This is a genomic window from Klebsiella sp. 141198, from assembly GCF_050600785.1.
GTDB classification, from domain to species: Bacteria; Pseudomonadota; Gammaproteobacteria; order Enterobacterales; family Enterobacteriaceae; genus Klebsiella; species Klebsiella aerogenes.
This window is the reverse complement of the sequence record NZ_JAQIRM010000002.1, coordinates 922745-974675: the sequence shown is the minus strand read 5'-3', so window position 1 is coordinate 974675 and position 51931 is coordinate 922745. Positions and strand designations below refer to the sequence as shown.

The 51931-nt window shown below is 56.1% G+C and carries 51 protein-coding genes and 1 rRNA gene (1 of these 52 only partly in view); 36 read left to right on the top strand and 16 right to left on the bottom strand.

The features are described from left to right. Positions 1-168: 168 nt before the first annotated feature. Positions 169-284 (top strand): 5S ribosomal RNA (gene rrf / locus PGR10_RS09885). Positions 285-303: 19 nt separating this feature from the next. On the opposite strand, the gene PGR10_RS09880 is transcribed toward rrf, so the two are convergent. Then, positions 304-774, bottom strand: a complete 471-nt coding sequence (locus PGR10_RS09880; RefSeq protein ID WP_430923414.1) for a hypothetical protein — start codon at positions 772-774, stop codon at positions 304-306. 71 nt (positions 775-845) lie between these two features. On the opposite strand from PGR10_RS09880, the gene PGR10_RS09875 reads away from it, so the two are divergent. Then, complete coding sequence (locus PGR10_RS09875) at positions 846-2144, top strand: MFS transporter (protein WP_113374507.1); 1299 nt, start codon at positions 846-848, stop codon at positions 2142-2144. Positions 2145-2146: 2 nt separating this feature from the next. Here the strand turns inward: PGR10_RS09875 and PGR10_RS09870 are convergent, their stop codons facing one another. The 5 genes from PGR10_RS09870 to trxC form a co-directional block, all read right to left on the bottom strand. Continuing rightward, entirely contained in the window at positions 2147-2470 is a 324-nt protein-coding gene (locus PGR10_RS09870) for a YfiM family lipoprotein (protein WP_087858385.1), read from the bottom strand. A 41-nt stretch (positions 2471-2511) separates the two neighbouring features. Then, the gene (gene pssA, locus PGR10_RS09865; protein ID WP_308958535.1) at positions 2512-3867 is read right to left on the bottom strand and encodes a CDP-diacylglycerol--serine O-phosphatidyltransferase; all 1356 of its coding nucleotides are present in this window, start codon (positions 3865-3867) and stop codon (positions 2512-2514) included. A gap of 96 nt (positions 3868-3963) precedes the next feature. Continuing rightward, a complete protein-coding gene (locus PGR10_RS09860; RefSeq protein WP_087858387.1) occupies positions 3964-6639 on the bottom strand; it encodes a bifunctional acetate--CoA ligase family protein/GNAT family N-acetyltransferase in 2676 nt (891 codons plus the stop codon). Positions 6640-6674: 35 nt separating this feature from the next. Continuing rightward, entirely contained in the window at positions 6675-7373 is a 699-nt protein-coding gene (tapT, locus tag PGR10_RS09855; protein ID WP_087858388.1) for a tRNA-uridine aminocarboxypropyltransferase, read from the bottom strand. A 69-nt stretch (positions 7374-7442) separates the two neighbouring features. Beyond that, a complete protein-coding gene (gene trxC, locus PGR10_RS09850; RefSeq protein WP_015370277.1) occupies positions 7443-7868 on the bottom strand; it encodes a thioredoxin TrxC in 426 nt (141 codons plus the stop codon). A 204-nt stretch (positions 7869-8072) separates the two neighbouring features. Between trxC and PGR10_RS09845 the strand changes: the two genes are divergently transcribed. Then, positions 8073-9143: a tRNA/rRNA methyltransferase gene (locus tag PGR10_RS09845; protein ID WP_015703188.1), complete on the top strand. Its 1071-nt coding sequence runs from the start codon at positions 8073-8075 to the stop codon at positions 9141-9143. Between the two features lie 55 nt (positions 9144-9198). Here PGR10_RS09845 and ung read toward each other — a convergent pair whose 3' ends face one another. Next, complete coding sequence (gene ung, locus PGR10_RS09840) at positions 9199-9888, bottom strand: uracil-DNA glycosylase (protein WP_020078167.1); 690 nt, start codon at positions 9886-9888, stop codon at positions 9199-9201. A gap of 312 nt (positions 9889-10200) precedes the next feature. Between ung and grcA the strand changes: the two genes are divergently transcribed. After that, positions 10201-10584 carry an autonomous glycyl radical cofactor GrcA gene (gene grcA, locus PGR10_RS09835; protein ID WP_002914084.1) on the top strand — a complete coding sequence of 128 codons (384 nt, stop codon included), beginning with the start codon at positions 10201-10203 and terminating at the stop codon, positions 10582-10584. A 46-nt stretch (positions 10585-10630) separates the two neighbouring features. On the opposite strand, the gene srmB is transcribed toward grcA, so the two are convergent. Then, on the bottom strand, positions 10631-11962 hold the full coding sequence (gene srmB / locus PGR10_RS09830; protein WP_087858389.1) for an ATP-dependent RNA helicase SrmB: 1332 nt from the start codon (positions 11960-11962) through the stop codon (positions 10631-10633). A 130-nt stretch (positions 11963-12092) separates the two neighbouring features. On the opposite strand from srmB, the gene trmN reads away from it, so the two are divergent. Then, positions 12093-12830 carry a tRNA(1)(Val) (adenine(37)-N(6))-methyltransferase TrmN gene (gene trmN, locus PGR10_RS09825; RefSeq protein ID WP_430923413.1) on the top strand — a complete coding sequence of 246 codons (738 nt, stop codon included), beginning with the start codon at positions 12093-12095 and terminating at the stop codon, positions 12828-12830. Here the strand turns inward: trmN and nadB are convergent. Further along, positions 12815-14434 (bottom strand): L-aspartate oxidase, encoded by a 1620-nt coding sequence (nadB, locus tag PGR10_RS09820; protein ID WP_015370283.1) that lies wholly within the window; start codon positions 14432-14434, stop codon positions 12815-12817. The genes trmN and nadB overlap by 16 nt on opposite strands. Before the next feature lie 324 nt (positions 14435-14758). On the opposite strand from nadB, the gene rseD reads away from it, so the two are divergent. From rseD to acpS, 12 genes are all read left to right on the top strand, one after another. Continuing rightward, positions 14759-14860, top strand: a complete 102-nt coding sequence (gene rseD, locus PGR10_RS09815; protein WP_157195214.1) for a rpoE leader peptide RseD — start codon at positions 14759-14761, stop codon at positions 14858-14860. Then, positions 14857-15432, top strand: coding sequence for an RNA polymerase sigma factor RpoE (rpoE, locus tag PGR10_RS09810; protein WP_002914074.1), 576 nt, complete (start codon positions 14857-14859; stop codon positions 15430-15432). Before rseD ends, rpoE begins: the two co-directional genes overlap by 4 nt. A 32-nt stretch (positions 15433-15464) precedes the next feature. Further along, a complete protein-coding gene (gene rseA, locus PGR10_RS09805) occupies positions 15465-16115 on the top strand; it encodes an anti-sigma-E factor RseA (protein ID WP_015370285.1) in 651 nt (216 codons plus the stop codon). Continuing rightward, positions 16115-17071 (top strand): sigma-E factor regulatory protein RseB, encoded by a 957-nt coding sequence (gene rseB / locus PGR10_RS09800; RefSeq protein WP_045392783.1) that lies wholly within the window; start codon positions 16115-16117, stop codon positions 17069-17071. The genes rseA and rseB overlap by 1 nt, the downstream gene beginning before the upstream one ends. Continuing rightward, a complete protein-coding gene (gene rseC / locus PGR10_RS09795) occupies positions 17068-17547 on the top strand; it encodes a SoxR-reducing system protein RseC (RefSeq protein WP_430923412.1) in 480 nt (159 codons plus the stop codon). The genes rseB and rseC overlap by 4 nt, the downstream gene beginning before the upstream one ends. A gap of 184 nt (positions 17548-17731) precedes the next feature. Further along, entirely contained in the window at positions 17732-19531 is a 1800-nt protein-coding gene (lepA, locus tag PGR10_RS09790) for a translation elongation factor 4 (protein WP_008803765.1), read from the top strand. A gap of 14 nt (positions 19532-19545) precedes the next feature. Then, on the top strand, positions 19546-20520 hold the full coding sequence (gene lepB, locus PGR10_RS09785) for a signal peptidase I (protein WP_045392778.1): 975 nt from the start codon (positions 19546-19548) through the stop codon (positions 20518-20520). A gap of 253 nt (positions 20521-20773) precedes the next feature. Next, complete coding sequence (gene rnc / locus PGR10_RS09780; protein WP_020078171.1) at positions 20774-21454, top strand: ribonuclease III; 681 nt, start codon at positions 20774-20776, stop codon at positions 21452-21454. Beyond that, positions 21451-22356: a GTPase Era gene (gene era / locus PGR10_RS09775; protein ID WP_015370290.1), complete on the top strand. Its 906-nt coding sequence runs from the start codon at positions 21451-21453 to the stop codon at positions 22354-22356. Before rnc ends, era begins: the two co-directional genes overlap by 4 nt. Positions 22357-22367: 11 nt before the next feature. After that, the gene (gene recO / locus PGR10_RS09770) at positions 22368-23105 is read left to right on the top strand and encodes a DNA repair protein RecO (protein ID WP_032712187.1); all 738 of its coding nucleotides are present in this window, start codon (positions 22368-22370) and stop codon (positions 23103-23105) included. Between the two features lie 11 nt (positions 23106-23116). Beyond that, positions 23117-23848 (top strand): pyridoxine 5'-phosphate synthase, encoded by a 732-nt coding sequence (gene pdxJ / locus PGR10_RS09765; protein ID WP_042893102.1) that lies wholly within the window; start codon positions 23117-23119, stop codon positions 23846-23848. Then, positions 23848-24228, top strand: a complete 381-nt coding sequence (acpS, locus tag PGR10_RS09760; RefSeq protein WP_271031818.1) for a holo-ACP synthase — start codon at positions 23848-23850, stop codon at positions 24226-24228. Before pdxJ ends, acpS begins: the two co-directional genes overlap by 1 nt. Positions 24229-24236: 8 nt before the next feature. Here acpS and PGR10_RS09755 read toward each other — a convergent pair whose 3' ends face one another. Together PGR10_RS09755 and PGR10_RS09750 are read right to left on the bottom strand one after the other, a co-directional pair. Next, complete coding sequence (locus PGR10_RS09755; protein WP_015370294.1) at positions 24237-24497, bottom strand: YfhL family 4Fe-4S dicluster ferredoxin; 261 nt, start codon at positions 24495-24497, stop codon at positions 24237-24239. Between the two features lie 56 nt (positions 24498-24553). Beyond that, positions 24554-25402, bottom strand: coding sequence for a MurR/RpiR family transcriptional regulator (locus tag PGR10_RS09750; protein WP_087858391.1), 849 nt, complete (start codon positions 25400-25402; stop codon positions 24554-24556). A 214-nt stretch (positions 25403-25616) separates the two neighbouring features. On the opposite strand from PGR10_RS09750, the gene yfhb reads away from it, so the two are divergent. Then, positions 25617-26252 (top strand): phosphatidylglycerophosphatase C, encoded by a 636-nt coding sequence (yfhb, locus tag PGR10_RS09745; protein WP_430914705.1) that lies wholly within the window; start codon positions 25617-25619, stop codon positions 26250-26252. Between the two features lie 79 nt (positions 26253-26331). Next, the gene (tadA, locus tag PGR10_RS09740) at positions 26332-26835 is read left to right on the top strand and encodes a tRNA adenosine(34) deaminase TadA (protein ID WP_015370298.1); all 504 of its coding nucleotides are present in this window, start codon (positions 26332-26334) and stop codon (positions 26833-26835) included. Here tadA and mltF read toward each other — a convergent pair. Beyond that, the gene (gene mltF / locus PGR10_RS09735) at positions 26832-28451 is read right to left on the bottom strand and encodes a membrane-bound lytic murein transglycosylase MltF (RefSeq protein ID WP_430923411.1); all 1620 of its coding nucleotides are present in this window, start codon (positions 28449-28451) and stop codon (positions 26832-26834) included. The two genes, tadA and mltF, sit on opposite strands and share 4 nt — an antisense overlap. Positions 28452-28624: 173 nt before the next feature. On the opposite strand from mltF, the gene purL reads away from it, so the two are divergent. From purL to glnB, 5 genes are all read left to right on the top strand, one after another. Continuing rightward, positions 28625-32512 carry a phosphoribosylformylglycinamidine synthase gene (gene purL, locus PGR10_RS09730; RefSeq protein WP_430923410.1) on the top strand — a complete coding sequence of 1296 codons (3888 nt, stop codon included), beginning with the start codon at positions 28625-28627 and terminating at the stop codon, positions 32510-32512. Between the two features lie 570 nt (positions 32513-33082). Further along, complete coding sequence (locus PGR10_RS09725) at positions 33083-34519, top strand: sensor histidine kinase (RefSeq protein ID WP_430923409.1); 1437 nt, start codon at positions 33083-33085, stop codon at positions 34517-34519. Positions 34520-34536: 17 nt separating this feature from the next. Further along, positions 34537-35229, top strand: a complete 693-nt coding sequence (gene qseG / locus PGR10_RS09720) for a two-component system QseEF-associated lipoprotein QseG (protein ID WP_162750221.1) — start codon at positions 34537-34539, stop codon at positions 35227-35229. Beyond that, positions 35216-36553 carry a two-component system response regulator GlrR gene (gene glrR, locus PGR10_RS09715; RefSeq protein ID WP_045377589.1) on the top strand — a complete coding sequence of 446 codons (1338 nt, stop codon included), beginning with the start codon at positions 35216-35218 and terminating at the stop codon, positions 36551-36553. The genes qseG and glrR overlap by 14 nt, the downstream gene beginning before the upstream one ends. A gap of 65 nt (positions 36554-36618) precedes the next feature. Continuing rightward, positions 36619-36957 (top strand): nitrogen regulatory protein P-II, encoded by a 339-nt coding sequence (glnB, locus tag PGR10_RS09710; RefSeq protein WP_002914032.1) that lies wholly within the window; start codon positions 36619-36621, stop codon positions 36955-36957. Between the two features lie 73 nt (positions 36958-37030). Here glnB and hmpA read toward each other — a convergent pair whose 3' ends face one another. Then, positions 37031-38221, bottom strand: coding sequence for an NO-inducible flavohemoprotein (gene hmpA / locus PGR10_RS09705; RefSeq protein ID WP_087858394.1), 1191 nt, complete (start codon positions 38219-38221; stop codon positions 37031-37033). 324 nt (positions 38222-38545) lie between these two features. On the opposite strand from hmpA, the gene glyA reads away from it, so the two are divergent. After that, on the top strand, positions 38546-39799 hold the full coding sequence (gene glyA, locus PGR10_RS09700) for a serine hydroxymethyltransferase (protein WP_015370305.1): 1254 nt from the start codon (positions 38546-38548) through the stop codon (positions 39797-39799). A 56-nt stretch (positions 39800-39855) separates the two neighbouring features. Here glyA and PGR10_RS09695 read toward each other — a convergent pair whose 3' ends face one another. Then, complete coding sequence (locus tag PGR10_RS09695) at positions 39856-40278, bottom strand: DoxX family protein (protein WP_015370306.1); 423 nt, start codon at positions 40276-40278, stop codon at positions 39856-39858. Positions 40279-40577: 299 nt separating this feature from the next. Here PGR10_RS09695 and PGR10_RS09690 point away from each other — a divergent pair, with 299 nt between their 5' ends. Further along, positions 40578-41714 carry a 3-phenylpropionate MFS transporter gene (locus PGR10_RS09690; protein WP_430923408.1) on the top strand — a complete coding sequence of 379 codons (1137 nt, stop codon included), beginning with the start codon at positions 40578-40580 and terminating at the stop codon, positions 41712-41714. On the opposite strand, the gene csiE is transcribed toward PGR10_RS09690, so the two are convergent. Continuing rightward, on the bottom strand, positions 41711-42988 hold the full coding sequence (gene csiE, locus PGR10_RS09685) for a stationary phase inducible protein CsiE (protein ID WP_087858396.1): 1278 nt from the start codon (positions 42986-42988) through the stop codon (positions 41711-41713). The genes PGR10_RS09690 and csiE overlap by 4 nt on opposite strands. A 124-nt stretch (positions 42989-43112) precedes the next feature. On the opposite strand from csiE, the gene PGR10_RS09680 reads away from it, so the two are divergent. Further along, the gene (locus tag PGR10_RS09680) at positions 43113-43751 is read left to right on the top strand and encodes a DUF1007 family protein (protein ID WP_430923407.1); all 639 of its coding nucleotides are present in this window, start codon (positions 43113-43115) and stop codon (positions 43749-43751) included. After that, positions 43742-44722 (top strand): nickel/cobalt transporter, encoded by a 981-nt coding sequence (locus tag PGR10_RS09675; RefSeq protein WP_213317553.1) that lies wholly within the window; start codon positions 43742-43744, stop codon positions 44720-44722. The genes PGR10_RS09680 and PGR10_RS09675 overlap by 10 nt, the downstream gene beginning before the upstream one ends. 48 nt (positions 44723-44770) lie before the next feature. Here PGR10_RS09675 and suhB read toward each other — a convergent pair whose 3' ends face one another. Further along, on the bottom strand, positions 44771-45574 hold the full coding sequence (gene suhB / locus PGR10_RS09670; RefSeq protein WP_015370312.1) for an inositol-1-monophosphatase: 804 nt from the start codon (positions 45572-45574) through the stop codon (positions 44771-44773). Positions 45575-45694: 120 nt separating this feature from the next. Between suhB and trmJ the strand changes: the two genes are divergently transcribed. The 8 genes from trmJ to fdx all read left to right on the top strand — a co-directional run. Further along, entirely contained in the window at positions 45695-46429 is a 735-nt protein-coding gene (trmJ, locus tag PGR10_RS09665; RefSeq protein ID WP_015370313.1) for a tRNA (cytosine(32)/uridine(32)-2'-O)-methyltransferase TrmJ, read from the top strand. 229 nt (positions 46430-46658) lie between these two features. After that, positions 46659-47150, top strand: a complete 492-nt coding sequence (gene iscR, locus PGR10_RS09660) for a Fe-S cluster assembly transcriptional regulator IscR (RefSeq protein ID WP_015370314.1) — start codon at positions 46659-46661, stop codon at positions 47148-47150. 177 nt (positions 47151-47327) lie between these two features. Next, positions 47328-48542, top strand: coding sequence for a cysteine desulfurase (iscS, locus tag PGR10_RS09655; protein ID WP_015703173.1), 1215 nt, complete (start codon positions 47328-47330; stop codon positions 48540-48542). 26 nt (positions 48543-48568) lie between these two features. Then, a complete protein-coding gene (gene iscU / locus PGR10_RS09650; RefSeq protein WP_004866383.1) occupies positions 48569-48955 on the top strand; it encodes a Fe-S cluster assembly scaffold IscU in 387 nt (128 codons plus the stop codon). Positions 48956-48974: 19 nt separating this feature from the next. Continuing rightward, complete coding sequence (gene iscA, locus PGR10_RS09645) at positions 48975-49298, top strand: iron-sulfur cluster assembly protein IscA (protein ID WP_012540868.1); 324 nt, start codon at positions 48975-48977, stop codon at positions 49296-49298. Positions 49299-49372: 74 nt separating this feature from the next. After that, positions 49373-49888 (top strand): co-chaperone HscB, encoded by a 516-nt coding sequence (gene hscB, locus PGR10_RS09640; protein WP_047053904.1) that lies wholly within the window; start codon positions 49373-49375, stop codon positions 49886-49888. Between the two features lie 15 nt (positions 49889-49903). Further along, a complete protein-coding gene (gene hscA, locus PGR10_RS09635; protein WP_012540870.1) occupies positions 49904-51754 on the top strand; it encodes a Fe-S protein assembly chaperone HscA in 1851 nt (616 codons plus the stop codon). Between the two features lies 1 nt (position 51755). Continuing rightward, a protein-coding gene (gene fdx / locus PGR10_RS09630; protein ID WP_012540871.1) for an ISC system 2Fe-2S type ferredoxin crosses the window boundary here: on the top strand, positions 51756-51931 show its 5' portion. 160 nt of this gene lie beyond the right edge of the window; the window shows 176 of its 336 coding nt (coding positions 1-176); its start codon is at positions 51756-51758; its stop codon lies off the right edge, out of view.

The window sequence follows — 51931 nt, the reverse complement described above, 5'->3', positions numbered from 1 at the left end:
TGATAGGTCGGGTGTGTAAGCGTAGCGATACGTTGAGCTAACCGATACTAATGAACCGTGAGGCTTAACCTTACAACGCCGAAGATGTTTTGGCGGATTTGAGATGATTTTCAGCCTGATACAGATTAATCAGTACGTCGTTATGACGGGCTGGTAAAACAGAATTTGCCTGGCGGCGATAGCGCGGTGGTCCCACCTGACCCCATGCCGAACTCAGAAGTGAAACGCCGTAGCGCCGATGGTAGTGTGGGGTCTCCCCATGTGAGAGTAGGGAACTGCCAGGCATCAAATAAAACGAAAGGCTCAGTCGGAAGACTGGGCCTTTTGTTTTTGTGTTTTGCGGTCAGACGCTCCGCCATCTTCCCCGGTGGCGCTGCGCTTACCGGGGCTACAGACCGCGTAGCAACCCGTAGCCCGGGAAAGGCGCCTCGCGCCGCCCCCGGGGAAAGCGATCATATCAATATAAATGAAAGGCTCAGTCGGAAGACCGGGCCTTTTGTTTTTGTGTTTTGCGGCCAGACGCGCCGCCATCTCCCCGGTGGCGCTGCGCTTACCGGGGCTACCGATCCGCACCTCCTGCGGGGAAGATCGCGCCATATCCACACGCTCACCTTCATTCAAAGCCATATAAAACCCCGTTGTTATACCCACTTCGCCATAATTCACTTTTTCACTGCTCATGTACTGACGTAAATCGCGAAAACCAGTGTTACGAAAAAAAATGTGAATACAATCACATATAAATAAATAACAATTATATAACATTTGGTTCACTAATTAATTTGTCCAAGTGACGTGTCACGCCCGATGAGACAGATTACGGTCTTTGCTGGAGCAAAATTATAATGACAGAAAGTAGCATTAACGAGCAGGGGGCCCTGGAGCAGGGCGATACCCGGCGCCGTGTATGGGCAATTGTGGGGGCATCTTCAGGGAACCTGGTGGAATGGTTTGATTTTTATGTCTACTCATTTTGCTCACTCTATTTTGCGCACATCTTCTTCCCTTCAGGAAATACCACCACTCAATTGTTACAAACGGCCGGAGTTTTTGCCGCTGGCTTCCTGATGCGCCCCATCGGCGGCTGGCTATTTGGCCGCATTGCTGACCGGCGCGGACGTAAAGCCTCAATGCTTATTTCGGTATGCATGATGTGCTTCGGCTCGCTGGTGATTGCTTGTCTACCGGGATACGCCACTATCGGTACCTGGGCACCGGCGCTGCTGTTGCTGGCACGTCTGTTCCAGGGCCTGTCCGTTGGCGGGGAATATGGCACCAGTGCGACCTACATGAGTGAAGTGGCAGTAGAAGGAAAGAAAGGATTCTACGCCTCTTTCCAGTACGTTACGTTAATTGGCGGTCAACTGCTGGCGGTGCTGGTCGTTGTCGCGCTACAGCAAATCCTCAGTGATGAAGACTTGCATGCCTGGGGATGGCGTATTCCTTTTGCGCTGGGCGCCGTACTGGCCATCGTCGCGCTGTGGCTGCGCCGTCAGTTGGATGAAACCTCGAAGCAGGAAACTCGTGCGCTGAAAGAGGCCGGTTCCTTTAAAGGTTTGTGGCGTAATCGCCGCGCTTTTGTCATGGTGCTGGGCTTTACCGCCGCTGGCTCGCTGACTTTTTACACCTTCACCACCTACATGCAAAAATATCTGGTGAATACCGCAGGCATGTCGGCCAGCACCGCCAGCATGATTATGACGGCGGCGCTTTTCGTGTATATGCTGGTACAACCGCTGTTTGGCGCCTTCTCGGATAAGGTGGGGCGCCGCACTTCAATGCTATGCTTCGGCGTGCTGGCGACGCTGTTTACCGTGCCAATCTTGAGTGCGCTGCAGAATGTTAGCTCGCCGTATGCCGCATTTGCGCTGGTGATTTGCGCGTTGTTGATCGTCAGCTTCTACACTTCCATCAGCGGTATCCTGAAGGCGGAAATGTTTCCAGCACAGGTTCGCGCGCTGGGCGTGGGCCTGTCCTATGCGGTAGCAAACGCGCTGTTCGGCGGTTCGGCTGAATATGTCGCGCTGTCGCTTAAATCTGCGGGAATGGAAAATGCCTTCTACTGGTACGTGACGGTAATGGCGGCGATTGCCTTCCTGGTCTCCCTGATGCTACATGGCAAAGGGAAGGGCCTGCGTTTGTAACCTTATTGATGCGCCAGTTGCCACACCGCATAGCCGGTGGTGGCGCCGGCGACATCCCAGGCGAAATCCTTCCAGCTCCAGCCGCTCCCAGCCGGGCGGCTGTCCCATAACTCTTTTGATGCCCCCAGACTAACGGAAAACATCAGGCCGATGGCGGCGCTGCGATCGCGGCTGTATCCCTGATGCTGCGCATATTCATTGCCGGCCGCGGAGAGCATTGCCGACGCGAGAAAGTGTTGGGCCTTGTCCTGACCACGCCAGGAATCATTGGCCATATGGCTGCAACCACTGAGCAGAAGAGGGATAATAATCACGAAGTAGCGCATAGTGCTTCCTGAAAAAAGCCCCGTATTACGGGGCGTTGATCTTAGAGAATGCGGCTGATAAGACGGTCGATGCGGATGCGTCGCAGACGGCGGATGAGCTTTTTCACCTTCACCGGATAGTCGGCGATGCTTTGTAGATCGCGATAATGCTTCACTACCGTCGTATGCGTACGGATGAGCTGAAGCTCCTTTTCCCGCATTTCGCGCAGTTGATGCTTAGGATCGTGGATAAGCACGGCATTTTCCAAATCCAGCCGCCAGGCGCGCGGATTGAGGTTGTTGCCGGTCAACAGCATCCATTCGTTATCAACCCACATACCTTTCAGGTGGTAGCTGTTATCGTCATCTTTCCATAAACGCACGATGAGCTGATCGGTATTCACATAATATTGCAGTCGGCTCAGGAAGCGACGCAGGTTAATTTCGTACAAATAAGGCAATGCGCCGATGATTTTAAACGGCTGATCTTCCGGGATATAGAAGTCGTTCGCGGTCTTATCGCCGACGATGATTTCCACTTTTTTGCCGTTGCGTAGCAGAGAAATAATATTTCTGACCAGTACGGCGGGCAGGTTGAAATACGGGGTGCAGATGGTCAGCTTATGTTCCGCACACGGCATCAGGTGGAAGATAGTCTTGTTGAGCAGGCTCGATTTACCGAGCCCGACCAGCGGTGTGACTGACAGTTGATCTTCATCGGCATTGCCGGTGAAGTGATAGCCGCTTTCGCGCAGATCCTGGCGATACAGGCGGATATCATTTTTGATTTCCGGGCTTTTCGGCCGATCCGGGCGATCCAGTCGATTTACGCCGCGCCCCTGTACCAGGTTGTGCTCGACCCAGTCGAACATTACGTCGGCCATCTTGCCGTTGCGGATGCACTGATAGCGATCGTAGCGATATTTATCATGCTGATGCAGGTACACATCATTCAGGCTGGCGCCGCTATAGATGACGCTATCGTCGATGATGAAGCCTTTAAAATGGAGCACGCCGAGCGCTTCCCGGGTATTGACCGGGACGCCATAGACCGGGATTTCAATCCCAGGGTTTTCCTGGGCCATACGACAGTACCAGTCGGCATTGGTATTGGAGGCTGCTGCGCCGATGCGGCCGCGCTGGGCGCGATGCCAGTCAACTAGCACGCGTACATCCAGTTCCGGACGTTGACGTTTAGCGTCATACAGGGCTTGCAGTATTCCTTTTCCGCCATCATCTTGCTCGAGGTAGAGCGCAATAATGCAAATACGCTGGGTGGCGTGGGCTATCTTTGCCAGTAGCGCCTGGCGGAAATCAGCCGGCGCGTAAAAGAACTCGATATCATCAACTGACTGAGAGAGCTTAGGGAGTTGGGCAAGGTGTTGTTGATGTTTATTACGCTTAAATTTTGACAACATCACAGTGCGTTTCTTCTCTGTTTATTGAAGGGTCTTCTGTACCATGCAGACGACGTAAGCGGGCAATAATACCATCACTACCCGCGAATGTGGTCATTAATTGCTGTCGCTTGTCACCGAATGTAACGTATTTAGTGCAAGAGACAGGCTTACAATTCCGTCTTCTAACTGGATATCCACTGCAAAGCCAAGTTTCCTGGCGAGGCCTATCATGCCGCGGTTATTTGGCATGGTGATGCCATTTAAGCGCTGTAATCCGTGTCCTTGCGTGTAGGCGATCAGCTTTTCAAGGAGCTGTCGGCCAAGGCCTAGACCTTTCAGGTCCGAGCGTACCAGTACGGCAAACTCGGCATCAATATTATCAGGGTCGGAAATCGCTCTGGTCACGCCGAGGATCTCGCTTCCTTGCTCCGTGGCGCGTACCGCAACAAAAGCCATTTCACGATCGTAGTCGATCTGCGTCATATTGGCTAAGTCGTCATGGGTGAATTCGTTGATCTCGCTGAAGTAGCGGTAATAGAGATCTTCTTTGGTGACCTGCTCAATAAAGGCTAATAACAGAGGTTCATCCTCAGGCAGGATCGGCCGGAACAGGCAGCGCTCGCCGTTTTTCATTACCACCCATTCCTCAAGTTGCTGCGGATAGGGTCTGACTGCCAGCCGGCTTTCGCTGTCGCCGCTAAATGGCGCCAGGCTGAGAGTAACGTCGAGGGCGGTAAATTCGTTGCCGGAAGCAAGCAAGGGGTGAATATCCAGCCGCTGGATCTCGGGGCAATCGACGATCAGGTTAGAGACCTGTACCAGCAACTGGCTGAGACCGGGAATATCAAGCGGGCGTAGCGCGCTGCGTCCGCGGATCTTTTTGCTCTTGATGGCCTGGATCACCAGATAACGCGCCAGGTTCATATTCAGCGGCGGCAGGGCGACCGCGGCTTGATTTTCCGCTCGCCATTCGACGCCGCCCTCGCCAAGCATAATCAGCGGGCCGAAAAGCGGGTCATGCTCGACGACGACCCGAAGTTCCTGTGCCCCGGCGCGGTTGGCCATGCTCTGTACCAACAGGCCATGAATGCGCGCCTGCGGCCAGGCCATTTTTACCCGGTCAATAATCGCGTCCGCCGCCTGCTGGACTTCAGCAGCAGTACGCAAATAGAGCATAACGCCCTGAACTTCAGATTTATGCGGAATATCCGGCGAACGTAACTTCAAGGCCACCGGGTAGCCAATCTGCTCGGCGATATGTACCGCTTCGGCGCTGTCGGCGGCAATCCAGGTGGGAAGAGTATGGATGCCGTAGGCGCGCAGCACCGGGCTGACCTCATGGGTGTCCAGTGAGGTCGCGCCTTCGCTCAGCGCGCGCTGCAACAGCGTGTGAGCCTCGGCGGTATTGGCGGTCAACGTATCGGACAATACCGGCGTTTCACGGAGCTGTTTCTGGTTGCGACGGTATTCCACCATATGCATAAAGGCGGTAATGGTACCCTCGGGTGTGCGATAGGTTGGAATACCTGCCTCGCTAAATAGCCGTCGCGCCTCCTGGGAGGAGAACTCCCCGCACCAGTTCGTCAGCACCGTGACGTATTTTCCGCGCGGATGACGCTTAAGGGCATCAATCAACGCCAGCGCGCTTTCGGTACCCGGCGCCGCGGCGCTGGGGGAGTGAATCACCAGCAGCGCATCATAATCCTGGCTGTCCAGCAATACATTCAGCGCTTTGAGATAGTGCTCGCTACTGGCGTCATCGCGCAGATCCAGAGGATTAGCCACTTCGACGCCTGTCGGTAACGCCTGCCTGAGCTGGTCACAGGTGGCTTCACTGAGATTGGCGAGCTTGCCGTTACGCAGCCACAGTTCGTCCAACGCCAGCGCTGCCGGCGCGGCGCCATTACTGATGATCATCAGCTTTTCGCCGCGCAATGGGCGCATATGGCTCAGGGTTTCAACGGCGGAAAAGAGTTCATGGGTGTCCTGCACGCGCAGCAGCCCCGCCCGCTGAATAGCGGCGTCCCAGGCGGGATCCATCCCTGAGTTTACATGCAGTAATTTCTGCGCCGCCGGGCTGCGGCCGCTTTTAATGACCAGAATGGGTTTATTACGCGAGGCGCTACGGGCAGCGGAGACAAAACGCCGGGCATCGCTGAGATGCTCCAGATAGAGCAGGATAGCGCTGGTTTTGCTATCGCGGGCGAGAAAATCGAGCAGGTCGTCGACGTCGATATCAAGGCTATCGCCCAGCGCAATAAAGTACGAAAAACCCATTTCACGCTGCTGCGCCCAGTCCAGAATGGTGTTAGAGACGGCGGCGGATTGCGAGATAAACGCCAGCTTGCCGCGCTGGATAGGGACCGGCGAAAAGCTGGCGTTCAGCCCCTGCCACGGTGCCAGTAGCCCCAGGCTGTTGGGGCCGAGCAGACGCATTTGATAACGGGCGGCGCATTCGAGCAGCGCCGGGTACTGATCCGGCTGTGAAGAGAGGATAATGCAGGTTTTACACCCTTTCCGCCCTAAGGCCTCGAGCAACTCGAGGTTGCGCCGGGCGTTAGTACAGAGCACCGCCAGGTCCGGGGTAAACGGCAGGCTGTCGATAGTCGGCCACGCCAGTACGCCAAGCACCGCCTTCCAGGCGGGCGTCACCGGCAGGACCGGGCCATTAAAACCGCCGGCCAACAGATTGCGCATCATTAAATAGCCAGCGCGCTGCGGTTTCATCGATGCGCCAATGACGGCGATCGATTTTGGCCGCAGCAGTGCTTCCAGGCCTCGTTGGCTCATACCGGTCTCCTTTGATCCCCAGTGACCGAATGATTTTAAACGCTTTCAGCCTGTTGTGCTGTGATACTGCCCTTATGCTGCGTTTTTCCCGCCAGATAGCGGCTTCTGAACAGGCTAAAGTGATCGCCAAGCGCGGCAGCCGCCTGCGCGTCGCCGGCTAAGTCCAGCAGGGCGATGGCGACTTCCGCCGTACAGTACTGGCCGTCGGCATGGGCCTCGCGCAGGTGATAGGCGGAGATGCGCGACAGGTCGACAGAGATCACCGGCAGCGCATCGAGATACGGGCTTTTGCGAAACATTTTCCGCGCTTCCGTCCAGGTGCCGTCGAGCATAATAAACAGCGGCGGCTTACCCTCCGGCGGGGCGCTCAGTACCTGACGATCCGCTCCGGCATAAGAGGCCGGAAAGACGACCATGGGCTGATAATCAGGGTTGGCGACCAGATCGAGCAGCGCCCGCGGCGGCTCGGTACGCGACCACTGAAACGCTTCGGTGTTGGGCAGAATATCGGCGATAAGGCGTCCGGTATTGCTGGGCTTCATTGGCTCGGTGTCGAACATCACCAGGCAAAAACGGCTGTCGGCAGGTGCCGGCGCCAGCGTTGCGCACAGACACTGTTTTAGGGGGAGCAGGCAGCGCTGACAGCGGCGGATGCGGTTGCCGCGAGCAAGAAAAGGCCGGGTTGCGCGCGCGAGGCGTTCGGCGCGTAGCCGAAGGACAGCGTTATCAATCATGGGAGTCGCTAATGAAAAACGCTATTGTCGCAGAGGAGAAAACGGGGCACAAGCGGTGCCCCGGTGGGTTTACTGCTGGTTGGCTTCGTTCAGCCAGCTATCGAAGGGCGCTTTGGGGACGGCGCCATTCAGCATGTCGACCATTTCACCATTTTTGAACATCATAATGGTTGGAATGCTACGGATGCGGAAGCGAGCGCTCAGTTCGCGTTCGGCTTCGGTGTTCACTTTCACAAAACGCATTTCGCCGCTGCGCTCTTCAGCCACATCTTCAAAGATCGGCGCGAAGCTACGGCATGGGCCGCACCACGGGGCCCAGAAATCAATAACGACTGGCAGATCGTCCTTTAATAGTTTATCCAGCGTTGCCCCGGTCGCGTTGATGACATCGCCGTCAAAAAGATCGTGGCCGCAGCGTCCGCACTTGGCGCCATCAGCGCTACGGTCTTCGGGGATGCGGTTAAGAGCCTGACAACTGGCACAAACGGTATTCATAACTAACCTCTGGTTATGGGGTTGCAGCGCGGCACGTGGCCGATTTGTTTCTGTAATGTTACATATTATCGATGAGGCGCGAATAAAGGACAATGTCTTTTGTTCGATGGTTACAATAGACCAAGGCTTTTAAATGAAATAATGGCTAAGTGAAGATACATCGGGTAATCTTCGCGCTTCGCGCAGCGCAGGTGGAGAAAATAGATGAGCGACGAACTGAAAAATAAAAGCGGCAAGGTCAAAGTGATGTATGTCCGCAGTGATGATGATTCTGACAAACGTACCCATAACCCTCGTACCGGGAAAGGGGGAGGTCGTCCAGGAAAGTCACGTGTTGACGGCCGCAGCCGCCCTGCGCGCGATGAACGTAACAGCCGCGGCGACGATCGCAAACGCGACGATCGCAAGCGCAATGATTTTAACCGTGATGATGCATCCCCGTGGCGTACCGTTTCCCGCGCCCCTGGCGATGAGACGCCGGTAAAAGAAGATCACGGCGGCATCAGCGGTAAGAGCTTTATCGATCCGGAAGTACTGCGTCGTCAACGTGCCGAAGAGACTCGCGTCTACGGCGAGAACGCCTGTCAGGCGCTGTTCCAGAGCCGTCCGGAAGCCATCGTACGTGCCTGGTTTATCCAGAGCGTCACTCCGCGCTTTAAAGAGGCGCTGCGCTGGATGGCGGCCAACCGTAAGGCCTACCACGTTGTGGACGAAGCCGAGCTGGCGAAGGCGTCTGGTACCGAACACCACGGCGGCGTCTGTTTCCTGATCAAAAAACGTCATGGTACTTCCGTGGCCCAGTGGGTGGCGAAAGCAGAAGCCGAAGATTGCGTACTGGCGCTGGAAGATGTCGGCAACCCGCACAACCTCGGCGCGATTATGCGTAGCTGCGCGCACTTTGGCGTGAAAGGCGTAGTAGTGCAGGATGCCGGCGTGCTGGAGTCTGGCGCGGCGATCCGTACTGCAGAAGGCGGTGCGGAACATGTTGAGCCGATCACCGGCGACAGCTTTATCGATACCCTGACGCAGTTCCGTCAGGCTGGCTACGCTATCGTCTCTACGTCCAGCCATAACGGTACGCCGCTGTTTAAGGCCGAGCTGCCGAAAAAAATGGTGCTGGTATTAGGCCAGGAGCGCGACGGTCTGTCCGATGCGGCGATCTCCAGCTCTGACCTCAACGTCGCCATCGACGGCACCGGTAACGTCGAAAGCCTTAACGTCTCCGTGGCGACCGGCGTGCTGCTGGCGGAATGGTGGCGTCAGAATAAGGCCTGATATCGGTCTCTGAATGCAAAAAGCCAGCTGATGCTGGCTTTTTTATTGCCGTCGCTTACTCGCTTTCAGCGGGCAGCACCGGCATCCAGTCAATGGGCGCCTCACCGCGTTCGGCCAGCCACTGGTTGGTTTGCACAAAGTGGTTGCAGCCGAAGAAACCGCGGTGCGCCGACAGCGGCGATGGGTGCGGCGCTTTCAGCACGCAATGGCGCTGGCGATCGATAATGGCGCCTTTTTTCTGCGCGTGTGCGCCCCACAATAAAAATACCACTCCTTCACAATGCTGGTTAATCAGCGCTATCACTTTATCGGTAAAGGTTTCCCAGCCGAGACTGGCGTGTGAATGCGCCTGGCCGGCGCGCACCGTTAACACGGTATTAAGCAGAAGCACGCCCTGGCGTGCCCAGCTTTCGAGATAACCATGCGCCGGGCGCTGAAAGCCGGGGATGGTGCCTTCCAGCTCTTTATACATGTTCAGCAGCGACGGCGGTATCTGCACTCCCGGTAAAACAGAAAAGGCCAGACCGTGCGCCTGTCCCGGGCCGTGATAGGGATCCTGACCTAAGATGACCACTTTGACCTCGCCCAGTTCGGTATAGCGAAAGGCGTTAAAGACATCTTTCTGCGGCGGATAGATAGTCATGCCGGACTGGCGCTCTTCGGCGACGGTCTTGAGGGTGTTGAGAAAATAGGGCTGCTGCTTCTCTTCCGCCAGCACGTCGTGCCAGGTTAATGGGGTGGTCATGTTGCTCTCCTGCAAAGTGTCATGCCCATAGCTTAACTGCTTCTTTCTGCATAACAAAATCGCGACGTTATTCCTGACTGATTGCGCATAAAAAAAATTGAAAATTTACAATATTTTTTATGGCATCTACTGGCGTAACTTGATGTAAAACAATACTATCCCTATATACCCACTTTGAGTGAGTGGTTTTTGTTGATTTAAATCAATGAATGCCGGGTGAGCGGCTGATATATATACACTCATACAACAATGGTTTTACCAATTGGCCGCTAAGAGGCCAAAATCGAATAAACACTGCCTGGGAGGCATCAAATGATTACTGGTATCCAAATTACTAAAGCGGCAAACGACGACCTGCTGAACTCTTTCTGGCTGCTGGATAGCGAAAAAGGCGAAGCGCGCTGCCTGTGTGCCAAGGGTGGTTTTGCGGAAGATGACGTGGTTGCGGTGAGCAAACTGGGTGAAATCGAATACCGTGAAATCCCGGTAGACGTGAAACCGGAAGTCCGCGTGGAAGGCGGTCAGCACCTGAACGTGAACGTGCTGCGTCGTGAAACCCTGCTGGATGCCGTTGAGCACCCGGAAAAATACCCGCAGCTGACTATTCGTGTTTCCGGCTACGCGGTACGTTTTAACTCTCTGACTCCGGAACAGCAGCGCGACGTTATCGCTCGTACCTTTACCGAAAGCCTGTAAGGCTGAAGCCAGATGTGAAAACGCCGGGATATCCCGGCGTTTTTTTTTACTCTTCGTTAGACGTTGACGGCGTCCCGGCAGCGCTTGGCTTACGGCGCTTACCGATGTTTTTGGTATCGCGGTGGCGTTTCTTCACCCGCGGCTTCTCTTTTTCTTTCTCTTTTTTCTCGGCGCGTTTCGCCAGTACTTTCTTTGAAGGCTTACCGGTTAACTTCTCGCTCGGCGCGCGGGTTTTCGGTCGCAATTCATCAATCACGCGCGCTTTCAGCGGTTCTTCAACGTAGCGGCCGATTTTGCCCAGCAGCAGGTGATCGTGCGCTTCAACCAGCGAAATAGCGGTGCCTTTCTTACCAGCACGGCCGGTACGGCCAATACGGTGCAGATAGATATCGGCGGTGCGCGGCATATCGAAGTTAAACACGTGGCTGACATCCGGAATATCAATACCGCGCGCGGCGACGTCGGTGGCAATCAGCACGTTCACGCGACCATCGGTCAGGCGTTTAATCGCTTCGTTACGTTTGATCTGCACCATTTCGCCTTCCAGCCAGCAGGTGGTAATGCCAGCTTCGTGCAGCTTAGCGGCCAGTTCGTGAACGCGCTCGCGTTTACGCACGAACACGATAGAGCGGGTTGCTTCCGGTTGCTTCAGCAGATTAACCAGCAGCGCGGTTTTATGATCGATATCATCGGCGCGATAGTACCACTGGTGAATTTTTTTACGTTCGCGGGTCGACGGATTTGCAGAAACTTCAACCGGCTCTTCCAGCAGGCGTTCGGCAAAGTCTTTAATTGCATCGCCTTCCAGCGTGGCGGAAAACAGCATGGTCTGCTTGCGCCAGCGGGTTTCACCGGCGATGGTTTCGATATCCTGGGCAAAGCCCATGTCCAGCATGCGGTCCGCTTCATCAAGGATCAGCGTTTCTACCGCGCGGCAGTCGAAGTTCTCTTCTTTAATATACTGCAGCAGGCGACCGGTGGTGGCGACCACGATATCCTGGTTTTCGCTGAACACTTCCGCGTGGTTCATGTACGCAACGCCGCCGGTAATGGTGGCAATATCCAGATGGGTATGCTTCGCCAGTTCGCGGGCGTGATCGGCAACCTGCATCGCCAGCTCGCGGGTCGGCGTCAGGATAAGGATCCGCGGCGGCCCCGATTTCTTACGCGGGAAATCAAGCAGATGCTGCAACGCTGGCAGCAAATATGCCGCAGTTTTACCGGTGCCTGTCGGCGCAGAACCGAGAATATCACGGCCATCAAGCGCAGGCGGAATAGCGGCGGCCTGAATGGCTGTCGGGCGTGTGAAACCTTTATCCTGGAGCGCTTCCAGCAGGTTTTCGTCGAGTTCAAGTTCGGAAAAAGTCGTTACAGTCATGTTCTACCTCTGAGTGGGCCGCCGATTATAGACGTTACTGACGTAATGTTCATCTGTTTGTAAGGCTATCTGTTCTCCGGTATTGTGCATAGCCTTAAGCACAGGAGTTTTTGTCAGCAAGGTTTTGAGGATGTCTCAGTCGAAGTTTGCGCTGCCGCGCAATGGTTTTACCTTTAAACAATTTTTTGTCGCCCACGATCGCTGCGCCATGAAAGTCGGTACCGACGGTATTCTGCTGGGCGCCTGGGCGCCGATTGCTCAGGTGAAGCACGTGCTGGATATCGGAACCGGTAGCGGTTTGTTGGCATTAATGTTAGCCCAGCGTACCGCGGATTCGGTCCAATTGGATGCGGTGGAGTTGGATGAAGAGGCCGCGGCGCAGGCGCGGGATAACGTGGCGGCCAGCAGCTGGTCTGGACGCGTCGCGGTATTTCAGGCGCCGATTCAGCAGTGGCAGCCGCAGCTGCCGCGGCGCTATGAGCTTATCGTCAGCAATCCGCCGTTTTTTGCCGAAGGTGTACCTTGCGCGACGTCGCAGCGCGAACAAGCGCGTTATACCACCTCACTCGATCATACGACGCTGCTCGCCTGCGCCGCGGATCTGATTACCGAGGAGGGCTTTTTCTGCGTAGTGCTGCCGGTGGATATAGGTAATGCGTTTGTCGATAGGGCGAAAGCGATGGGATGGCATTTGCGCTTACGCACCGACGTGGCGGAAACAGAAATGCGTCCGCCGCATCGCGTCCTGCTGGCATTCTCTCCCAGCGCCGGCGAGTGTTTCAGCGATCGGCTGGTGGTTCGTGGGCCAGAGCAGCAGTACTCTGAAGGCTTTACCGCCCTGACCCGCGATTTCTATCTCTTTATGTGAGCAAGCGGCGAGAGCACCGACGGACCGCTGTTTTCCTGCGTGTCCGGATAGTCGAGCGTATAGTGCAGGCCGCGGCTCTCCTTACGCTGCATGGCGCAACGCACGATAAGCTCGGCCACCTGCACCAGATTGCGTAGCTCCAGTAAGTTATTGGAGACGCGAAAACGTGCGTAATACTCATCCAACTCTTGCTGCAGCATAGTAATACGCCGCAGCGCTCGTTCCAGCCGGCGGGTGGTACGCACAATTCCGACATAATCCCACATTAGCAGGCGCAGTTCGTGCCAGTTATGTTGAATCACCACCAGTTCATCCGGGATCTCAACCTGGCTTTCATCCCACGGCGGCAGCTGTTCCGCCGCTTGCGCCAGCGGCAGGCGTTTGGCAATGTCCTCGGCTGCCGACCAGCCGTACACCAGACACTCCAGTAATGAGTTCGAGGCCATGCGGTTGGCGCCGTGCAGCCCGGTGTAGCTCACCTCGCCGATAGCGTAAAGGCCGTCGACGTCGGTACGTCCGTTATCATCCACCATCACGCCGCCGCAGGTATAGTGGGCGGCTGGCACGATAGGCACCGGCTCTTTGGTTAAATCAATGCCGAGGCCGAGTAGCTTTTCATAAATCATCGGGAAATGTTGGCGAATAAACGCTTCGGGCTTATGGCTAATATCCAGATACATGCAGTCGACGCCGAGGCGTTTCATCTCATGGTCGATGGCGCGGGCGACGATATCGCGCGGGGCCAGTTCGCCGCGCTCGTCGAAGTCCGGCATAAAGCGGCTACCGTCAGGCCGTTTCAACAGCGCGCCTTCGCCGCGCAGGGCTTCCGTCAGGAGGAAGTTTCGCGCTTGTGGATGAAACAGCGCGGTAGGGTGGAACTGGTTAAATTCGAGATTGGCCACACGGCATCCCGCGCGCCAGGCCATGGCGATGCCGTCGCCGGAGGAGACATCAGGGTTGGTGGTGTATTGATAGACTTTAGCTGCGCCGCCGGTCGCGAGCACCACGGCTCTTGCGCTGCAGGTTTCTACCTTTTCCTTATTACGGTTCCAGATCCATGCGCCCACCACCCGCCGGGTACCCGGCAGGCCAATCTTATCGGAGATAATCAGGTCAACCGCGTTGCTACGTTCCAGAATGGTGATATTCGGATGTGCCAGCGCTTTGCCAACCAATGTCGTCTCAACCTCTTTACCGGTGGCATCGGCGGCATGCAGGATCCGCCGATGGCTATGGCCGCCTTCGCGGGTCAGATGGTAGCTCTCTTCGCCATTGGCCTGGACCTGGGTATCAAACAGTACCCCCTGATCGATAAGCCACTGTACGCAGGGTTTGGCGTTGCTTGCGACAAAAGAGACGGCATGACGGTCGCAAAGGCCGGCCCCGGCGATGAGCGTATCTTCGACGTGGGATTCGATGCTGTCGGTTTCGTCGAAAACGGCGGCAATCCCTCCCTGGGCATAGAAAGTTGAACCTTCGCTAACCGGGCCTTTGCTCAGGACGGTAACCGAGTGGCGTTCCGCCAGGCGCAGCGCCAGAGACAATCCGGCAGCGCCGCTGCCGATAATCAATACATCGCAGGAAAAGTCGGGAGTCGTCTTCATAGCTTCTGTTTAATTTACTAAACACAATGGCCTCACCATAGCACCTGGTGGGGCTAAATCGTACAATTATTTTCGTGAATAGTTGTGCGGGCTAAACAAGGCAGACGGAAAAGTAAATATGTAAACGAAAGAAAATATTTGCGAAGCAGGCCGTTACCTTCAGATTTTATAGTGAAAAATAAGTTGGGTTACGTTACCCTTCAGGCGGGCCTTGCGCTTTTTCTTCATTAGCTTACCTGGCGTTGAACAACGGGACTTATAATGAGAGATAACAATCAGTCCACCGTTGTCAGACAAAAATCAAAAGCGTAACGGAACTTTATTGTGTTCAGACACTCCAAACGTCTGCTTGCTCATAATGCAGTGCTTGGGTGGTGTTCTGAATACGCATGGGAATTGGGTTTGGGGAGACATTACCTCGGATGAGCGAGCAGTTAACGGATCAGGTCCTCGTTGAACGGGTCCAGAAAGGAGATCAGAAAGCCTTTAACCTACTGGTAGTGCGCTATCAGCACAAGGTGGCAAGCCTGGTCTCCCGCTATGTACCGCCGGGCGATATCGCTGACGTTGTTCAGGAATCGTTCGTGAAGGCGTGGCGTGCGCTGGATTCTTTCCGGGGGGATAGCGCTTTTTATACCTGGTTGTATCGTATCGCCGTGAACACGGCAAAGAATTATCTGGTTGCTCAGGGACGCCGTCCGCCATCAAGCGATGTTGACGCCAACGAGGCGGAAAACTTCGAAAGCGGCGGGGCATTGAAAGAAATTTCGAACCCTGAGAACTTAATGTTGTCAGAAGAGCTGAGACAAATAGTTTTTCGTACCATTGAATCGCTCCCGGAAGATTTACGCATGGCAATTACGTTGCGGGAGCTGGATGGCCTGAGCTATGAAGAAATAGCCGCCATCATGGATTGTCCGGTTGGCACGGTACGTTCGCGTATCTTCCGGGCACGTGAAGCTATTGATAATAAAGTTCAACCGCTAATCAGGCGTTGACGATAGCGGAATACTGGAAAAGGGTATCAGGCATGCAGAAAGAAAAACTTTCGGCCTTAATGGATGGTGAAACGCTGGATAACGAGCTGCTCAATGAGCTGAGTCGTTCTTCTGAAATGCAAAAAACCTGGGAGAGCTACCATCTCATCCGCGACACGCTGCGAGGCGATACCGCTGAGATGCTCCAATTTGATATCTCAGCTCGCGTGATGGCCGCCATCGAGAACGAACCTGCTCGTCAGGTTGCGCCGCTTATTCCTGAATCTCAACCCGCTCCACACCAGTGGCGTCAAATGCCTTTCTGGCAGAAAGTGCGCCCGTGGGCCAGCTCGCTTACCCAAATGGGCGTGGCAGCGTGCGTTTCTCTGGCAGTTATCGTCGGTGTCCAACAGTATAACGGACACTCCGATGCCTCCCAGCAGCCGGAAGCGCCAGTCTTCAACACCATGCCGATGATGGGCAAAGCTAGCCCGGTTAGCCTGGGCGTTCCGGCCGATGCCTCCGCCGGCAGCGGTCAGCAGGCGCAGGTTCAGGAGCAACGTCGTCGTATTAATGCTATGCTGCAGGACTATGAATTGCAGCGTCGCCTGCACGCTGAGCAGCTTCAGTTTGGCCAGGCCCAGACTCAGCAAGCCGCTGTTCAGGTGCCGGGTTATCAAACTTTAGGAACGCAATCGCAGTAATGAAGCAACTTTGGTGTGCCATGTCGCTCATGGCAGGCAGCCTGTTCTTCTCCACCAACGCCTCGGCTGATACATCGTCCGGGGCGTTGTTGCAGCAGATGAACCTGGCTAGCCAGTCCCTCAACTACGAGCTGTCTTTTGTCAGTATCAACAAACAGGGCGTTGAGTCGCTGCGCTATCGTCACGTGCGGTTGAACAACCAGCCCCTTGCTCAGTTGCTGCAGCTCGACGGTCCTCGTCGGGAAGTGGTGCTGCGCGGTACTGAAATCAGCTATTTTGAACCCGGTCTCGATCCCTTCACCCTGAACGGCGACTATATCGTCGATTCCTTGCCGTCTCTGGTGTATACCGATTTCAAAAAGCTGGCCTCGTATTATGATTTCATCTCCGTTGGCCGGACGCGTATCGCCGATCGCCTATGCGATGTAGTGCGCGTGGTGGCCCGCGACGGTACGCGCTATAGCTACATTGCGTGGTTGGATGCCGAGACCAAGCTGCCGCTACGCGTCGACTTGCTCGACCGCGACGGTGAAACCCTGGAGCAGTTCCGGGTGGTCTCATTCAATATCGGTGATAACGTAAGCTCGAGTATGGAAGCGCTGTCAAAAGCCAGCCTGCCGCCGCAACTGTCGGTTCCGGAAAGCGGCAATAAAGCCAACTTTAACTGGGCGCCAACCTGGCTGCCGCAGGGCGTGACGGAAGTTTCCAGCAGCCAGCGTCGTTTACCGACCTTCGACGGTCCGGTCGAGTCTCGTCTCTATTCCGACGGTCTGTTTAGCTTCTCCGTTAACGTTAACCGCGCGACGGCTAACAGCAGCGATCAGCTGCTGCGCACCGGTCGCCGTACCGTCAGCACTTCGGTGCGCGATAACGCCGAAATCTCGGTGGTTGGCGAATTACCGCCGCAGACGGCAAAACGTATCTCAGATAGCATTAAGTTCAGGGCCGCGCAATGATCAAAGAGTGGGCGACTGTCGTCTCCTGGCATAACGGCGTGGCGCAGGTTCACTGCGATGTTAAAGCCTCTTGCAACAGCTGCGCCTCGCGCGCCGGTTGCGGTAGCCGGGTGCTCAATAAACTGGGGCCGCAAACCAGCCATACCATTAGCGTTCCCTGCGACCAGCCGCTGACGGCCGGGCAAAAAGTTGAGCTGGGCATTGCTGAAAGCAGCTTGCTGGGTTCAGCGATGCTGGTCTACATGGCGCCGCTGTTCGGGCTGTTTGTGATGGCATCTATTTTTCAGGTGTTGTTTGCCAGCGATATTGCTTCGCTGTGCGGCGCGTTGCTTGGCGGCGTCGGCGGATTCTTGGTGGCGCGCGGGCTGTCGCCGAAGCTGGCTGCTCGCCAGTCGTGGCAGCCGGTGATTTTAAGCGTCGGTTTACCGCCGGATTTGCTGCGTGTTGATACGCCTTCCTCTGAAATGGGGCAGTGATTTCACTGTCCCTCATCTTTATTTACGCTTCCTGATACAACGCCACAATTCTGCCGTTATGCTGGATCTAACAGCATTTCCTGGTTTCGCGGATGTAGTGTAGAATGCGGCGTTTTCGGATTAAAAAACGTCAGGCACAGAACAGCGGCCTCATGAGACTCGTAAGGCATAATTAACTCTAAATATGAAGAATATACGTAACTTTTCGATCATCGCTCACATCGACCACGGTAAGTCGACGCTGTCTGACCGTATCATCCAGATTTGCGGTGGCCTTTCTGATCGCGAAATGGCGGCCCAGGTTCTGGACTCCATGGACCTTGAACGTGAGCGCGGCATTACCATCAAGGCGCAGAGCGTCACCCTCGACTATAAAGCCAGCGATGGTGAAACCTATCAGCTTAACTTTATCGACACCCCGGGCCACGTTGACTTCTCTTATGAAGTCTCGCGCTCCCTGGCAGCGTGCGAAGGCGCGCTGCTGGTGGTTGACGCCGGGCAGGGCGTAGAAGCCCAGACCCTGGCGAACTGCTATACCGCGATGGAAATGGACCTCGAAGTCGTTCCGGTTCTTAACAAGATCGACCTGCCTGCGGCCGACCCTGAGCGCGTAGCGGACGAGATTGAAGATATCGTCGGTATCGACGCTCACGACGCGGTTCGCTGCTCGGCGAAAACCGGTGTTGGCGTGCCGGATGTGCTGGAACGTCTGGTACGCGACATTCCGCCGCCGGAAGGCGATCCGGACGCGCCGCTGCAGGCGCTGATTATCGACTCCTGGTTCGATAACTATTTAGGCGTCGTGTCGCTGGTGCGTATTAAAAACGGCACCATGCGCAAAGGCGACAAAATTAAGGTGATGAGCACCGGTCAGGTCTATAACGCCGACCGTCTGGGCATCTTCACCCCGAAACAGGTTGACCGTACCGAACTCAAATGCGGCGAGGTGGGTTGGCTGGTTTGCGCTATTAAAGACATCCTCGGCGCGCCGGTGGGCGATACCCTGACCGCGGCGCGTAATCCAGCGGATAAGGCGCTGCCGGGCTTCAAAAAAGTGAAGCCGCAGGTCTACGCCGGTCTGTTCCCGGTGAGCTCTGATGACTATGAGAACTTCCGCGATGCGCTGGGTAAACTGAGTCTGAACGATGCATCCTTGTTCTATGAGCCGGAAAGCTCAACGGCGCTGGGCTTCGGCTTCCGCTGCGGCTTCCTCGGCCTGCTGCACATGGAAATCATTCAGGAGCGTCTGGAGCGTGAATACGATCTTGACCTGATTACCACCGCGCCGACGGTAGTCTATGAAGTAGAAACCACCTCGAAAGAGGTTATTTACGTCGATAGTCCGTCGAAGCTGCCGCCGCTGAATAATATTCAGGAACTGCGTGAACCGATCGCCGAATGTCACATGCTGCTGCCGCAGGAGTTCCTCGGCAACGTGATCACCTTGTGTATCGAGAAACGCGGCGTGCAAACCAACATGGTTTACCACGGCAAACAGGTTGCGCTGACCTATGAAATCCCGATGGCGGAAGTGGTCCTCGACTTCTTCGACCGTCTGAAGTCCACCTCCCGCGGCTATGCGTCGCTGGATTATAACTTCAAGCGTTTCCAGGCCTCTAACATGGTGCGCGTTGACGTACTGATCAACGGTGAGCGCGTCGATGCGCTGGCGTTAATTACGCACAACGACAACGCGCCGTATCGTGGCCGCGAGCTGGTCGAGAAGATGAAAGAGCTGATCCCGCGTCAGCAGTTCGATATCGCGATTCAGGCGGCTATTGGCAACCACATCATCGCGCGCTCTACCGTCAAACAGCTGCGTAAAAACGTCCTGGCGAAATGCTACGGCGGTGATGTCAGCCGTAAGAAAAAGCTGCTGCAGAAGCAGAAAGAAGGTAAGAAGCGTATGAAACAGGTTGGTAACGTTGAACTGCCGCAGGAAGCGTTCCTCGCCATTCTGCACGTTGGTAAAGACGGCAAATAATCTAAGGAGTTGGCATGGCGAACATGTTTGCCCTGATTCTGGTCATTGCGACCCTCGTCACAGGGCTGTTGTGGTGTCTGGATAAGTTCATATTCGCACCGAAACGTCGTGAACGTCAGGCCGCTGCTCAGGCAGCGACCGGCGATCAGCTGGACAAGAAAACGCTGAAGAAGGTCGGCCCAAAACCGGGCTGGCTGGAAACCGGCGCCTCTATCTTTCCGGTGCTGGCGATTGTGCTGATTGTGCGTTCGTTTATCTATGAACCGTTCCAGATCCCGTCAGGTTCGATGATGCCGACTCTGCTGATTGGCGATTTTATCCTGGTGGAGAAATTCGCCTATGGTATTAAAGATCCGATCTACCAGAAAACGCTGATCGAAACCGGTCATCCGAAGCGCGGCGACATCGTGGTATTTAAATATCCGGAAGATCCGCGCCTTGACTACATCAAGCGTGCGGTTGGTCTGCCGGGTGATAAAGTCACTTACGATCCGGTCGCTAAACAGGTCACGATCGAGCCTGGCTGCGCGTCGGGTCAGGCATGCGGTAGCGCCTTGCCGATCACCTACTCCAACGTCGAACCAAGCGATTTCGTTCAGACCTTCTCCCGTCGCAACGGCGGTGAAGCCACCAGCGGTTTCTGGCAACTGCCAAAAGGCGAAACCAAAGCCGACGGTATTCGTCTGACCGAGCGCAAAGAAACGCTGGGCGAAGTGACCCACCGTATTCTGACGGTACCTATCGCTCAGGATCAGGTGGGGATGTACTATCGTCAGTCTGGCCAACCACTGGCAACGTGGGTCGTTCCGCCGGGTGAATACTTCATGATGGGCGATAACCGCGACAACAGCGCCGACAGCCGTTACTGGGGTTTCGTGCCGGAAGCGAACCTGGTGGGTAAAGCCACCGCCATCTGGATGAGCTTCGAAAAACAGGAAGGTGAGTGGCCAACCGGCGTACGTTTATCGCGCATCGGCGGCATCCACTAATTCCCCATCTTAATTCACGCTGCTGGTGCAATAACGGCAGCGTGAATTATTTAGTATTTAAATCCATCCAAACTAACGACATCCCTTGTCGTTGCGTATAGAATATCCCCCCGAAGTTTTTGGTTGTCTCTCGAAAGAGTGACACTGCACACGAAACCGCGTTGGTTAGTTTCTGCCCTTATATATCAAGGGTATGTATGCTCAGGTCGGTTTCGTGTGCTGCATCTTTGACGCATTCATTTATTGGTAACGCATGAACCCCATCGTAATTAATCGGCTTCAACGAAAGCTGGGCTACACTTTTGTTCATCAGGAGCTGTTGCAACAGGCATTAACTCACCGCAGTGCCAGCAGCAAACACAACGAGCGTCTCGAGTTTTTAGGCGACTCTATTTTAAGTTTCGTGATCGCCAATGCGCTCTATCATCGTTTCCCTCGGGTAGACGAAGGAGATATGAGCCGTATGCGCGCGACGCTGGTGCGAGGCAATACGCTGGCGGAAATCGCCCGCGAATTTGAACTGGGCGAGTGCCTGCGCCTTGGGCCTGGCGAGCTGAAGAGCGGCGGTTTTCGTCGCGAATCGATTCTGGCTGACACCGTAGAAGCCTTAATCGGCGGGGTTTTCCTCGACAGCGATATTCAAAATGTTGAACGCTTAATCCTCTCCTGGTACCAGACTCGTCTGGATGAAATCAGCCCGGGCGATAAGCAAAAGGATCCGAAGACTCGTCTGCAGGAGTATCTGCAGGGGCGTCATCTGCCGCTGCCGTCCTACCTGGTCGTCCAGGTACGCGGCGAAGCGCACGATCAGGAATTTACTATCCACTGCCAGGTCAGTGGCCTGAGTGAACCGGTGGTTGGCACAGGTTCCAGCCGTCGCAAGGCGGAGCAGGCTGCCGCCGAACAGGCGCTGAAAAAACTGGAGCTGGAATGAGCGAAGAAAAAAGTTATTGCGGATTTGTCGCCATCGTTGGTCGTCCAAACGTTGGCAAATCCACGCTGTTGAACAAGCTGCTGGGGCAGAAGATTTCGATCACTTCCCGTAAAGCGCAGACTACCCGTCACCGCATCGTCGGTATCCATACCGAAGGGCCGTATCAGGCGATTTATGTTGATACCCCGGGCCTGCATATGGAAGAGAAGCGCGCGATTAACCGCTTAATGAACAAAGCGGCCAGCAGCTCGATTGGCGACGTGGAACTGGTTATCTTTGTCGTTGAAGGCACCCGCTGGACGCAAGATGACGAGATGGTGCTGAACAAGCTGCGCGATGCGCGCGCGCCGGTGATTCTGGCCGTCAACAAAGTTGATAACGTGCAGGAAAAAGCGGATCTGCTGCCGCACCTGCAGTTCCTTGCCAGCCAGATGAACTTCCTTGACATCGTGCCGATCTCTGCGGAAACCGGCACCAACGTTGATACTATCGCGTCGATCGTACGTAAACATCTGCCGGAAGCGATTCATCACTTCCCGGAAGATTACATTACCGACCGTTCCCAGCGCTTTATGGCCTCCGAGATCATCCGCGAAAAGCTGATGCGTTTCCTCGGCGCTGAACTGCCGTACTCCGTGACCGTCGAAATTGAACGTTTCGTGAGTAACGAACGCGGCGGTTACGACATCAACGGTCTGATCCTCGTCGAGCGTGAAGGACAGAAGAAGATGGTAATTGGCAACAAAGGCGCCAAAATCAAAACCATCGGCATCGAAGCGCGTAAAGACATGCAAGAGATGTTTGAAGCGCCGGTGCACCTCGAACTGTGGGTCAAAGTGAAATCCGGCTGGGCCGATGACGAGCGCGCGCTGCGCAGTCTCGGTTACGTTGACGACCTCTGAGTTAACGCAACGTGGATGGATGGCAGCGCGCCTTTGTCCTGCATAGCCGACCGTGGAGCGAAACCAGTCTGATGCTGGACGTCTTCACGGAAGAGTCCGGTCGCGTGCGCCTGGTTGCCAAAGGCGCACGCTCCAAACGTTCTAATCTCAAAGGCGCCTTACAGCCCTTCACCCCCTTGCTGGTTCGCTTCGGCGGCCGCGGCGAAGTCAAAACCCTTCGCAGCGCGGAAGCCGTCTCGCTGGCGCTGCCGCTCAGCGGCATCACGCTCTACAGCGGTCTTTACGTTAACGAACTCATCTCCCGCGTGCTCGAGCACGAAACGCGCTTCTCCGAACTCTTTTTCGACTACCTGCACTGCATTCAGGCCCTTGCCGGGACCAGCGGTTCGCCGGAGCCCGCGCTGCGGCGCTTTGAACTGGCGCTGCTCGGGCACCTGGGCTATGGCGTTGATTTCCTCCACTGCGCCGGCAGCGGCGACCCGGTGGATGACACCATGACCTACCGCTATCGTGAAGAAAAAGGCTTTATCGCCAGCCTGGTGATTGATAACAGCACGTTTACCGGGCACCATTTGAAAGCGTTGGCTAGCCGAGAATTTCCGGATGTAGATACGCTGCGCGCCGCGAAGCGCTTTACCCGCATCGCCCTGAAGCCGTATCTTGGAGGGAAACCGCTCAAGAGCCGGGAACTGTTTCGCCAGTTTATGCCCGCGCGAAAGGCGCGAGCCGATAATACGAATAATGATTAACGAGGATTGTCATGGCTGAATTACTGTTAGGGGTCAATATTGACCACATTGCGACATTGCGTAACGCGCGCGGTACCGCTTATCCGGATCCGGTGCAGGCGGCTTTTATTGCTGAACAGGCCGGCGCCGATGGTATTACCGTGCACCTGCGCGAAGACCGCCGCCATATCACCGATCGTGACGTGCGCATCCTGCGCCAGACTCTGCACACCCGAATGAACCTTGAAATGGCGGTCACTGAAGAGATGCTGGCGATTGCCTGCGAAACTAAACCGCACTTTTGCTGCCTGGTGCCGGAGAAGCGTCAGGAAGTGACCACCGAGGGTGGGCTGGACGTGGCCGGACAGCGCGATAAGATGCGCGATGCCTGTCAGCGCCTGGCGGATGCCGGTATTCTGGTCTCCCTGTTTATTGACGCGGATGATGAGCAGATCAAAGCGGCTGCCGACGTGGGCGCGCCGTATATCGAAATCCATACCGGCTGCTATGCCGATGCCAAAACCGATGCCGAACAGGCAAAAGAGCTTGAGCGTATCGCCAAAGCGGCGACTTATGCCGCCAGCCTTGGTCTGAAGGTGAATGCCGGTCACGGTTTGACCTATCACAACGTGAAAGCCATTGCCGCCTTGCCGGAAATGCATGAGCTGAATATCGGTCATGCCATTATTGGTCGCGCGGTGATGAGCGGCCTGAAAGAAGCTGTCGCGGAAATGAAACGCCTGATGCTGGAAGCGCGCGGCTAATGGCGATTCTCGGGCTGGGTACCGACATCGTCGAAATCGCCCGCATCGAAGCGGTGATCGCCCGTAGCGGCGATCGCCTGGCGCGCCGGGTGCTGAGCGATCACGAATGGAGCATTTGGGAGCATCATCAGCAGCCGGTGCGTTTTCTGGCAAAACGCTTTGCGGTCAAAGAAGCGGCGGCGAAAGCGCTCGGAACCGGTATTCGCAACGGCCTGGCGTTTAATCAGTTCGAAGTTTTCAACGATGAATTAGGCAAGCCGAAACTGCGGCTATGGGGCGAAGCAAAGCTATTGGCTGAACGGATGGGGGTAAGCGCTATTCACGTCACTCTCGCCGATGAACGCCACTATGCCTGCGCCACGGTGATCGTCGAAAGCTAAACCCGCGGTTAAAGCTTATCCGCGTGGTGCATGAGCACGAATTTATCCCACAACTGTTCTTCATTCTCGACGTGCGCCGGATCTTTGAGAATAGTATTCGGGATCGGGCACACTTTCTGGCAGGTTGGCGTGTCGTAGTGGCCCACGCACTCGGTGCAGCGATCGCTGTTAATCTCATAAATGCTCTCGCCCATCGAAATGGCCTCATTCGGGCACTCCGGCTCGCACATGTCGCAATTGATGCATTTTTTGGTGATTAACAGCGCCATCAGGAAAATCTCAGAAACAACACAAACAGGGCGGGCATTATACGCCCATTTTCTACTCAGACCAGCTTTTTCACCAGCGCTTCGCTATGGCGTATGCGTTCCGGCGCGTGTTCGAGATCTTGCTGCACCAGTGCCATAAACAGGAGATCGGTGAGCATCATTTGCGCGCTGGTGGAGGAGATCGCCGCGCTGCGCGTCGCCTGCTCTTCAGCAATAGTGTAGAGACACTGCGAAGCCTGCTGCTGCAGGGCGTTGGGAGTAAACCCGGTGATCGCGAGGATCTTGCTGCCAACGCGTAGCGCTTCAGCAGCCGCCATATTGATCTCGCGGCGTTCGCCGGAATAGGAGATAGCCAGCAGCAGATCGTCCGCCGACATCGCCTGCACCGTTGCCAGCAGCGCATGCATATCCTGCTCGGCGACGGCGTTGATGCCAATTTTCATTAACTTCCAGCTAAAATTGCGCGCCACCAGCCCGGAGGCGCCGATGCCGGTAATGATCACCCGGCGAGCATCGCGCAGTAGGGTCACAGCCTCCAGAAGTTTCTCTTCGCTGTTGACGTCAAGCGAGGCGTGCATCGCCGCGATGTTATCCTTGATCAACTTCTCGCCCACCAGACGCAGCGGATCGTCGCCGCGAATTTGGTTATGTACCGGTACAGAGTGCGGATCCGGGCTGCTAGCCAGCGCTTCGCTGAGCGCCAGTTTTAATGCCGGAAAGCCTTTGAACCCCATTTTTTGCGCGAACTTCACCACGCTGGACTGGCTTACACCCGCTTCGCCCGCCAGCTGCTGCGAGCTGAGATGGCGGGTTTGGTCCGGCTGAGCCAGAATAAAGTCGGCAAGTTTTTTGTCGCTCGCCGCCAGCGACGAGTAACGTTGGCGGATGCGGATTAAACAGTTCATGGCTTCTCCGAAGGAGGGCGTTAGCGGCGAAAAGAATTTTGTATTCGATTATAAGTGGAATAATACGAATTAAAAATTCTGCTGTGAAGAATTATGCGAACGGGTCAGATTCTGAATCTTACCTCAACCACGGCAGACAATTTCGCGCTCGTCGCGGCAAGCCTGTTAAGCTATCGACATCGCCAGGAAAATCCGTACCAGAAAGGAGTTCGGTTTGAACAGTAACGCGCGACGAGTCGTGTTTTTCGATCTTGATGGCACCTTGCACCAGCAGGATATGTTCGGCAGCTTTATTCGTTACCTCTTACGTCGTCAACCGCTCAACGTACTGACAGTGGCGGCCTTGTCGCCAATAGTACTGCTGGGGCTGTTGGTTAACGGACGCGCGGCGCGCTGGCCGATGAGCCTGCTGCTGTGGGCCGCCACCTGTGGCCGGCGTGAAAGCCATCTTAAGCGTCTGGAGGCGGAGTTCGTTAGCTGGTTTCGCCAGCACGTGACCGCCTTTCCGGTGGTACAGGGCCGGCTAAACGACTATTTAACCAGTACCGATGCCGACGTCTGGCTGATTACCGGCTCACCGCAGTCGCTGGTGGAACAGGTCTATGCCGATACGCTTTGGCTGCCGCGCGTAAAGCTTATCGCCAGCCGTATGAGCCGCCGTCGCGGCGGCTGGGTGCTGACGCTGCGTTGCCTGGGCCATGAGAAAGTAGCGCAGCTGGAACAGCGGATCGGCGCGCCGCTACGCTTATATAGCGGCTATAGCGATAGCGAGCAGGATAACCCGCTACTCTGTTTTTGCCAGCACCGCTGGCGGGTGACGCCGCAGGGCGATCTCCAGCAGCTCGAATAATTCTGCTGCAGGCGAATTATTTGGGCGATATATAGCGCCCATGTATAATGCGCCCCGCTTTTTCTGCAGGAGTGCCGCTGTGTCTGACCACGAATTTAATGATGAATACTGGATGCGCCATGCGCTGACGCTGGCGAAACGCGCCTGGGAAGAGGGCGAGGTGCCGGTGGGCGCCGTGCTGGTGCATAACAATCAGGTCATCGGTGAGGGCTGGAACCGGCCGATTGGTCGTCACGATCCCACCGCCCATGCCGAAATTATGGCGCTGCGTCAGGGAGGGCTGGTCCTGCAGAACTATCGTTTAATTGATGCCACGCTGTACGTCACGCTGGAGCCTTGTGTGATGTGCGCCGGGGCGATGGTGCATAGCCGTATCTCGCGGCTGGTGTTCGGCGCCCGCGATGCTAAAACCGGCGCGGCCGGGTCGTTAATCGATGTGCTGCATCATCCGGGGATGAACCACCGCGTTGAAATTACCGAGGGAATTCTGGCTGAATCTTGCTCCGCAATGCTGAGCGATTTCTTCCGCTGGCGGCGGGAAGAGAAAAAGGCATTGAAGAAAGCGCGTCAGGAAGAGGGCTAACGTCCCAATGTCGGCAACTTCAGTTTAACGTTGTCGACAAGCCTTTCGCCGCGAAACTTAAAGAAGGGCATCGCATACTCTTTATGCTCGCTATCGAGTTCTTCCGGCGCGACGGCTGGATAATCTTCGGCAATCGCCATCTCCTGCGCCGCTTTCCTTTCCTGTTCAGACAAATACCCAACCAGACTGATATGGTACTTACGAATATTTTCCACGTAGGCGTAGGCCTCATGGCCTCGGGCGTAGCCATATTTTAAGCGGCTGTAGTAGGGCTTCTGGCTCAACAATGGTAGACGTTGCTTAACGTCGGACCAGCTGTTCGGATTGCCTTTTTGTTTTTTTGTCAGCGCCATCGCGTCAAGCATATGCGCGTAGCCCATGTTATAAGCCGCCAGCGCAAACCAGATCCGCTCCTCTTTCGGAATTGAATCCGGCACTTTGGCCATCATATCCTGCAGATAGCGCATACCGCCATCGAGGCTCTGTTCGGCATCGGTACGGTCGGTCAGGCCTAAACTCTGGGCGGTGTTACGGGTTAGCATCATCATGCCGCGCACGCCGGTTGGCGAGGTGGCCTGCGGATCCCAGTGCGACTCCTGCCAGGCAATCGCCGCCAGCAGTCGCCAGTCGATCTGTCGGGCGTATTTCTCAAAAAGCGGCTTCAGATCCGGCAGCGTATTCTGCACCGCGCGCAGGAAGGTGCGGGTATCAACATAGTCGAAATCGTTGCCGTGGCCGAGATACTTCTCTTCCAGGCGGGCGAGGGTGCCGTCTTCATTCATACTATTAAAGAAATCGAGCATAGCTGCCGATAGTGAATTGTCTTCGCTTTTTTCGCTAAACCAGGTGACCGGCTGTTCATCGCTGATATCGAGCGCCACAGCCAGCTCCGGATGCACGCGCTGGAACAGGCTGACGGCGACGGAATCGGCGACGGTATATTCCAGCGTGCCGTCGATGACCGCCTGCATCAGGGCGGTAGTGCCGCGCTTTTCATCGACGCGCCAGTTGAGGTCCGGGTATTTGCTCTCCTTCAGCGCCTGCAGGTCGTTAAGGGCGACGTGGCCTGGGGCGATGGCGAGCTGTTCGGCGTTGATCCCGGCCAGCGTGCGCGGGCGATTACCGCCAACGCGATAGACCAGCTGCTGCGAAACGGAATAATAGGTGGGGCCCGCCTGATAGTTCTTTACCCGCTCGGTGTTATAGACCAGCCCGGCGGCCAGCATATCGGTTTTACCGGCATCGAGATCGTCAAATAGCTGGCTAATATTCTGCCGCACGGTGACTTTCAGCTTCACCCCAAGGTAATCGGCGAAGCGTTTCGCCAGTTCGTAATCAAGACCGTAGTCTTTATTGTTGATGGCGGTGTAGGTCAGCGGGGAGTTAATTGTACTCACGCGCAGTTCGCCGCGAGCAATGATCCCGGCAACGCGGTTCTCCGGTTTTCCCATCCACGGTAAAGACGGCCACAGCGCCGCCGCCAACAAAAGGGTGACGACGCCGATCAGCAGATAATTAATCTTTAATTTTTTCAAATAGTTAATTTTCTGCAGCGTGGAGTTCCTCAGCTGGGTATATCCGGAAAAAGTAAAAGGTTGCCGTAAGTTGAGCGGCATTTTGCTTAAGAATGCGCCAGTTGGCAACTTATTCGCGATTCATGTCACATTTATTGATAAAACTGATGAATCATTTTATTTCTACGCAAACGGTTTCGTCGGGGCTCAGGATTCTCTATAATGGCGCCCGTTTCCCCCTGGCTCACCTTGAAAGCTTCGAAGACGAGAGACTTATGATGGATATTTTGCGTGGTTCACCTGCACTGTCGGCATTCCGTATCAACAAACTGCTGGCACGTTTTCAGGCGGCCAACCTGCCGGTTAGCACCTTATACGCGGAGTATGTTCACTTTGCCGACCTGAGCGCCCCGCTAAGCGATGAGGAGCGCGAAAGACTGGTCAGACTGCTTAAATATGGCCCAAGCCTCAGCAGCCATACGCCAACCGGTAAATTACTGCTCGTCACCCCTCGCCCCGGCACTATCTCTCCCTGGTCCTCCAAAGCTACCGACATCGCCCATAACTGCGGTTTATCGCAGGTCGTGCGGCTGGAACGCGGCGTGGCGTACTACGTTGAAGCACAGGGTCTGAGCGACGCGCAGTGGGACGCCGTTGCGGCAGAACTGCACGATCGCATGATGGAGAGCGTTTTCACTGAGCTGGAAGAGGGGGAGAAGCTGTTTGCTCACCATCAGCCGACGCCGGTGACCAGCGTCGACCTGCTGGGCCAGGGACGTCAGGCGCTGATTGACGCCAACCTCCGTCTGGGGCTGGCGCTGGCCGATGACGAAATCGACTACCTGCAGGATGCATTCGTTAAACTTGGCCGCAATCCGAACGACATCGAACTGTATATGTTCGCGCAGGCCAACTCGGAACATTGCCGCCACAAAATTTTTAACGCCGACTGGATTATCGACGGCCAAAAACAGCCGAAGTCGCTGTTTAAAATGATCAAAAACACCTTCGAGAAAAACCCGGAATATGTGCTGTCTGCCTATAAAGACAACGCCGCGGTAATGGAAGGTTCCGAAGTCGGTCGTTATTTCGCCGACTATCAGACCGGGCGCTATGACTTCCATCAGGAGCCGGCGCACATTCTGATGAAAGTTGAAACCCACAACCACCCGACGGCAATTTCGCCGTGGCCAGGGGCCGCGACCGGTTCCGGCGGCGAGATCCGCGACGAAGGCGCAACGGGACGCGGCGCGAAGCCGAAAGCGGGCCTGGTCGGCTTCTCGGTTTCGAACCTGCGTATTCCGGGCTTTGAGCAGCCGTGGGAAGAGGATTTCGGTAAACCAGAGCGTATCGTGACCGCGCTGGATATCATGACCGAAGGCCCGCTGGGCGGCGCGGCGTTTAACAACGAATTTGGTCGTCCGGCGCTGAATGGCTACTTCCGTACCTATGAAGAGAAAGTGATCAGCCACAATGGCGAAGAGCTGCGCGGCTATCACAAACCGATCATGCTGGCGGGCGGTATTGGCAACATCCGCGGCGAACACGTCCAGAAGGGCGAAATCACCGTTGGCGCCAAGCTTATCGTGCTGGGCGGCCCGGCGATGAACATTGGTCTCGGCGGCGGCGCGGCGTCATCCATGGCTTCCGGTCAGTCTGATGCCGATCTGGATTTCGCCTCCGTACAGCGCGACAACCCGGAAATGGAACGCCGCTGTCAGGAAGTGATCGACCGCTGCTGGCAGCTGGGCGATGCGAACCCGATTCTGTTTATCCACGACGTTGGCGCGGGCGGTCTCTCTAACGCGATGCCGGAGCTGGTGAGCGATGGCGGCCGCGGCGGAAAATTCCAGCTGCGCGATATCCTCAGCGATGAGCCGGGCATGAGCCCGCTGGAGATCTGGTGTAACGAATCCCAGGAGCGTTACGTTCTGGCGGTCGCGCCGGAACAGCTACCGCTGTTTGAAGAGCTGTGCCGCCGCGAGCGCGCGCCTTACGCGGTGATCGGCGAAGCCACGGCGGAGCAACACCTCAGCCTGAGCGACAGCCACTTTAACGATCGGCCGATCGACCTGCCGCTGGACGTCCTGCTCGGCAAAACGCCGAAAATGACGCGTGACGTGCAAACGCTGAAAGCGCAGGGCAGCGAGCTGGATCGTCAACCAATGACGATTGCCGATGCGGTTAACCGCGTGCTGCATCTGCCGACGGTGGCTGAGAAAACCTTCCTCGTGACCATCGGCGACCGTACCGTCACCGGCATGGTGGCGCGTGATCAGATGGTGGGACCGTGGCAGATCCCGGTCGCCAACTGCGCGGTGACCACCGCCAGCCTCGATAGCTACTACGGCGAAGCGATGGCGATGGGCGAACGCGCGCCGGTTGCGCTGCTCGACTTTGCCGCCTCAGCCCGCCTGGCGGTCGGCGAAGCGTTGACAAATATCGCCGCTACGCAGATTGGCGAACTCAACCGCGTCAAACTGTCGGCAAACTGGATGGCGGCAGCCGGTCACCCGGGGGAAGATGCCGGTCTGTATGAGGCGGTAAAAGCGGTCGGTGAAGAACTGTGCCCGGCGCTGGGCCTGACTATCCCGGTGGGCAAAGACTCAATGTCGATGAAAACCCGCTGGCAGGAAGGTAGCGAGCAGCGCGAAATGACCTCGCCGCTGTCGTTGGTTATCTCCGCGTTTGCCCGCGTTGAAGACGTGCGCGGCACCGTGACCCCGCAGCTCTCTACGGAAGACAACGCCCTGCTGCTGATCGATCTCGGCAAAGGGCGTAACGCGTTGGGCGCTACCGCGCTGGCGCAGGTCTATCGTCAGCTTGGCGACCAGCCGGCCGACGTGCGTGATGTCGCGCAGCTGAAAGGCTTCTGGGACGCGATGCAGGCGCTGGTGGCGCAGCGTAAGCTGTTGGCCTATCACGACCGCTCCGATGGCGGCTTGTTAGTGACGCTGGCGGAAATGGCTTTTGCCGGTCACTGCGGCGTCACTGCCGATATCGCCGCGCTGGGCGACGACCGTCTGGCGGCGCTGTTCAACGAAGAATTGGGCGCGGTGATTCAGGTTCGGGCCGCGGATCGCGAAGCGGTAGAAGCGCTGCTGGCGATGAATGGTCTGGCAAATTGCGTGCACTACTTAGGCCAGGCGACGGCAGGCGATCGTTTTGTTATTACCGCCGACGGTCAGCCGCTGTTCAGCGAAAGCCGCACCACGCTGCGTATGTGGTGGGCGGAAACCACCTGGCAGATGCAGCGTCTGCGCGACAACCCGGAGTGCGCCGATCAGGAACACCAGGCGAAGTCTAACGATAGCGACCCGGGTCTTAACGTTAAGCTGTCGTTTGATATCAATGAAGATGTTGCCGCACCGTATATTGCGACCGGCGCGCGCCCGAAAGTGGCCGTGCTGCGCGAGCAGGGGGTTAACTCCCATGTTGAAATGGCGGCCGCTTTCCATCGCGCCGGATTCGATGCCATCGACGTGCATATGAGCGATCTGCTGGCAGGTCGTTCCGGTCTTGGCGACTTCCATGCGCTGGTGGCCTGCGGCGGCTTCTCCTACGGTGATGTACTGGGGGCAGGTGAAGGTTGGGCGAAATCGATTCTGTTCAACGAACGCGTACGCGATGAGTTCGCCACTTTCTTCCACCGCCCGCAGACGCTGGCGCTGGGCGTGTGTAACGGTTGTCAGATGATGTCCAACCTGCGTGAGCTGATTCCTGGCAGCGATCTGTGGCCGCGCTTCGTACGCAACCACTCAGACCGCTTTGAAGCGCGTTTCAGCCTGGTTGAAGTCACCCAAAGCCCATCGCTGCTGTTGCAGGGTATGGCCGGTTCGATGATGCCGATTGCCGTTTCTCACGGCGAAGGGCAGGTGGAGGTGCGGGACAGCGCGCACCTGGCCGCGCTTGAAAGCAAGGGGCTGGTGGCGCTGCGCTTCGTCGATAACTTCGGCAAAGTGACGCAAACCTATCCGGCGAACCCGAATGGCTCGGTGAACGGCATTACCGCGGTGACCAGCGAAAGCGGTCGCGCGACGATTATGATGCCACACCCGGAACGCGTCTTCCGTACCGTCAGCAACTCCTGGCACCCGGAAAACTGGGGTGAAGACAGCCCATGGATGCGCATCTTCCGCAACGCGCGTAAGCAACTGGGTTAATACCGCTAGCGTATTGTGTTGATGAAAACGAGCCCCCTGTTAATCCAGGGGGCTTTTTTATTTGTGATCGAGGCCGTATCAGAGTGTCGGGAATTACCGACAGACGTGGTTTTGCGGTGTCTCTGAATGACGACACTTAAGTTATTGATTTTAAATGTGTGTGATTGAAGGTCGATTTGCTGTTGCTAATTGGCGACACTATGGTCAAAGAACAGGCAAATTATTTTGGGTGGGTTTTTGCATGTAATTCTTTATATATCATGGTGTTAATAATTTGTTTTGAAAGGTGGCATAGTTCGTGCATAATAATCAGCAGTGGCTCATTCACCTTCTTATGTCAGCCCCCTCGGGAAGCGCTACATAAACTTCGAATGACGCACAAACAGGTGCCTGCCGTCCAACTCCTGATAACAGCTCAGCTTTATCAGCCATCGGGCGAAACGTCGAGTAAGGCACCGCCTCATTCCTTAATAAAGGCAGGCTTTAGAGCCTGCCTTTATTGTTTCTGCCGTGGATGTTTCCGCCATCCTCAGTTAGCATCTTCAGGAGCTAATGGTTGAGGCTATATCTTTGAAGCGATTCTCTCTTTTCCCCCGTTCCTTGCGCCAACTGGTGACGCTTTCCTTTGTACTGATCATGCTGCCGCTGCTGGTGCTGGCATGGCAGGCCTGGCAAAGCCTGAACGCGCTCAGCGCCCAGGCCGCGCATATTAACCGCACCACCTTGACGGATGCGCGGCGTAGCGAAGCGATGGTCAACGCCTCGCTGGAAATGGAGCGTAGCTATCTCCAGTATTGCGTGCTGGACGATCCTACCCTTGAGCGGGTCTATCAAAATCAACGTAAGCGTTATAGCGAAATGCTTGAGGCGCTCTCCGGCGTGTTGCCGGATGCTGACATCTGGCAGACCCTGCGGCAGAACCTTGCCGACCTGGCCCAACTACGTTGCCATAATAGCGCGCCGGATGCCAAAGCCGCGGCGAGCCTCGAAGCCTTTGCCGATGCTAACAGTGAAATGGTGCAAGCGACCCGCACGGTGATTTTCTCCCGCGGCCAGCAGCTACAGCAGGAGATTGCCGAGCGCGGGCAGTTCTTCGGCTGGCAGGCGCTGGTTCTGTTTCTGCTGAGCCTGACGCTGGTCTTGCTGTTTACCCGCATGATCATCGGCCCGGTGAAGGGCATTGAGAAGATGATCAATCGCTTGGGCGAGGGGAAATCGCTGGATGATGCGGCGCTATTCACCGGCCCGCGCGAACTGCGGTCGGTTGGTAAACGGATTATCTGGTTGAGTGAACGTCTGGCGTGGCTGGAGTCCCAACGCCACCAATTTCTTCGTCATTTGTCACATGAACTGAAAACGCCGCTCGCCAGCATGCGTGAAGGAACGGAACTGCTGGCGGACCGGGTCGCGGGGCCGCTGACGACGGAACAGCAAGAAATCGTTGAGATCCTCGATAACAGCAGCCGCAATCTGCAAAAGCTGATCGAACAGCTGCTCGACTATAATCGCAAACTGGCCGATGGCCCGGTCGAGCGGCAGAAAGTGGATATTGCCGAACTGGCGCAGACCGTCGTTTCCGCGCATAGTTTACCGGCAAGAGCCAAGATGATGTCTACCGAGCTTGCGCTGGGTGAACGCTTCTGCCTGGCGGAGCCGACGTTGCTGACCAACGTGCTTGATAATCTGTACTCCAATGCGGTGCACTATGGCGCTGAATCCGGTAACATTCGGATTCATAGTTACCGCCACGGCGAGCAGGTTCGTATCGATGTCGCCAACAGCGGCGAGCCGATCCCCGCCGCCGAAAGAAATATGATTTTCGAGCCTTTTTATCAGGGAAGCCACCTGCGTAAAGGGGCAGTAAAAGGCAGCGGTCTGGGGTTAAGTATCGCCCGCGACTGCGTACGGCAAATGCAGGGAGAGCTGAGCCTGGTCGATGATAATCCCGGGTTCATCTGTTTTCGCATCTCGCTCCCCGCCGCTGAGCCGGGAAAAACCAACACATGAATCAACATTGGGTGAATATGTCCCACTTTTTCGCATTGCGCCGTCCTTTACGGGGATGGCTGCTGTCGGGCCTATGCTGCCTGACGCTGGCGGGTTGTTCCGCCGCTATGTCGCCGCGCGCCGCTGACGGCAATGCGCCGCCCGAGCTGCCGGAACATCAGGTGGCGGATTTTCTCTCCGTAGATTGCGCCAATATCTGGTCGCTGGAAAACGATGCCAGTGATAAAAACCCGCTGTACTGGCTGCGCGGCATTGACTGCGCGGATCGCCTGGCGCCGGTACAGGCCCGCGCCGAAGCCAAATTGCATAACGATGATAACTGGCAGGATGCGTTGAAACGCGGCATTCTGCTGGCCGACGCCAAAATTACCCCCGACGAGCGTCGTGAAATGGTTGCCCGCATCGACAGCTTTAGCCCGCAAATCGCCGCCCAGGTTCGCCCGCTGTACCGGCTGTGGCGCGACGGCCAAGCCCGCCAATTGCAGTTATTTGAGGAGCGCTCCCGCTACGGCAAACTCCAGCAATCAAGCGATGCTGAACTGGAAACCTTGCGTCAGCAGGAGCAACAGCTACGTAGCCAACTGGAGCTGACCACCCGCAAGCTGGAAAACCTTACCGATATTGAGCGCCAGCTCTCCAGCCGTAAGCCCGGCGGCAATTTTAATAGCGGTAGCGATAAGGTACCGGAGGTGATCCATGACGATCCGTAAACCCGCCCACCTGCTGCTGGTGGACGACGATCCGGGGCTGTTAAAGCTGCTAGGGATGCGTCTGGTCAGCGAAGGTTACAGCGTGGTCACGGCGGAAAGCGGGCCCGAGGCGCTACGCGTGCTGACGCGCGAGCGGGTGGACCTGGTGGTGAGCGATTTACGCATGGATGAAATGGATGGCCTGCAGCTGTTTGCTGAAATCCAAAAGGCGCAGCCCGGCATGCCGGTCATCATCCTGACTGCCCACGGCTCCATTCCTGACGCCGTTGCCGCTACCCAACAAGGGGTGTTTAGTTTTCTGACTAAACCGGTCGATAAAGACGCGCTGTATAAAGCGATTGATGATGCTCTCGAGCAGAGCTCGCCGGCCACCGACGAGCGCTGGCGACAGGCGATTGTCACCCGCAGCCCACAGATGCTGCGGCTGCTGGAGCAGGCCGGTATGGTGGCGCAGTCGGACGTTAGCGTGCTGATTATCGGCCAGAGCGGTACCGGGAAAGAGATTGTCGCCCAGGCGATCCACAACGCCAGTCCGCGCCACGAAAAACCGTTTATCGCGATTAACTGCGGCGCGTTGCCGGAACAATTGCTGGAATCCGAACTGTTCGGCCACGCGCGCGGCGCCTTTACCGGCGCGGTCAGCAACCGCGAAGGGCTTTTTCAGGCCGCCGAGGGCGGTACGCTTTTCCTTGATGAAATCGGCGATATGCCCGTCGCGCTGCAGGTGAAGCTACTGCGCGTATTGCAGGAGCGTAAGGTGCGCCCGCTGGGCAGCAACCGCGATATCGATATCGACGTGCGCATTATCTCGGCGACCCACCGCGATCTGCCGAAGGCGATGGCGCGCGGTGAGTTCCGTGAAGATCTGTTCTATCGGCTCAATGTGGTTAACCTGAAGATCCCGCCGCTTTCCGAGCGCGCGGAGGATATCCCGCTACTGGCCAATCATCTATTGCGCCAGTCCGCCGACCGTCACAAACCCTTCGTGCGCGCCTTCTCCACCGATGCGATGAAGCGGCTAATGGCCGCCAAATGGCCGGGCAATGTGCGCCAGCTGGTTAACGTGATTGAACAGTGTGTGGCGCTGACCTCATCGCCGGTGATCAGCGATGCGCTGGTGGAGCAGGCGCTGGAGGGTGAGAATACCGCGCTACCGACCTTCGTCGAGGCGCGTAATCAGTTTGAGCTCAACTACCTGCGTAAGCTTTTGCAGATAACCAAAGGCAATGTGACGCATGCCGCGCGGATGGCCGGGCGCAACCGCACCGAGTTTTACAAACTGCTGTCGCGCCACGAGCTCGACGCCAACGACTTTAAAGAGTAGCCCCGCGGCATAGCGCAAGCTATGATACGGTAAGCAACCGGTTACGCGACAAAGACAGGAAAACCATGAAAAAGATTGATGCGATTATTAAACCGTTCAAATTGGATGACGTGCGTGAAGCGCTGGCGGAAGTCGGTATCACCGGCATGACGGTGACGGAAGTCAAAGGGTTTGGTCGTCAGAAAGGGCATACCGAGCTGTACCGCGGCGCGGAATATATGGTGGATTTTCTGCCGAAGGTGAAAATTGAAATCGTGGTGACTGACGATATCGTCGATACCTGCGTCGATACCATCATTCGTACCGCCCAGACCGGTAAAATCGGCGATGGTAAAATCTTTGTCTTCGACGTGGCGCGGGTGATTCGTATCCGTACCGGTGAAGAAGACGACGCGGCGATTTAATCCTCCCCGCTCGCAGCAGTATTGCCGGGTGGCGCTGCGCTTACCCGGCCTACAAATCCCCGCGTCGTTGGGCTTACAGAACCTTATGCGGGCCGAAACATTCGTAATGAATGTTGTCTTTATTGACCCCTAATTCTACCAGCTGCTTCGCTGCAAACTGCATAAAGGCCACTGGGCCGCAGAGATAGAATTGCATCTGCGGGTCGCGAATATTTTCCGCCAGCGGCGCTAAATCCATCAAACCTTCGCTATCAAAACGACCAGCCTGACGGTCGGCCTCGCTCGGGCTACGGTACCAGACGTGAGAAGTAAACTTCGGCAACGCCGCGCCAAGCGCCTTCACTTCGTCCGCAAAGGCGTGAACGTCACCGTTTTCTGCCGCGTGGAACCAGTTCACCTGGCCCTGATGATGGCTTTTCGCCAGCGTATCCAGCATCGCCAGCATTGGCGTTTGGCCCACGCCGCCGGAGAGCAAGGTCACCGGCGTCTGCGCTGCCACGTGGAGGAAGAAGTCGCCTGCCGGCGCGGCTAAGTAGACCACGTCGCCTTCGCTGGCGTGGTTATGCAGCCAGTTGGACACCTGGCCGCCGTTTTCACGTTTCACCGCGATGCGATAGCCTTTACCGTCCGCTTTGCGGGTCAGAGAGTATTGACGAATTTCCTGATACTCGAAGGCTTCCGGCTTCAGCCAGATAGCCAGATACTGTCCCGGCTGGTAATCGGCGACCGGCTGCCCGTCGACAGGCTCCAGTTCAAAGCTGGTAATAAGCTGGCTGCGTGGGGTTTTCTTAACAATGCGGAACGCGCGGGTACCTTCCCAGCCGCCATTTTTACTGGCGTTATCCTGGTAGATTTCCGCTTCGCGATTGATAAAGACGTTCGCCAGCACGCCATAGGCTTTGCCCCAGGCGTCGAGTACTTCCTGGCCCGGGCTAAACATTTCGTCGAGGGTCGCCAGCAGATGGCTGCCGACAATATTGTACTGCTCCGGTTTAATCTGGAAGCTGGTATGTTTCTGGGCGATTTTTTCGACCGCCGGCAGCAGGGCCGGCAGGTTGTCGATATTACTGGCGTAGGCGGCGATAGCGTTGAACAGCGCTTCGCGCTGATCGCCGTTGCGCTGGTTACTCATATTGAAGATCTCCTTGAGCTCCGGATTATGAGTAAACATACGGTCATAAAAATGCGCGGTTAGCTTTGGGCCGGTCTCTACAAGCAGGGGAATAGTGGCTTTGACCGTGGCGATGGTTTGAGCGTCGAGCATAGCAGCTTCCTTAAATGTTATCCTATTGATGCATTTCAAATGCATCTTATATAAATAACCCTGCTATGTAAATGGTTCTTTATCACTTTGCCGCAAAGCAGTTACAACATGAAGAATTTGCATCACAAACCTGAAAAGAAATCCGTTGATAATGTTTGATGCGTTATTGCTCAAAGCCTTGTGTGCTGTGGAGCCAATCGTTTGCGTAAAATCCTTTGTCAAGACCTGTTATCACAGAATGATTCGGTTATACTGTGGGCCGTTGTCCATCAGGACCGCCTTTTTAGGCCAAAATTTTATCGTTAGCTGAGTCAGGAGATGCGGATGTTAAAGCGTGAAATGAACATTGCCGATTATGATGCCGAACTGTGGCAGGCTATGGAGCAGGAAAAAGTACGTCAGGAAGAGCACATCGAACTGATCGCCTCCGAGAACTACACCAGTCCGCGCGTGATGCAGGCTCAGGGTTCCCAGCTGACTAACAAATATGCCGAAGGTTATCCGGGCAAGCGCTACTACGGTGGCTGCGAGTACGTGGATATCGTTGAGCAACTGGCTATCGACCGCGCGAAAGAACTGTTCGGCGCCGACTACGCTAACGTGCAGCCGCACTCCGGCTCGCAGGCTAACTTTGCCGTCTACACCGCACTGCTGCAGCCAGGCGATACCGTGCTGGGTATGAACCTGGCGCAAGGCGGCCACCTGACCCACGGCTCCCCGGTTAACTTCTCCGGTAAACTGTACAACATCATTCCTTATGGTATCGATGAGTCCGGTAAAATTGACTACGAAGACATGGCGAAGCAGGCCCAGGAGCACAAACCGAAGATGATCATCGGTGGCTTCTCCGCTTACTCCGGTATCGTTGACTGGGCGAAAATGCGTGAAATCGCTGACAGCATCGGCGCTTATCTGTTCGTCGATATGGCGCACGTAGCGGGCCTGATTGCCGCCGGCGTTTATCCGAACCCGGTTCCGCACGCCCACGTTGTTACTACTACCACCCACAAAACCCTGGCGGGTCCGCGCGGCGGCCTGATCCTGGCGAAAGGCGGTAGCGAAGAGCTGTACAAGAAACTGAACTCCGCCGTGTTCCCAAGCGCGCAGGGCGGCCCGCTGATGCACGTAATTGCCGCGAAAGCGGTGGCGCTGAAAGAAGCGATGGAGCCAGAGTTCAAAGTTTATCAGCAGCAGGTTGCCAAAAACGCCAAAGCGATGGTGGAAGTGTTCCTGAACCGCGGTTACAAAGTGGTTTCCGGCGGTACTGAAAACCACCTGTTCCTGCTGGATCTGGTAGATAAAAACCTGACCGGTAAAGAAGCTGACGCCGCCCTGGGCCGCGCCAATATCACCGTTAACAAAAACAGCGTACCGAACGATCCGAAGAGCCCGTTCGTGACTTCCGGTATCCGTATCGGTTCTCCGGCTGTGACTCGCCGCGGCTTTAAAGAAGCGGAAGTGAAAGAGCTGGCTGGCTGGATGTGCGACGTTCTCGACAATATCAACGACGAAGCTGTTATTGAGCGCGTCAAAGGTAAAGTGCTGGATATCTGCGCCCGTTTCCCGGTTTACGCGTAATCTTGCCGCGTTAAGATAAAAAAGGCCGCGATTGCGGCCTTTTTTGTGTCTGCTGGTTATCGACGATCCAGCGAAATCGAACCCGGTCCGGTAATCGCCAGCAGCAGGAAGGCCCCGGCGATACTGACGTTCTTATAGAAGTTAATCATATTCGGCAATACCGCATCGCCGGTCATATCCCAGTAATGATGGCCGATAACCGCGGTACCCAGGGTGTAAAAAATAAAGATCACCGCCAGCGGGCGGGTGAAGAAACCTAAAATAATCAGTATAGCGGCGGGTACCTCCATGATGACCGCGATGATCGCCGCCAGCGTCGGCATCGGCGCGCCGGAAGAAGCCATATATTGTACCGTTCCGCTAAACCCCATCAGTTTCGGATAGCCAAAAATAATGAACAGCAGCACGATCGCAATACGTGCGATTAACAGCAGGACAGGGCGGGAAGAGCCAAAGTCAAAATAGCGTAGCGTGTTCATAATCAGTCCTTTATCACAGGCGTGTGATCTAAACGTAATACACATTTTTACTCCCCGCCACGCTGGGAAAATAATATTGTTGCACCTCGTTGAGCGGCGATTAAGTCGATACGCGGGAAACACTCTGATGCCCGGTTATCGGATTTTTTTTCATACTGCCCACCATATTGCACACTCATCGCGTGACAATGCTCACGATTTTAAGAGAAATGTACTTAACGACCATGAAGATAGTGAGACATGGGTTTGCTCAGTATGCGCTTTATCGCCAGACTAGAGCTTCCATTCGGGAGGGAATCATGGTCTTGCACTCCACGCGCTGGCTGGCGCTAAGTTACTTCACCTACTTTTTTAGCTACGGTATTTTTCTACCATTCTGGAGCGTCTGGCTGGCAGGCGTAGGCCTGACGCCGGAAACCATTGGCGTGTTGCTCGGCGCCGGGCTGGTGGCGCGTTTTCTGGGCAGTCTGTTGATTGCGCCGCGGGTCAGCGATCCTTCTCGTTTGATTCGCGCCTTGCGAATCCTCGCGTTGCTGACGCTGCTATTTGCTCTCGCCTTCTGGGTCGGCGGCCAGGTAGCCTGGCTGATGGTGGTCATCGTCGGATTCAACCTCTTTTTCTCGCCGCTGGTGCCGCTAACCGATGCGTTAGCCAACACCTGGCAAAAACAAATCACCATGGATTACGGCCGGGTGCGGTTGTGGGGATCGATTGCTTTCGTCATTGGTTCTGCGCTGACCGGTAAACTGGTGAGTTTGTTTGATTATCGGGCGATCCTGCTGTTGTTAAGCCTGGGCACGGCCTCGATGCTGTTGGGCATGTTGCTGAAACCTTCAGTGATGCCGCAAGGGGAGAGCCGACATCAGGAGGCGGCCGGACTATCGGCGTGGCTTAGCCTGGTGCGGCAAAGCTGGCGTTTTCTTGCCTGCGTCTGTCTGTTGCAGGGGGCGCACGCCGCCTACTACGGCTTCAGCGCGCTATACTGGCAGCAGGCCGGTTATTCAGCTTCCGCTGTCGGCTATTTATGGTCGCTTGGCGTCGTCGCCGAAGTGGTGATTTTCGCCTTGAGTAAAAAAGTCTTCCGTCGCTTTAGCGCCCGCGACCTGCTGCTGCTCTCGGCGGTGTGTGGGGTGGCGCGCTGGACGATTATGGGCTGGACGACCGCGCTGCCATGGCTACTGGTCGCGCAGATCCTTCACTGTGGAACGTTTACCGTCTGCCATCTGGCGGCCATGCGCTATATCGCCGCGCGGCAGGGAAGTGAGGTTATCCGCCTGCAGGCCGTTTACTCGGCGGTGGCGATGGGCGGCAGCATCGCGGTGATGACGGTGTTTGCTGGATTCCTCTACCAGCACCTGCATCAGGGCGTCTTCTGGGTGATGGCGCTGGTGGCGCTACCGGCGCTGGTCGTGCGACCGAAGGCGGTGAGCGCCTAATCCTCAAGCATTTTGCAAATCTGCTGCCGCTGGTGATCGCTAAAATTTTCTTCAGCATGAAACAGCGGCGGCGAAAACAGCGGTAGCGCGGTGGTGTAAGGCGTGACCACCAAGGTCACATCCTTCGGCGCGCCTTGTTGCTGAAACTGGGTCACGCTTAAGTACTTAATATTCAGCGGCAGCAGCGTCAATTCCCGCAATTGCATTTCCAGCGCCTGTTCCAGTTCGCTATTTTCCCGCGTCAACAGCACCACCTGCTTTTCATGCAGGTCGGCTTTTTGCATCAACCACGCGCCGAAAATAACCGCGATTAAGCTGACCTCTTCCTGATTAAATTGAATATGATAGGCCGCTTCGAAATCGCGTAATGCCTCCTGGGTGGTACGCATCAGGCGCGGATACAGGCGTCCGATCTCCTCCGGTAAAGCGTTATCAATACCGATGGCGAATACGCTGCGGTTCAACGCTTGCGAAAGATGAATATAGAGTTGGTCGCTCAACCCTTGTTCATCGCTGAATGGCCGTCCCGCCAGATCCTGGAAACGATGGATCAAGCGGGAGATCGCCAGATGCAGGCGTCTGTCCTGTTGATGACCGTCGTGAATGGGATCCGGTGTTTTCAGTAACATAAACAGCAGGGTCAGAAAATGTTGTTCGCCGGCGTGTGGCGTGGCGCTGACCCGGCGCTGCCAGTGGCGAACGATTTCGGCGGCGAGGTTAAATTCCGCCGCGGCCTGCGCCCAGTTGCGCTGCTCACGGGTGAAATCCGGCGACTGGCCCAGATGATGTTGTAGCAGGCAGTACTGAAGATACAGGCGCAGGAACTGACCGTCCCGGCAGTCGAACTGCCGATTAAGCGTGCGCGCGCAGCGATTCACCAGCGCCTGAAGATTGGTATCATCATATAAGGTTCGCGCGATACCCTGCTGTTTAAGCTGCGTTTTTAACGCCGGGGTAAAATGGTGGTGAACGAAGTGCGGGCACAGGCGCAGCCCACGCCGTAGAGCGTGCAGCAGGCACAGGCGTTGATCGAGCGCGGCGCCTTCAATCCGATAGCTGCCGTCCATCTGCGACGCGAGAGTCAGTCGATGATAACGCTGAATTTCGCGCCCCGTCTCCGCGATATCCTGTTGGGCCGTCGCCTCATCCACCTGGTTGAGCCTGACCAGCTGTTGCGGCGTGACGGATTGTCCCGGAAGATAGAACATCAGGAGCACCTGGCTACGGCGCTGTGGACTGGAAAGCGCAGATGGTGGTTCAATCACTGTCATCATCTGGTAAGTTCCAGTTAGGGTTTCAGCTAAGAATAGCCAAAGGATGCAGGGTGAGCAGGGCGGACCGCGGCCTTTAGATCAGGATTGCTGACGAAGTTCACAGAATTTTTCACGCGAGGAACAGATGAAGAGAGTGAAACACTGCGTCGGTGCGGCATTTTTCATGGTTTTATCATTGTCAGCCGTTGCGCATCCGCACAGCTTCATTAATTTGCAGAGTGAAGCCGTGGTGAAAGACGGTCTGTTGACCGGCTTTAACATGCGCTGGACGATGGACGAAATAACCTCAGCGGATCTGCTCTATGATGCCGGCAATGCAAAGCCGGGCAGTGAAGTATGGAAAAAACTCGCGGCGGAGGTCATGGCCAACGTACTCGGCCAGCACTACTTCAGCGAACTGTGGCATAACGGCCAGCGGGTTAAGTTTGCTAACCGTCCGGATGGCTACGGCCTTGCACGGAGCGGGCTGCAGGCGGTACTCACCTTCACCTTGCCGCTGGCGACGCCGCAACCTGTTGCCGGACAAACCTTTACGTTATCCACCTTCGATCCGACCTACTACGTCGATATGTTTTATGAGCAGGATAGCGATTTTTCACTGCCTGCCGCGCTGCGGGCCTCCTGCAAGGCCACGGTAATGACGCCGAAACCCAACGACAAAATGTTGTCTTATGCGCAGTCGCTCGATAAAGAGGACGCGCCGCCGGAAGACATGGAACTGGGTAACTACTTCGCCCAGAAGGTGACCTTGACATGTCAGTAGTTTTTACGCCGCGAGCGCGGGCGCCGCGCTGGAAATCACTCTGGCCGCTGGCGCTGTTTCTGACGCTGAGCGTCGTGGGCGGTATCTGGTTGTGGCTCGCCTGGCCGCAGGTACTGTTGCAAAGCGCGGTCTGGCAGCGTTCACTGAATCTTGAGCTCAGCCAACTGCTGCAGGCGGTGGCGGATAATCCGTCAGCGGCGGGGCTGTCGCTGCTCGGGTTCAGCTTTGTCTACGGCGTACTGCACGCGCTTGGCCCCGGTCACGGAAAAATCGTGATTACCACCTGGCTTGCCACCCATCCCTCAAAGCTGAAATCGAGTATTGCGCTGACGCTGGCGGCATCGCTGTTGCAGGGAATGGTGGCGATAGTACTCGTGGTGGTGGTATTGACGCTGCTGCAGCTTCCGGCGCGTCAACTGCATCTCAGCAGCTTCTGGCTGGAGAAGGGGAGCTATCTGCTGGTCGGCGCATTGGGGCTTTTACTGTGCGGGCGGGCATTGAAAAAACTGCGAGTCTTGCTGCGGCGGCCAACGTTTACCGCTTTTACCCCGCATCACGTCCATGATGAACATTGCGGCTGCGGCCATCAGCACCTTCCGGCGCCGGATCAACTACAGAGTGGCGACGACTGGCGCGCCAGGCTGGCGATTGTGCTGTCGATGGGCATGCGTCCCTGCTCGGGAGCGATTATGGTGCTGCTGTTCAGCAAGGTGATCGGCGTCTTTGGTTGGGGCATGGCTGCCGCGCTGGTAATGGCGGCGGGAACGTCGATGACCATAAGCGGGCTGGCGCTATTGGTGCATGGATTCCGCCAGTTGGCTATCCGCCTGAGTCGCCATCAGGCGCCGGCGATGTGGAAACAGGTTGGCTGGGCGACGCTGGCGCTGGCCGGCGGCGTGGCGCTGTTGACGGCGGCTGTCGTGATGTGGAGTAGCGCGATCCCGCCGGGCGGCGGCTTGCGGCCGTTTTAGGGGATAAAAAAAGGAAGCCGCAGCTTCCTTTTTACATTCAGTGAGAAGTTAACGCTTCAGCGCTTCGCTCAGCTGCTCGCGCATGTTCGCCAGCATCGCCTTCACGACGCGCGGGTTACCGGCTACGATGTTGCCGGTCAGCATATAGTTATGACCACCGGTGAAGTCGCAAACGATGGCGCCTGCTTCACGAGCGATCAATTCGCCTGCGGCGAAATCCCACGGTTTGAGGGCGATTTCAAAGTAACCGTCAACGCGGCCAGCGGCAACGTAGGCCAGATCCAGCGCGGCGGAACCGGTGCGACGGAAGTCAGCGCATTCGGTGAACATGTTGCCGAGGATGTTCATGTAAGCGGTAGCGTGCTGCTTCGCTTTGAACGGGAAACCGGTGGCGATGATGGTGCCGTCGAGATCGCGAGCGTTGCTGCCGCGCAGACGGTAGCCGTTCAGCTGCGCGCCCTGACCGCGGGTGGCGGTGAACAGTTCATTACGCATTGGATCGTAAACCACCGCGACTTCAGTACGGCCTTTAATGCGTACGGCGATGGAAACAGAGAAGTGTGGCAGACGTTTAACGAAGTTGGTGGTGCCATCCAGTGGATCGATAACCCATTGAATATCCTGATCTTCACCAGCGTGCTCGCCGCTTTCTTCGGTGATGATGGTGTGCTGTGGGTAAGACTTGCGAATGGTTTCGATAATAATCGCTTCTGCGGCTTTATCGACGTTAGTCACAAAGTCATTGCTGCCTTTCTGGCTGGTTTCTACGGAATCTGGCGTTTCGTAGTGCTTGGCAATTAAATTACCCGCCTTGCGCGCTGCGCGCACGGCAATGTTCAGCATCGGATGCATCGGTATCTCTCACTGGATGTTAAAGAACGGGAAAAAACGGCGCATATAGTAACAGCGAATTCTGCTTATGTCTCCGTTTTATGTTAGCATGCACGAATAATCTTTAGCCGAAGAACCATAATGCTGCAAAATATTCGAATCGTACTGGTAGAAACCTCACACACCGGCAATATGGGCTCCGTTGCCCGCGCGATGAAAACCATGGGCTTAACTAACCTGTGGCTGGTCAACCCGCTGGTGAAACCTGATTCCCAGGCCATCGCGCTGGCCGCTGGCGCCAGCGATGTGATTGGCAACGCGCAGATCGTCGATACCCTTGATGAAGCGCTGGCGGGCTGTAGCCTGGTGGTTGGCACCAGCGCACGTTCCCGCACGCTGCCGTGGCCGATGCTGGATCCGCGCGAATGCGGTCTGAAAAGCGTCGCCGAAGGCCAACATGCGCCGGTCGCGCTGGTCTTTGGTCGCGAGCGCGTTGGCCTGACTAACGACGAACTGCAGAAGTGCCACTATCACGTGGCGATCGCCGCCAACCCCGAGTACAGCTCGCTGAACCTGGCGATGGCGGTGCAGGTTATCGCCTATGAAGTGCGGATGGCCTGGCTGGCGACTCAGGAGCAGGCGCAGCCGGCGGTTGAACATGAAGAAACGCCGTATCCGCTGGTCGATGATTTAGAACGTTTTTACGGCCACCTTGAGCAGACTCTGCTGGCGACCGGTTTTATCCGCCCGAATCATCCGGGGCAGGTGATGAACAAGCTGCGTCGTCTGTTCACCCGCGCGCGTCCGGAAAGCCAGGAGCTGAACATCCTGCGCGGGATGCTGGCGTCTATTGAGCAGCAGAATAAAGGTAAGTAAGCGCGTTAACGCCGGATGGCGCTTTGCTTATCCGGCCTACGAATCCACATCGCTGTTGTAGCCCGGGAGCGGCTCGAAATCAATAACGGCACGGAAAGCCAAATACCTGACTAAAACAGTCAAGTAAATAGTTGACCAATTTACTCGGGAATGTCAGACTTGGCCCTGCTATGCAATACCCATATTAATAAAAAGCCCGGGCAGGGGCGAGTTTGAGGTTAAGTAAGACATGAGACTGACATCTAAAGGGCGTTATGCCGTGACCGCAATGCTTGACGTTGCGCTCAACTCTGAAACGGGCCCGGTTCCGTTGGCAGATATTTCAGAGCGTCAGGGAATTTCGCTTTCCTATCTGGAACAGCTGTTCTCTCGCCTGCGTAAAAATGGTCTGGTATCCAGCGTTCGTGGGCCAGGCGGCGGTTACCTGTTAGGTAAAGAAGCTGGCAGCATCGCCGTAGGCGAAGTGATCAGCGCCGTAGACGAATCCGTTGACGCCACCCGTTGTCAGGGTAAAGGCGGCTGCCAGGGTGGCGATAAGTGTCTGACCCACGCGCTGTGGCGCGATCTGAGCGAACGTTTGACCGGTTTCCTCAACAACATCACCCTGGGCGAACTGGTGAATAACCAGGAAATCCTCGATGTTTCTGGTCGTCAGCACAATCATGAATCTCAGCGTACTACGCGTTCTCAGGACGCCATTGACGTAAAACTGCGCGCCTAGCACGAGGCTTAGTTTCAGCTTGCGGCTTACGGGCTGCAAGGTGAAACGGCAGGGTAGATAGCAATAATAAAGATTTTCAGAATCAGGCCGGGATGTTGAGGCATCTCGTGTACTCGGTCGTACATCAAGCCGGTTGCCTGGTTCCTTGCATTGAGTGATGTACGGAGTTTAAGAGCAATGAAATTACCGATTTACCTCGATTACTCCGCAACAACGCCGGTGGACCCGCGTGTTGCCGAGAAAATGATGCAGTTCCTGACCCTGGACGGGACCTTTGGTAACCCGGCCTCACGTTCTCACCGTTTCGGTTGGCAGGCTGAAGAGGCGGTAGATATCGCCCGTAATCAGATTGCCGAACTGGTCGGTGCCGATCCGCGCGAAATCGTCTTTACCTCCGGCGCAACGGAATCCGATAACCTGGCGATTAAAGGTGCAGCCAACTTTTATCAGAAAAAAGGCAAGCACATCATCACCAGCAAAACCGAGCATAAAGCGGTACTGGATACCTGCCGTCAGCTTGAGCGCGAAGGTTTTGAAGTGACCTACCTTGCTCCGCAGAGCAACGGTATTATCGATCTGAAAGAACTGGAAGCGGCGATGCGTGACGACACCATCCTGGTTTCCATTATGCACGTGAACAACGAAATCGGCGTGGTGCAGGATATCGCTACCATCGGCGAGATGTGCCGCGCCCGCGGTATCATTTACCACGTTGACGCCACCCAGAGCGTGGGCAAGCTGCCTATCGATCTGAGCCAGCTGAAAGTTGACCTGATGTCCTTCTCCGGTCACAAAATTTACGGCCCGAAAGGTATCGGCGCGCTGTACGTACGCCGTAAGCCGCGTATCCGCATCGAAGCGCAGATGCACGGCGGCGGCCACGAGCGCGGCATGCGTTCAGGCACCCTGCCTGTCCACCAGATCGTCGGTATGGGCGAAGCTTACCGTATCGCCAAAGAAGAGATGGAAAGCGAAATGGCGCGCCTGCGCGGCCTGCGTGACCGTCTGTGGAACGGCGTGAAAGATATGGAAGAAGTTTATCTGAATGGCGACCTCGAGCAGGGCGCGCCGAACATTCTCAACGTCAGCTTCAACTATGTTGAAGGCGAGTCGCTGATTATGGCGCTGAAAGACCTGGCGGTTTCCTCCGGTTCAGCCTGTACTTCCGCGAGCCTTGAGCCATCCTACGTGCTGCGCGCGTTAGGCATGACTGATGAACTGGCGCACAGTTCTATTCGTTTCTCTTTAGGTCGTTTTACTACCGAAGAAGAGATTGACTACACCATCAAACTGGTTCGTAACTCCATCGGCCGTCTGCGCGATCTTTCTCCGCTGTGGGAAATGTTCAAGCAGGGCGTGGATCTGAACAGCATTGAATGGTCACATCACTAATTCGGCACCGATAAGGAGAATTCATCATGGCATACAGCGAAAAAGTCATCGATCATTACGAAAACCCGCGCAACGTCGGCTCTTTCGACAACAGCGACGACAGCGTCGGTAGCGGTATGGTCGGCGCACCTGCGTGCGGCGACGTCATGAAGTTGCAGATTAAAGTCAACAATGAAGGTATCATTGAAGATGCGCGCTTCAAGACCTATGGCTGCGGTTCCGCTATCGCTTCCAGCTCCCTGGTCACCGAGTGGGTGAAAGGTAAATCGCTGGACGAAGCGCAGGCTATCAAGAACACCGATATCGCCGATGAACTGGAACTGCCGCCGGTGAAAATTCACTGCTCTATCCTGGCGGAAGACGCGATTAAAGCCGCGATTGCGGATTACAAAAGCAAACGTGAAGCAAAATAATTAAGAGTTGAGGTTTGTTATGTCGATTACCTTAAGCGACAGTGCAGCAGCGCGAGTCAATTCCTTCCTGGCGAACCGCGGTAAAGGCTTTGGCCTGCGTCTGGGGGTAAGAACCTCCGGTTGTTCAGGTATGGCTTATGTACTGGAATTTGTTGACGAGCCGGCGGCAGAAGACACCGTGTTTGAAGACAAAGGCGTGAAAGTCGTGATCGACGGTAAGAGCCTGCAATTCCTCGACGGCACTCAACTGGACTTCGTCAAAGAAGGCCTTAACGAAGGGTTTAAATTTACCAACCCGAACGTGAAAGATGAGTGCGGTTGCGGCGAAAGCTTTAACGTATAATCGGTAATCCCCAACCCCACCGCGGTCACGCCGCGCGTGGGGTTTTAGTTTAGATGCATGACCCTGAGGTTACTATGGACTATTTCACCCTCTTCGGGTTACCAGCCAGCTATACCCTCTCGCTTGAACAACTGGCTGTCCGGTATCAGGATCTGCAGCGCCAGTACCATCCGGATAAATTTGCCAGCGCGCCCGCTGCGGAACAGCTGGCTGCGGTTCAGCACTCCGCCACCATTAACCAGGCCTGGCAGACTCTGCGTCATCCGCTGACCCGTGCGGAATATCTCCTTTCGCTGCACGGTTTTGACCTCGCCAGCGAGCAGCACACCGTCCGCGACACCGCGTTCCTGATGGAACAGCTGGAACTGCGCGAAGAGCTCGATGAAATCGGCCAGGCGAAAGACGAAGCGCGGCTGGAAACCTTTATCAAACGGGTAAAAGCGCTGTTTGATACCCGCCATCAACTGATGGTTGAACAATTGCAAAACGAGACCTGGGATGCGGCGGCTGATACTGTACGCAAGCTCCGTTTTCTCGATAAACTGCGCAGCAGTGCTGAAGAACTCGAAGAAAAACTGCTCGACTTTTAATTTTCGGAAGCAATTATGGCCCTATTACAAATTAGTGAGCCTGGTCTGAGCGCCGCGCCGCATCAGCGTCGATTGGCGGCAGGTATCGACCTTGGCACCACCAATTCTCTGGTTGCTACCGTGCGTAGCGGCCAGGCCGAAACTCTGCCCGACCATCAAGGCCGCTACCTGCTGCCGTCGGTCGTGAACTACCACGCCTCTGGACTGACCGTCGGCTATGAAGCCCGGCTCAATGCCGCTCAGGATCCGGTGAACACCATCAGCTCGGTGAAGCGAATGATGGGGCGTTCCCTCGCCGATATTCAAACCCGCTATCCGCACTTGCCGTACCAGCTGCAGGCCAGTGAAAATGGACTGCCGATGATCCAGACCGCCGGCGGCCTGCTGAACCCGGTGCGGGTCTCCGCCGACATCCTGAAAGCGCTGGCCGCCCGCGCCACTGAAGCGCTGGCGGGCGATCTCGACGGCGTGGTCATTACCGTTCCGGCCTATTTCGATGACGCTCAGCGTCAGGGAACCAAAGACGCGGCGCGTCTGGCGGGCCTGCACGTGCTGCGTTTGCTCAATGAGCCGACCGCGGCGGCTATCGCCTACGGCCTCGATTCCGGCCAGGAAGGGGTGATTGCGGTTTACGATCTCGGCGGCGGTACCTTTGATATCTCCATTCTGCGCTTAAGCCGCGGGGTGTTTGAAGTGCTGGCGACCGGCGGTGATTCCGCTCTCGGCGGCGATGATTTCGACCATCTGCTGGCCGACTATCTGCGCGAGCAGGCGGGCCTCAGCGACCGTAGCGATAACCGCCTGCAGCGTGAGCTGCTGGATGCCGCCATTGCGGCGAAAATCGCCTTGAGCGACGCCGACGTGGCGCACGTCGAAGTCGGCGGCTGGCAGGGCGATATCACCCGTAGCCAGTTTAACGATCTGATTGCCCCACTGGTAAAACGTACCCTGATGGCCTGCCGTCGCGCGCTGAAAGACGCCGGCGTTGAAGCGCAAGAGGTGCTGGAAGTGGTGATGGTCGGCGGTTCCACCCGCGTGCCGTTGGTGCGTGAGCGCGTTGGCGAATTCTTTGGCCGTACCCCGCTGACCTCTATCGACCCGGACAAAGTCGTCGCCATCGGCGCGGCGATTCAGGCGGATATTCTGGTCGGCAACAAACCGGACAGCGAACTGCTGCTGCTTGATGTTATCCCGCTGTCGCTTGGGCTGGAAACCATGGGCGGCCTGGTAGAGAAAGTGATCCCGCGTAATACCACCATTCCGGTTGCCCGCGCGCAGGAGTTTACCACTTTCAAAGATGGCCAAACGGCGATGTCCATTCACGTGATGCAGGGCGAGCGTGAGCTGGTGCAGGATTGCCGCTCGCTGGCGCGTTTCGCGCTGCGCGGTATCCCGGCGCTGCCGGCGGGCGGGGCGCATATTCGCGTCACCTTCCAGGTTGATGCCGACGGTCTGCTGAGCGTCACAGCGATGGAAAAATCGACCGGCGTGGAAGCCTCAATCCAGGTGAAACCGTCTTACGGCCTGACCGATGGCGAAATCGCCAACATGATTAAAGATTCGATGAGCTACGCCGAACAGGATATCCAGGCGCGTATGCTGGCTGAACAGAAAGTCGAAGCCGCTCGCGTACTGGAGAGCCTGGAAAGCGCGCTGGCCGCCGACGCCGCGCTGTTAAGCGCCGCAGAGCGTCAGGTTATCGATGCCGCCGCGGAGCAAGTTCGCGCCGCCGCGGCAGGCGAAGATGCCGACGCGATTAAAGAAGCCATTAAAAATATCGACACACAAACCCAGGAATTCGCCGCACGCCGCATGGACCAGTCGGTCCGCGCTGCGCTGAAAGGCCAATCCGTGGACGAGGTTTAAAATGCCAAAAATTGTTTTTCTGCCCCACCAGGACCTGTGTCCGGATGGCGTAGTTGTGGAAGCTGAGAGCGGTGAAACCATTCTGGATGCGGCGCTGCGTAGCGGTATCGAGATTGAACACGCCTGTGAAAAATCCTGTGCCTGCACCACCTGCCACTGCATCGTGCGTGAAGGTTT

Excerpts from the sequence above, each read along its gene's own strand:
- trxC (WP_015370277.1), bottom strand. The coding sequence starts at position 7,868 with ATGAATACCGTTTGTGCCAGTTGTCAGGCTCTTAACCGCATCCCCGAA.
- purL (WP_430923410.1), top strand. The coding sequence starts at position 28,625 with ATGATGGATATTTTGCGTGGTTCACCTGCACTGTCGGCATTCCGTATC.
- PGR10_RS09680 (WP_430923407.1), top strand. The coding sequence starts at position 43,113 with ATGAAGAGAGTGAAACACTGCGTCGGTGCGGCATTTTTCATGGTTTTA.
- iscA (WP_012540868.1), top strand. The coding sequence starts at position 48,975 with ATGTCGATTACCTTAAGCGACAGTGCAGCAGCGCGAGTCAATTCCTTC.
- ung (WP_020078167.1), bottom strand. The coding sequence starts at position 9,888 with ATGACCACCCCATTAACCTGGCACGACGTGCTGGCGGAAGAGAAGCAG.
- trmJ (WP_015370313.1), top strand. The coding sequence starts at position 45,695 with ATGCTGCAAAATATTCGAATCGTACTGGTAGAAACCTCACACACCGGC.
- lepA (WP_008803765.1), top strand. The coding sequence starts at position 17,732 with ATGAAGAATATACGTAACTTTTCGATCATCGCTCACATCGACCACGGT.
- csiE (WP_087858396.1), bottom strand. The coding sequence starts at position 42,988 with ATGATGACAGTGATTGAACCACCATCTGCGCTTTCCAGTCCACAGCGC.
- hscB (WP_047053904.1), top strand. The coding sequence starts at position 49,373 with ATGGACTATTTCACCCTCTTCGGGTTACCAGCCAGCTATACCCTCTCG.
- rseC (WP_430923412.1), top strand. The coding sequence starts at position 17,068 with ATGATCAAAGAGTGGGCGACTGTCGTCTCCTGGCATAACGGCGTGGCG.
- PGR10_RS09845 (WP_015703188.1), top strand. The coding sequence starts at position 8,073 with ATGAGCGACGAACTGAAAAATAAAAGCGGCAAGGTCAAAGTGATGTAT.
- PGR10_RS09695 (WP_015370306.1), bottom strand. The coding sequence starts at position 40,278 with ATGAACACGCTACGCTATTTTGACTTTGGCTCTTCCCGCCCTGTCCTG.
- PGR10_RS09870 (WP_087858385.1), bottom strand. The coding sequence starts at position 2,470 with ATGCGCTACTTCGTGATTATTATCCCTCTTCTGCTCAGTGGTTGCAGC.
- lepB (WP_045392778.1), top strand. The coding sequence starts at position 19,546 with ATGGCGAACATGTTTGCCCTGATTCTGGTCATTGCGACCCTCGTCACA.
- rnc (WP_020078171.1), top strand. The coding sequence starts at position 20,774 with ATGAACCCCATCGTAATTAATCGGCTTCAACGAAAGCTGGGCTACACT.
- grcA (WP_002914084.1), top strand. The coding sequence starts at position 10,201 with ATGATTACTGGTATCCAAATTACTAAAGCGGCAAACGACGACCTGCTG.
- PGR10_RS09675 (WP_213317553.1), top strand. The coding sequence starts at position 43,742 with ATGTCAGTAGTTTTTACGCCGCGAGCGCGGGCGCCGCGCTGGAAATCA.
- iscR (WP_015370314.1), top strand. The coding sequence starts at position 46,659 with ATGAGACTGACATCTAAAGGGCGTTATGCCGTGACCGCAATGCTTGAC.
- qseG (WP_162750221.1), top strand. The coding sequence starts at position 34,537 with ATGTCCCACTTTTTCGCATTGCGCCGTCCTTTACGGGGATGGCTGCTG.
- PGR10_RS09755 (WP_015370294.1), bottom strand. The coding sequence starts at position 24,497 with ATGGCGCTGTTAATCACCAAAAAATGCATCAATTGCGACATGTGCGAG.
- PGR10_RS09750 (WP_087858391.1), bottom strand. The coding sequence starts at position 25,402 with ATGAACTGTTTAATCCGCATCCGCCAACGTTACTCGTCGCTGGCGGCG.
- pssA (WP_308958535.1), bottom strand. The coding sequence starts at position 3,867 with ATGTTGTCAAAATTTAAGCGTAATAAACATCAACAACACCTTGCCCAA.
- PGR10_RS09690 (WP_430923408.1), top strand. The coding sequence starts at position 40,578 with ATGGTCTTGCACTCCACGCGCTGGCTGGCGCTAAGTTACTTCACCTAC.
- rseA (WP_015370285.1), top strand. The coding sequence starts at position 15,465 with ATGCAGAAAGAAAAACTTTCGGCCTTAATGGATGGTGAAACGCTGGAT.
- tapT (WP_087858388.1), bottom strand. The coding sequence starts at position 7,373 with ATGATTGATAACGCTGTCCTTCGGCTACGCGCCGAACGCCTCGCGCGC.
- hmpA (WP_087858394.1), bottom strand. The coding sequence starts at position 38,221 with ATGCTCGACGCTCAAACCATCGCCACGGTCAAAGCCACTATTCCCCTG.
- glrR (WP_045377589.1), top strand. The coding sequence starts at position 35,216 with ATGACGATCCGTAAACCCGCCCACCTGCTGCTGGTGGACGACGATCCG.
- era (WP_015370290.1), top strand. The coding sequence starts at position 21,451 with ATGAGCGAAGAAAAAAGTTATTGCGGATTTGTCGCCATCGTTGGTCGT.
- nadB (WP_015370283.1), bottom strand. The coding sequence starts at position 14,434 with ATGAAGACGACTCCCGACTTTTCCTGCGATGTATTGATTATCGGCAGC.
- suhB (WP_015370312.1), bottom strand. The coding sequence starts at position 45,574 with ATGCATCCGATGCTGAACATTGCCGTGCGCGCAGCGCGCAAGGCGGGT.
- glyA (WP_015370305.1), top strand. The coding sequence starts at position 38,546 with ATGTTAAAGCGTGAAATGAACATTGCCGATTATGATGCCGAACTGTGG.
- glnB (WP_002914032.1), top strand. The coding sequence starts at position 36,619 with ATGAAAAAGATTGATGCGATTATTAAACCGTTCAAATTGGATGACGTG.
- rpoE (WP_002914074.1), top strand. The coding sequence starts at position 14,857 with ATGAGCGAGCAGTTAACGGATCAGGTCCTCGTTGAACGGGTCCAGAAA.
- pdxJ (WP_042893102.1), top strand. The coding sequence starts at position 23,117 with ATGGCTGAATTACTGTTAGGGGTCAATATTGACCACATTGCGACATTG.
- PGR10_RS09860 (WP_087858387.1), bottom strand. The coding sequence starts at position 6,639 with ATGAGCCAACGAGGCCTGGAAGCACTGCTGCGGCCAAAATCGATCGCC.
- hscA (WP_012540870.1), top strand. The coding sequence starts at position 49,904 with ATGGCCCTATTACAAATTAGTGAGCCTGGTCTGAGCGCCGCGCCGCAT.
- rseB (WP_045392783.1), top strand. The coding sequence starts at position 16,115 with ATGAAGCAACTTTGGTGTGCCATGTCGCTCATGGCAGGCAGCCTGTTC.
- mltF (WP_430923411.1), bottom strand. The coding sequence starts at position 28,451 with ATGCCGCTCAACTTACGGCAACCTTTTACTTTTTCCGGATATACCCAG.
- iscS (WP_015703173.1), top strand. The coding sequence starts at position 47,328 with ATGAAATTACCGATTTACCTCGATTACTCCGCAACAACGCCGGTGGAC.
- srmB (WP_087858389.1), bottom strand. The coding sequence starts at position 11,962 with ATGACTGTAACGACTTTTTCCGAACTTGAACTCGACGAAAACCTGCTG.
- PGR10_RS09875 (WP_113374507.1), top strand. The coding sequence starts at position 846 with ATGACAGAAAGTAGCATTAACGAGCAGGGGGCCCTGGAGCAGGGCGAT.
- iscU (WP_004866383.1), top strand. The coding sequence starts at position 48,569 with ATGGCATACAGCGAAAAAGTCATCGATCATTACGAAAACCCGCGCAAC.
- trmN (WP_430923413.1), top strand. The coding sequence starts at position 12,093 with ATGTCTCAGTCGAAGTTTGCGCTGCCGCGCAATGGTTTTACCTTTAAA.
- acpS (WP_271031818.1), top strand. The coding sequence starts at position 23,848 with ATGGCGATTCTCGGGCTGGGTACCGACATCGTCGAAATCGCCCGCATC.